The organism is Sarcina sp. DSM 11001 (assembly GCF_900101015.1).
Taxonomy (GTDB): Bacteria; Bacillota; Clostridia; order Lachnospirales; family Lachnospiraceae; genus CAG-791.
Genome location: NZ_FNFZ01000023.1, coordinates 1 through 57,671 on the forward strand (window position 1 = coordinate 1; position 57,671 = coordinate 57,671).

The following is a 57,671-nucleotide window of genomic DNA, read 5'->3' on the forward strand; positions in this document are numbered from 1 at the left end:
TTATACTTCCAGTCAAAGGGCCGCTCTGATTTCCTCTTAAAAACCAATCAGAAATCAGAGCGGCCGCACATTTTGGGCTTTCTGTCAACCCCCCTAAGGGGAAAATTTTTCGGATTTTTACGATTTTTTTGAAACTGCCGTGGATGGAAAAAGACGGGCATGCGGTGCCGCCGACATTTGAGCAAGGGTGGGACCGCAGCGTAGAGAAAACTGCCGGATTTGGTGGGTGGGCGAAAATGGAGGCGGCATAAGTACGCAGGACGAATAGCAAACTCGTGAATGAAGCCAGAAAATTTGGGGTGGCCCCCCTACGGGAAACCACCCCTATAAACTAACTGATTGACATTGGGTATGTCAATTGACAAAATACATAAATTCGCTGCTTAAATTTGTGCACTATGTAAAGAAAGTGTGCCAAAAATCTTATTTTGACCCCAAGGTGCGATGCTGCCTTTTTCTGCTTTACTAGGTTTGCTCAGGATCCGGGCTCTGCGGTTTCTCCGCTTCACCTGCGGGAGCCAGGGTGATGGAATCTTTCTTCACATCGGCTTTATGCCCCACTGCTTTGGCATTTGCTCTCTTTTTACATGAACACCCTGATTGCAGCAACTGTACCGCAATAACCTTTACTGTTCTTTGCGCATTTCATCACGGACGATCCAGATAGTAATACGCCACGGAATACAGATCGTCATTCGTGTAAAATTCTATAAGATCGGAGGGTTTTCCGCCACCCTCAGCGATGAACCTGCGTATATCGTCAAGCGACTGATCGCAATCGATCGCTTTTAGTCGGCTTTCATCCACACTATACCATTCCACAAATTCAGTGACAGGAGCACCTTGACAGGATCGATAAGTCACGCTGCAGGATTCCTGGAAATAGAGAGGATCGCGGCGGTGATAACAATAGACTGCATGTTCTCCTCCGCCCTCCTGAAAATACTCTGAGAACAGCAGTCCGCTATCCTGATGTTGATATACGCGATCATAATCCCATGAAGAACCACAATAATCATCCAGAGTAGCGGTAAGCATGTTAGGCTGGTCAGAATCGATGCTGAAATCAAAACGTCCATGCTGCCATTCCAGGCCGTTTTCCGCTTTTACCCGGAACCCGAGATGCGTACCCATATACCGGCCTCGCCCCTTCACTACAGGAAGCACCGTATAGACCTGGCCAGGTTCGTCGGTAATCAACTGGTTGTAATAAGCATGCAAATAGCCGGCATCTTCAGGCAGTTTCTCATCCATGGTACAGCGTACCTCGTGAAACATGGAAACGGGCAGATCAAAGTGGTTAATCACATCAATGCGAGCTTCCTTTCTGAACGGCATGGGCATATACGTCTGCAGACTGCGCCCTGACGGATCAGAGAAATAGTAGTTTTCAAAAGGCTGATCTCGTCCCATGATATGACCGAAGAAATCACCCACCGGTGCGCTGATCGCAGGCTGATCTGCCCCATCCCAGAAACATTCGATCCAGACCTGGCTATTGCGCTCCCGTGCTCGCGGATAGAGCGCTTTGCCGACATAATTCATGCTCATCCACAGTTTACGAATGACGCCGCAGCCCTGAATATCAACAATCGTGACGCGTTCACCTGGACGGATAACAAAGGGCGTCCCATCGTTGGTGGTTCTTGGGTTATCCCAGAGCGTCTGCTCACTCTGGCCAGGCAGAGAGTACTCTTCTGCACCTTCTGCGATACAAACTGAAAATGAAAACGTGGTAATTATGAAAAGAATGAAACAGATAGTAATACGCTTCTTCATAAAATATCATTTCCCCCTATTCTGTAATTAACTACTGGACAGTTTACATAGACAGATTGGTGGACCATCGTCGACATGACCGACCCTGGCGACGATCCTATGCGGACCGACTTTTTAGATTTATATTAGCGCAATGTTCCAGCCCAATGCAATAAAGAAGCTGGAGATATAAGAAAAATAGTTACAGTACAGACCGGCTCGAAACTAGAGGCGTTTTTCGCGGTTTTTTCGCGAAAAACCCGAGTTCAACGGCGCGAACACACTCGCAGAGTGTGTTGTGCACAGCGAAGCATATAACAAAGCTTGCTTTACTTGTTGTTTATCCGTACTATAATGTAAACGCTGTCCGTAAAATGAATAAAAATTTCAATCAAAGAGAGGGGCTTGCGGTGGCAACAAGACGTTTAACAAAAAAAGAAATGCGGATCTTTGCTATAGGCCAGCTTGGCTGGTCCACTCTGGGAGGCATCATCAATACCTGGCTGGTCACCTTCTATCTGCCGACCGCAGAATCTGTGAAGGCGGGTGCTGTCTTTTATATACCTACGGGGCTTGTTGTCTACGGACTTCTGACTGTTCTTGGACTGATCACCTTCATATGCAGGATTTTTGATGCGATTACAGATCCTCTGATCGCAACTCTTTCCGACCGCAGTAACAATCCCGCAGGGAGAAGGATCCCCTTTATGAAAATAGCAGCTGTGCCCTTGGCAATCGTCACTGTACTGGTTTTCTGCGCGCCGGTCGAGCGGATCAGCGGGATTAACATCGCCTGGATCTTGGTCTCTCTCATCATTTTCTATCTTTTTATGACAATGTACTGTACGCCTTATAATGCGCTGATTTCCGAATTCGGAAAGACGCAGGATGACAGAATGTACATTTCGACGGCAATCTCGTTTACCTTTTTTATCGGCACGCTTTTGGCATACCTGCCTTTTGTTCTGGCAGGTCCTCTGCAGGCGCATATCAGTTACGCCTGGAGTTACAGGATCTGGTTCATCGTGCTGGCCATCATCGCCGTGATCTGCATGCTGACACCTGTTTTTCGCTTGAAGGAAAGGGATTTTGTGGATTCCAAAGCCAGCGAATCAGACGTCATGAAAAGCCTGGGAGCGACATTCAAAAACAAAGAATTCCTGAAATTTGCCGCCTCGGATATCTCCTACTGGATCGGTCTGACCCTTTTCCAGACAGGTCTTCCTTTTTTTGTAAAAGTCTCCATGAAACTCGACGAATCGTTTACAATGATCTTCCTTGCCGGAATGACCATTCTGTCCGTCTGTTTCTACCCTGTTGTATCAAAACTTGTTGGAAAATTCGGTAAGAAAAAACTGGTGATAACAGGTTTTCTGGGGCTTGCGCTGGCTTATGTCATCACCGCCCTGATCGGAATACTGCCTCTGCCGGGAGTGGTATTCGGCATTCTGATCGTGGTCATCGCAGCCTTCCCGATGGCCCTCCTGGGCATCATTCCCCAGTCTATCGTTGCGGATGTAGCCGAGGAAGACGGCGTCAGGACTGGAGAAAAACGGGAGGGAATGTTCTTTGCCGCCAGAACTTTTTCCATGAAAGCCGGTCAGTCCCTGGCTATGCTTGCCTTCACTTCCCTGGCGGTGCTCGGTACCACCCAGGATATCACCAGCAATGACCTGATGGCTTCTCCCACAGGCCTCAGGATCGTTTCCATCGTGGCAGTGGCTTTCTGCCTTTTGGGCGCTGCCATTCTGGGAACATACGATGAAAAGAAAGTCATGGGAGTGATCGAATCCGGGAAAGCCGAAAGAAATTAGAGACTTATCTCTCCCTTATCACACAATGGATCCGGCACAGGCAATCGAGAGGATTCTGGAAGCCAGAGGGAAGGAGTCGGATCAGGGAAACGATATTATGCGGCAATATCAGATTTTCAGGGAAATACCCAATGGTGTTATCAATTAATGGCTTGCAAAAATGCACACATGTCGAGGTCGTAGTTTTGATGACAGGAAATACATAAAACATGGGGACGGTCCTTTTGTATCTGTCCCCGTGTTTCATTTTTGACATTTGAAACAAAGGGACAGAAACGAAAGGACCGTCCCTGCGTTTCTTGGCGGTTATTGTGTTTATGGCGACAAGGCAGCCTTATGCCGGTATCGTTTGTTTTGCTTTCCTGGTTATAAAGGGTTTCCTGATCGCCAAAACGAAATAACAATATGGAGCAGAAATCAGGCTGCAGGGCTTTGATGATAATGAATCAGCCAGGACCAGACACCGGCTTTTGCCGGCAATAAGGTCCTGGCTTTTTTATGGTTTTTGAAAAATGCTGTTTCTTTCTTAAAAGTTCCTTTTTGTTGTAAATACAACAGATATGTTTGATTTATCATTCTATAATCAAGCCACAATAAGCCACGGAATAAAAGAAATCCAGGGAGGAACAAGACCATGATCCGCATAATCATGCAGACTACAGACAAAACAAAGCGTAAGGCGGCAATGACGAAGCATCTGACTGCCGGTGCAGACCATCCTGCCGGCGGACTGCAGAGGGCTGCTGAAAACGCTCTTAAGGCAAGCGGCAAATTCATTCCCTGGCAGGTCGTAACGATCTCCACGGACGGACGTATTTTGGATTAAAGAGGAGGCAGTTATGGAAAGAAAAATGTTTTGTTTTCAGTGTGAGCAGACAGCAGGATGCAAAGGATGTACCGGTGCCGCCGGTGTCTGCGGCAAGAAGGCAGATGTTGCAGACCTTCAGGACAAGCTGACAGGTGCTTTGATCGGTCTTGCCCGTACGACAGACGGCAGTACTCAGCCGACCGAAAATACCTATAAGCTGCTGATCAAAGGACTGTTTACGACCATTACTAACGTAAACTTCAATGAGACCACGATTCAGGCTCTGATCGATGAGGTACATGCAGAAAAACAGAATCTCGTTTCTGATTGCTCAACCTGTGCGTCTCCCTGCGGCAGAAACAATGATTATGATATGGCTGATCTCTGGAATGCAGACGAAGATATCCGCAGCCTGAAATCTCTGATCCTGTTCGGAATCCGCGGTATGGCGGCTTATGCATATCATGCCGGGGTGCTTGGATATTCCGACGAGCGGGTCAACGAGTTCATTGCCAGGGCTCTCTTTGCCATTGGTGAGGATCGGGATATGACTGAACTGCTTCCTATCGTCCTGGAGGTCGGTAAAGTGAACTTCTTATGTATGGAGATGCTGGATAAGGCGAATACCGGGACTTATGGCAATCCTGTACCGGTCACTGTACCTTTGATGGTCGAAAAGGGTCCCTTTATAGTGATTACCGGCCATGATCTCTATGATCTGAAGCAGCTGCTTGAACAGACGAAGGACAAGGGAATCAACATTTATACCCACGGTGAGATGCTTCCTGCGCACGCTTATCCCGAACTTCGTAAGTATCCTCATCTCAAGGGCAACTTCGGGACTGCCTGGCAGAACCAGCAGAAGGAGTTTGCGAATCTTCCGGCTCCGATTCTGTTTACAACCAACTGCCTGATGCCTCCGAAAGACAGCTACAAAGATCGTGTGTTTACCACAGAGGTGGTTTCCTATCCTGAGATCGTACATATCGGAGAGAATAAAGATTTCACTCCCGTTATCGAGAAAGCTCTTGAACTGGGCGGCTTTGCCGAAAATACGCAGTTCACCGGTATCAACGGCGGCACGACTGTCACCACCGGTTTCAGCCACAGCGCTGTTCTCGGTGTTGCGGATACAGTCATCGATGCTGTCAAGAGCGGTGCAATCCGTCACTTCTTCCTGGTCGGCGGCTGCGATGGCGCCAGGCCCGGAAGAAATTATTACACCGAGTTCGTGAAGCAGGCTCCCGCAGATACTGTCATTCTGACTCTGGCATGCGGAAAGTATCGCTTCAACGACCTGGACATCGGTATGATCGGCGGACTGCCTCGTATCATGGATATGGGGCAGTGCAACGACGCTTACAGCGCGATCCGCGTTGCGGTTGCTCTTGCAGATGCATTTGGCTGCGGTGTGAATGAACTTCCGCTTTCAATGATCCTTTCCTGGTACGAACAGAAAGCGGTATGTATCCTGCTTACCCTTCTCTATCTTGGAATCAAGGACATCCGGCTCGGTCCTTCGCTCCCGGCGTTTATCTCTCCGAATGTGCTGAGCTGCCTTGTTGAAAACTACAACATTGCCCCGATCAGCACTCCGGAAGAGGATTTGAAATCAATTCTGAGCTGAGTTCGCAAAGCTAAGGGGCTGTTGCATCCACTTTTTGAAGCAGAAACGACAGCCCCTATAACTGAACAACGCTTCTATATTCCGGTGCACTGATAGAGTTCTGTGATGATCTGTCCAAAGGAATACCTGAATCCGTGAAGTTCATGATTTTTGATAACCAACTTGCCTATTGCAAGCTGTTCTTATTGGTGTTCAGCGTGATCCGGCGATTCCAATACGCTTCGCTGTGCGCAACACACTCTGCGAGTGTGTTCGCGCCGTTGCACTCGGGTTTTTCGCGAAAAAGCCGCGAAAAACGCCTCGAGTTTCGAGCCGGTCTGTACTGTAACATAAAAACTGTAACTATGGGCTTTTACGAGCCTTTGAAAAAATCAACTTCACGGATTCAGGGAATAGTGTTTATCCCGTGCTTTACAGAAAAGTTCGTAGTCATGATGCCGCCGTTCTTTATTGCGCCGAATACGATACTATCCGTTGAAAAATCTCTGAAAATCCGACGACTGCGGATCGCCTTGCATAATTTCCTCATAGCGATCAAGGCCAGGGCCACGTGCGGGCTGATTTTGCGGCACTTTGTCTGCATTAATCATTTACATGGATTGGAACAGTGCGCGGATGGCCTGCTCATTGGGAATGACGACGGGACGGAGCAAATTGTTCATGATCACATCCGCCAGACGCATCGCGTTCTCACTGCCGCTTCCCGGTGTCAGTGAAACGTTGAACGCAAACAGGAGTCCGAGCTTTTTATAATAAGTCTCCAGCTCTGCGCGGTCCGTGATGCCGGTATATTTCTCAAGGAACATATTTCCCGCCCGCATAATTAATTCCGCGGGCATACCGACACTGCGCTCAATGGAGCCTGTCTGTGACTGCGGTGCGGAGATCATATCGCGGTAAATCGCAACAAGATCACAGACGGACGGTCCCATCGTGACTTCAGGCATGTCAATGAGCACCAGCTCTCCGTCCTGAATCATAATGTTGCCGGGATGCAGATCATTGTGAGTCACGGTATCACTGTCAGGGATGGAATCGATAATCCTGTGCAGCAGCGCCATCTCCTCTTCAGAGCACCATTTGTTCAGATTATCCGCTTTGGTGTGCATGACATCCTGGATGCGCGAGAAGCTGCCTGCCGGAACATGGGTTGAGTGCAGCGTCTTTGCAAGCTCCACATACTGATCTACATATGCCTCCAGCTTGTCAGGATTATCCCGCATGGCGTGGCCCAGTGTATCGGACCGGAGCAGTTCGAACACCACGCCCAGGCAGTCGCCCACCTTTACCGTATCATAGGGAATGACAGAGGGAATACCGTTAACAAAAGCAGTCTTTGCGAAACTGCGTTCCCTGTCGATCACATTCCACTGCATCCAGGGCTTATAAACCTTGACGATCTTATCCTCATCCAGCCGATAGACCGCACCGTTTCCGCCCTCCCCCAGCTTCTCACAGCCTTCCACGGAAATCTCCCGCAGACGCTTTTTCACATCCATAAGCTCTGTAAAGCCTGTCACCTCGAAGATCTCAAAGATCTCCAGCGACACATTCAGGACCGGCAATGCCTTCCCGGCTTTCTTCCGCAGTTTCATCAGCACACGCAGTCCGGCAGATGAGATGTATTCCAGCCTATCCGCATCCAGGGTGACCGTCGCACCGGGACTGGCATTCACAGCCGCAAAGATCTCATCCTTCCACAGCCGGAGCATTGTTTGAATCAATACGCCCCTCAAGGCAGAGCGTCAGGCTGCCGTTTTCAATCATTGTTTTCATCATTCTATCCCTTTCCTCAGTTCTTTGATGGAACCATGCCTGTCTGTTTCTTTGTTTCTTTTCTCAGGTACTGATCTTTGCTTTCTTGTGGATTCCCTTTTTGACCAGTCTTTGCTTTCTTGTGGATTCCCTTTTTGACCAGCCATGTCTTAAATGCATTAAGAGATTATACGGAAACCGTGACCACAGCAATTGCTGCCGTACCGGTAAAGGCCTTATCTCCAACCTTCTTTGCCGTCAGCTTCGTGCAGCCGCCGAAAGCGTTCTTTCCGATCGCTTTGTTTCTTCAGCGTAAGCCCTGCCCGGAAATAAGATTCCAGGAACCAACGCTGCAAGAGCGATTATAACAAATAAAGATCCGGGGGTGAATTTTTTTTTCACACCTTTTTCCAGTGCCTCCTAACTTTCTGCCGGATGTAATTGATGTGGCAAGCGATCGGAAAAAAGTCAGTACCCTTCTGGAGTATGTGGCATTAGCTTCAAAGACAGCTGAAGAACAACAGGTTTATTTTACTGGTCCCCTTGGTCTTTTGGAAAACCAAGGAGTACAGCAGGCTGAAAGTAATCTGGAGGTGAAGGATATTTCTTTATCATTCAAAAGGAAACCATCGGGCAAGAGCCCGGCTGTGTTTATGCTGCCAATTATTGACATATGTCAGAAACTACGTATAATAGTATTTGACATATGTCGGAAAGGAGGGATCATGCCAAGACCCATCAGATGCCGGAGAATAGAGCGGCTGCCGGTCTATCGCAGCTTCTCGCCCAACGATATAACAGCCGCCGAGAGTGTGCAAATGACGGTGGATGAGTTTGAAGCCTTACGCCTTCTTGATGACGAAGGACTCACGCAGGAAGCCTGTGCGGCCAGAATGAACATTGCCCGGACCACGGTCACATCGATCTACGACAGCGCACGGAAAAAGGTCGCGGATGCCCTGGTTCATGGGAAAAGGCTGTTGATCACAGGCGGCCGCTGTGAATTCGCGCCGGTCGAAATTAAACAGCACATAATGGAGAAAGGAAGCAGTACCATGAGAATCGCAGTTACTTACGAAAACGGGGAGATCTTCCAGCATTTTGGGCATTCAGAACGGTTCAAACTGTATGATGTTGAGGACGGTAAGATCACAGGAGAACAGGTTGTAGATACAAACGGCAGCGGACATGGTGCACTGGCCGGTTTCCTGCAGGCGGCAAAGGCGGACGCGCTGATCTGCGGAGGCATTGGCATGGGAGCGCAGATGGCACTGGCAGATGCCGGGATTAAACTCTACGCCGGTGTCCGGGGCTCAGCGGATGCGGCGGCAAAGTCTCTCGCATCAGGAACATTGGAGTACGATCCGGATGCCCATTGCGATCACCACGGGCATCATCACGATGGCGATTGCGGACACGATCACTGCGCAGATCACCACTGCCGCGGAAATTAACGTATGAATATTGTGCTTGATCTTTTTCTGACGTTCGCCAAAATCGGGCTTTTTACTTTTGGCGGAGGATATGCCATGATCTCCCTGATAGAGGATTCCTGTGTGGAAAAGAAGCAGTGGATCACTCACGATGAGATGATGAACGTCACGGTGATCGCAGAATCCACACCGGGTCCGATCGCTATCAATTGTGCCACCTTTGTCGGTTATAAACAGAAAGGTCTGACCGGAGCTGTCGCAGCGACAATCGGCATGGTACTTCCCTCATTTTGCATCATATTCCTGGTTTCCATGTTTCTGGACAACTTTCTGGAGATTGCGTGGATCGCTCATGCTTTCATGGGGATCAGGATCGCAGTAGGCATATTGATTCTTGACGCTGCGCTCAAGATGATCAAAAAGATGCAGAAAAAGCCGATGCCGCTCACCATCATGATCTGCGCTTTTGTTTCTATGCTGGCGATCGACGTCTTTGCCCTGCGGGTATCCTCTATCACCCTGATGCTGATTGCGGCAGTCATCAGTCTCTCTATATTCCTGATCAGGCAGAATGCCGGAAAGGCAGGTGCAGCTAAATGATATGCTTCGATTTGCTTATCGGCTTTTTGAAGGTTGGCCTGTTCGCTTTTGGCGGAGCATACGGCGCAATCCCTCTGATCAGAGACGTGGTGCTCTCATATGGCTGGATTGAGGATGAAATGCTTACATACATGATCGCGGTCAGTGAGAGTACACCGGGACCCATTATGGTTAATCTGGCAACGTATGTCGGCAGTTCACAGGCAGGCTTCCGGGGTGCTCTTATTGCCACAACTGCAGTGGTGCTTCCCTCTTTTATTATTATCCTGCTCATCATGGTCCTGTTGAAAAAACTGCTGAAGAACCCCTATGTGCAAGCTGTTCTGCGAGGATTGAAACCGTGCATCATAGGTATCATTCTGGCAACAGGTGTCTTTATGATTTTGCAGCATAGCGTAGGAAGTCCTGGGGCACTTTCGTTCGATACGACTGCAATTATAATGACGATCGTTCTTGGAACTGTATACTTCGGTTCGAGAAAAGTTCTGAAGAATGGTATTTCACCGATTGGATTGATTGGAATATCGGCTTTAGCAGGATTAATCGTATACGGATTATAGATTTGTATGCAGGGAAGGGGACGGCTTGAGTTACTGTACACGCCCCCTCGAGGGGCGGAATCATTGCTTCGCAATGCAGTAACTTGCGTTCGCCCATGCTGAATTCGCTTCGCGAATGGGGCGAACGCAGTTCCACTCGGGTTTTTCGCGAAAAATCCGCGAAAAACGCCTCGAATTTCGAGGGGGTCTGTACGGTAACCGGCTTGAACCCGATTTGAACCCGAAGCCTTGTGGAGTCTTGAATCAGAGTCTGAAAGAGGATATAATATGCTCGTAATTTAATATAGGTCATCGGAGGACAGTACGCCGCAGCGTAGGGGATCGTAAAGCGAAAGCTTTGCAGGCCGCCTGTCGGATAAGATGTCGAGTGAGCTCGGAACAATTGGCTTAAAAAGCCTTTTGCTGCCGGGCTTTTTTGTTGAAGGAGATTGAAAAATTGAAAGAAATTACTCTTACTCTACTCACAGGGAATGATAGGGAACAATTCATTCTTGATAATCAGTGCGCATTCAAATACGGGGCAATGGAAGAATTTGGAGAAAGAGACAGTCACTTTGAGGAAGACGGTGAGATCATTTCCCGAAAGACCATTGAAAACAGCATCGACCAGGGTGTTGCCTACCGGATTCGTGAGGATGGGAGGATTGTCGGGGGTCTTGTGCTGCAAATCAATGAAAAGACACACCACAATCATCTGGATCTTTTGTTTGTCAGCCCGAATGCCCACAGTAAAGGCATTGGCACGGCTGCATGGAAGTGTGTCGAATCGCTTTATCCTGAGACAAAAGCGTGGGAAACATGTACTCCCTATTTTGAGAAAAGGAACATCCATTTCTATGTTAATAAATGCGGATTTCACATCGTGGAGTTTTTCAACAGCCTCCATCCTGATCCCCGGGATCCGGAAACAGGAAATGCGGCAGATTTTGAAAACGGCGGGGAGATGTTCCGGTTTGAAAAGGTCGTGAACTTGAAGACACGAATTTAGTTTGATGATCGATGGTCCTGGCGACCTTTCTGTAAACGTAGATCAGGCAGAGCAGTACGACCACAAACTGAATCAGATAGACAATCGTTGTGTCGACATTTCCTGTTGCTTTTCTGTTTTCCGTGAAGTTTTCTCTGAAGGCTTCTTTTTTTGAACGGTTTGATCTGTTTTATGGAAACGCCTTTTTTTACGAGATAAACCCGGTCGGAAATCTCCATCAAAGCCCGGTCATTGTAGGAGTCCGTGTAAAAGACATCTATGGGAGTATCACCGTAGAGTTCTTTGTAGCGCCTGACTTTATTGTCTTTAAAGTTCAAGTAGGTGAATCTGCCGCTGTTGAGATCCACTTCTGAGCTGATGATGTGATCCGTGTGCAGCCTGTCCCTGATTCCATTGATCAAAACATCCGGCCCGGCAGTGATAATAATGTCCTCCGGGCCGATCAGTTTCAGGATCCTTTCGTTCAGCTTATGTGCGTGGGTCTGCCAGAACCTTTCAATGATCCGCGGCACCTCGTCCTTGTCTTCCATGACCGCCTGGCAGAAATCGTTCAGGATGGTTTCCATCTCTTCTCTTCCGATCATACACAGTTTGTATTTGACCAGATTTGTGAAGATCATGGGAAGATAGAGGATGATCTTTTTGTTGTTCCTGATCATATAAACTGCGAGGTCTATGGAACTTTCGCCGCGGTAAATGGTGTTATCGAAGTCAAAAGCCTTCATTGCCAGTCTCCTCCTGAATTAAAGCCGACAGATGATTCATGTCTTTTTTCAAACGAGGTCTTCGGTAATTATATGCTTTTGCAGTGAAAAAGGGAACTGTACCGGGTAGAGAAAAGGACCTGTAAAGAAACAGCAAAGAGTTTCTTTACAGGTCCTTTTTCAGGGAGGCGGGTTACTATGTGTCCTGGAGATTGATTTTTCGTTTAAAATTGAACATAATTGGACGAAAAGGAAATTCGCTGGATGAAAGCAGATCATTTCACGAAAAAAATGTAGAGGAGAATTTGTCATGATTCAATTGGCAACAAAACATGATGATCCCGAAATGAAATTGAGTTGGGGAGAGCGGATCGGATTCGGAATGGCTTCCTGTGGAAATGGAATGCTCACGGGCGTTCTGGGTTCGTTCATTATGATTTATATGATGAACGTTGCCCTCATTGATGCAGGGATCCTTTCCATTATGTTCGGGCTCTCCAGGTTGATCGACGGATTATCTGATATTGTAATAGGAAACATTGTTGACCACACCCGGTCGAAAATGGGCAAAGCGAGGGTGTGGCTGCTGCGCATGTGTCTTCCGATGGCGGTCAGCCTGGTTCTGGTTTTCTTCGTTCCGAAGAGCTTTCCCTCGACGCTGAAATACATATACATTTTTGTTATTTACAATCTGGCAAATTCGGTTTTTTTGACGTTCATACAGGTACCGTATTTTTCCATGATTTCCCTGATGACCCAAAACAGAGGAGAACGCGGCATACTGGGCAACATCCAGCAGCTTTTCCAGGCGATCGGTACTATTTTGATCAACACCTTCTTTATCCCTCTTCTGTTTTTGTTCAGCGATAGTGCTGACAATCCGAATACACAGGCAGGTTTTACCGGTGCGGTTATCGTAGTCAGTGTCTTTGTGCTTGTTTCGACACTGATTACAGTCTTTACTACCAAAGAACGGGCAGGCGGCGTAGAGATGAAAATCGACAAAGTAAAGCCTTCAGCCGCGATCAAGGCGCTGTTCCAAAACAAGTACTGGGTCATGATGTTTTTTGCGGTTTTTTTTACCTTTCTCATCAAAATCTTTATGTCCGCAAGCGGCACCAATTATGCCCTGTATGTTCTCAATGACTATTCAAAATTCGGCCTGCTTGCAAACGCCTTTGCAGTATCCCAGCTGGGGGTCATGATTCTGACGCCGTTTTTGATGAAGAAGATCGGCAAGAGTTGGGTGTTCATACTCGGAACGGGACTGATGGCCATGGGCTGCATAGCTTTCAATTTCTGTGAGCCCGGCCTGATACCCATCGTTCTGTGCAACATCGTGAAGGGCTGTGGTATGGGCATGTCTTCGGGAATGGCGATGGGCCTTGTGGCCGACTCGATCACCTACGGCAGATTAAAGACAGGTATCGAGGCAGTCGGTATGGGCAACGCCGGATCCTCCGCTGCGCAGAAACTCGGTCTCGGACTCGGCGTCGCCATATTCGGCGGAGCGATAGCATGGGCCGGCCTCGACGGCAGAAAAGCTGCTCAGGGGATTGCCCAGTCGAAAACTGTGATATTGACGATCCGCGCATTCTATAACTGGATACCAATGATTTTGTCTATTATCCTGTTTGTGGCCTTCGTAACTACGTTTCATCTTGAACACGACTTGGAGGAATTGAGCAAGAGTAGACAAGGGGAGTAGACAAGGGGGTAGACAGGGGGACGGTCCTTTTGTTTCCGTCCCCCCTGATTCATGAAAACACAGGGGACAGAAACAAAAGGACCGTCCCCTTGAATGTTTGGGACAGGTTTAGGCTTTCCCACGTCGCTTTGCGTAGATGTGCCTCTGTCAACGATTCCGCCGCAGGTGCAGAACAGCTGCTCCGGATTAGTCTCAACAGGCCAAAGCCTGGGCATGTCTATGGGAACCGGCATCATTGGCGTTGTCCTGACTCTGGGAGCAGTCAGTGGACTACGGGAGGCGATCAACACCTATACACCTATGAATTTGTCTAATGAAGCATTCAGAGCTAATGCGGAAATGTATATGCAAAAGATGGGAAATGTCAATCCCTTAACTTTGACCGTAAGGGATCAGGATGCATACCAGAAAATTATCAATGCCGTCTATCAGAATGCCATGAGAGTGGTTATGATGGTGGCAGTGGGCTTGATCGTGCTGGGTGTCATTTTGACATTTTCACTAAACGATATTAAGAAGCAGAAAAGATGATTTTTATTCTTCATCGCGCGATACCCTCGACTGAATACATGGGTATTGCGCGATGAAAAATAAAAGATGAAGAATAAATTCAGAGGGTTTCCGTCACCAGGAGCAGAGCGTGCTCCGGGTGCAGGAAACCCTTGTTCTGTGGAATTACTTCTTCAGTGCCAGCCCATCCTTGAAGGCGTTGCCGACACGTTCCGTGACCTTGTAGTAACCGTGTGTGTAGGGGTCAAAGGCGATGGCATTGACCAATGACATATCAAGCTTTCCATTCACCATAACACTTTCATCGGCGGTGACATTGACGACTTTGCCGATTACCCCGCAGCCGTATTCATTGGACTGGTATTCGATAAACTCGCATTCCAGACACAGCGGGAATTCATTGATAACAGGTGCGTCTACGGTTTCCGCCCTTTCGGCAGTCAGGCCGCTGCAGGCGAATTTGTCGGGTGTATTGTTTCCGGATACGACGCCGAAATAGTCTGCTTCTACCACATGAGCTGCATCAGCTATGCTCACGGTGAAGGCGCCTCTGGCCTTGATATTTTTCACGGTCTTGTGGGACTCGGTGAGGTTCAGGGCGACAGTGCCCCTTTCCTGCATAGTGCCCCATGCTGCGTTCATTACGTTGACGCTGCCGTCTTCGTTATACGTTGCGACCATCAACACCGGCATCGGGAAAATACCTTCTGTGATCTTGAGTTTTGTTCTCATAACTGCTTCCTCTTTTTTGTGCTTGGATTGACAGGAACGTGTGTCGTACCTAAAATTATAGCCGGTGTGGGAACAGATACAAGTACTGATATCTAAGTAAGGTACTATCTTTGGAGAAAGCTTATCATGATCAGAAATTATATAGAAGACGCCAATTTCGAAGATACCGGTTTCAGTTATACGCTGTCACTCATTTCCGGCAAGCATAAGATGAAGATCCTGTACTGCCTGATGGAATTTGAGCCCGTACGGTTCAATGAGCTCAGACGGTATTTAAAGACGATTTCAGATAAAACCCTCAGCGCAAATCTGAAAGAGCTGGAGGCCGACCATCTGATTGTGAGAAAGGAATATCCCCAGATCCCGCCAAAGGTGGAGTACAGCCTGAGCGAACGGGGAAAATCGCTGATGGCGGTGCTGGATCAGCTGTGTGTATGGGGTGAGGATAACAAAGAATAAACGAGTGCTTCCGGCTCAAAGACGTGCAATGAACCCGGCGGCGTTGCTGCCATTAACGCCGAAGCGGACAGGTACGACAAAATCTTAAATTCGTTCGGCAAAACCGACGGGGAGTAGACGATACAGACAGTCGGCAGTTTTCTTATTTTTTATTCTTCATCGCGTAATACCTGTGTCTTCAGACGTGGGATAAACGCGCAGAAAGGGAAACCCGCACGCGGGGCGCAAGACTCGCAAGCGAGTCTTCAATTCTGATGGAATATCCCATCCCATTCTTCCTCAACATCGATATCTGTGATAAGATAAAGAACTGATAAGGAAAAAATTGATAAGAAAAAAGATAAGTATGCCGCCTTTTGACGGAGGCCGCACTCTTATCATAAGGGGGAGAAAAAGATGAAAGGTTGTGCGAAATTTCTTAATTTTATTGCATTTTTTGTGTTTCTGTCCATTTTAATCGTTTTCATCGGCGCCTGCGCAGCAATTGCGGTCGTCGGTTTTAAACCAGACATGATTACGGAGGATCTGCTTGACGCATTCAAAGCACTTACGATCAACGGAAAGCCTGTCACGATGGAGATTTTGACAGGGTTCAGGACTCCATTGCTCATTATGTTTGGAGCAACTATTCTGTGCCTGTTGATCACACTTTTTACAATCGCGAACATCCGTGCCGCCTTAACAGAGGTCGGCCGTGGAGAACCCTTCTCATTCCGCTGCAGCAAGGCGCTTAATACGGCAGCGCTGCTGGTAGTTATCAACGGTCTTGCAGGTATTGCCTTAAGCACATACTCTGCCTGTATCTTTGGCGGGCTCTCTTTAGATGGAGGAACTGTACTTGGCTATACAGTCAATCTTTCCTTTATTCTGGTCGCCGTTTTACTGAAGATGCTGTCCGGGATCTCTGAATTCGGCCGCGGATGATCTGTCTGTCCCGGGAAAGGTTTAATACATTCGGGGACATGGTCTCCTTCCACTATGATTAAGGAGAGATAACGTGAAAGCAATAAACAATTACCTGAAAAGACTTCATAACAGGATCAAGGAAAATAAGGGTACGTTTATCCTGTACACGATCCTGCGGCTCATGGTGCTTGCCGCGCTGATCCGCAGCATCCTCATCCATAACTATGAGGGCGCGGCAGTATGCCTGCTGACTCTTGTATTGTTCATCCTCCCCAGCTTCCTGGAGGGTTCGCTGCAGGTGGAGATCCCCGGGCTCTTCCAGGGCATCATCTACTGTTTCATTTTCGCAGCGATGATCCTGGGAGAACTGCATAATTATTATACTAAAATCCCGATCTGGGACACGGCGCTTCATACTCTCAACGGCTTTCTGTTTGCGGCTGTGGGCTTTGTCACCATTGATCTGCTTAACCGGAACAGTAAAAATGTCCATCTTTCGCCGCTGTATCTGACCATGGTAGCCTTCTGCTTCTCTATGACGATCGGTGTGCTTTGGGAGTTTATTGAGTGTGCCGGGGACCTGTTCTTTGGCCAGGACATGCAGAAGGACTTCATTGTGCAGGTCTTCCAGTCGTGTAAGCTGGATCCGACGAACAACCAGCAGGCGATCAAAGTGGCAGATATCATAAAAACTCAGATATTTACCGCCTCCGGCCAGGTTTTTGAAGTGGAGGGCGGCTATCTGGACATCGGTATCCTGGACACAATGAAGGACCTGCTGGTCAACCTCATCGGGGCGGTCGTTTTCTGCATCTTCGGTTTTGTTTATCTTCATTTCGGTTCCAAGAAGAAATTGGCAGCCTCTGTGGTAGAGGGACTGCGCATCCAGCCTGCGCCGGAAGAACCTGCTGAAGAGGAAGAAGAGGCTTAAAAGCTGGCTGCAGAATATGCCGGAGATCTTTGCTGCTGTGGAGTGATACAGCTGTACAGGGATGATAAATCACGGGGCAGGGGTCTGGTCCGGCTGGTTCTGAGACTGGCCGGGCCGGTCACGCTTTTGCTGTGATCAGGAATCCGCACTGATCCCATCTGTATGGAGGGCATATTGGATGAAACACCACTGTAACAGGGACCTCTTTGTGTCTGAACTGAATGATCTTCTGAATAATCCGGAGATCCAGCGCATGGCAGGATATGAACAGCATCAGGGAAATACCACGCTGCAGCATGTCCTCAATGTCGCGATGGTCAGCTTCAGAATCGCGGACCGGCTGGGACTGGATATTGACGAGAGGGCGCTGGCAAAGGGCGCGGTCCTGCACGACTTTTATCTCTACAATATCCCGGAAACAGGACTCAGCGACTACCGCCACGGCGTCAGCCACCCGGAACTGGCGGTCAGGAACGCGAAAAAGGTGATGTCCCTCAACAAAAAAGAGGAAAATATCATCCGCAGCCATATGTGGCCGCTGACACTTTTTCATCCGCCGCAGTCCAAAGAGGCAGTGGTTGTGATGATGGCGGATAAATACTGTGCGGTCCGGGAAATGGTTTTCCGGAAGAAAACGGTCTGACAAGGTCCGTCCCCTTCTTTTGTGACGGTTTTCCGCGCTCAGAGCGCAGGTAGATTGACTGGAATTTCATTTTTGTAATCATTTCTTCAACTGAATAGTGAATATAGCAAAAAGCGTTTGTTTTCAATCATTTTTGAAGACGGGCGCTTTCTTTTTTTACAAAGTCAGAAAGAAGATGAGACCGATGACAGAGCGGCGAGTTTTGAATACTCAAAACCGGCCACTATGGTGTTTTTCATCATGGAACGGTACCAGGAGAACGGCGCTTTGCCGGGGACCTGAAAATGGAACATCTTGGACTGAACCTGGGACTCCCGCTTGACAGCTTGGACAGCAGATGCTAATATGCACATGTTAGATAAGACTAACTATCTTCTACTGTTAACTTTCTGTTTTCATTAAAATCGTCGATCGATACCATCGGGTGATTATCGAGCAGGAACTGGAATTTGTACAAACAGGAACCGGGCAGCGGTAAAGCCCGGACCGGGATAAGGGTCTGTAACTGTAAACAGGTATAAAGAAAAGAAAGGAGACAATATGAGACGAAAAGGCTTGGCATTGAGCAGAAGGCTGGCATCGTGCCTCCTGGCCGCCACCCTGGCTGCGGGGCTGGCGGCGCCTCAGGCTGCCGTTTATGCCGGCGAACCGGATGCGGTTTTGGAGGAGGAAACAGGGTCGGGAGAAGACATGTACACAGACCCGGATGAGGACGTGCCCGAGGAAACGGAAGATCCCTCTTTGGATCTGTATCCTGATGCAGCGGAAGATTCCTATTCCGAACCGTATTCTGATCCATATGTCGATGCTTCTCCGTATATTGATCCTTCGGAAGATGCAGAGAATACAGATGCGCCGATAGAAGATACGGCGCAGGAAGGTCTGGTGCCGGAGGGCGCGTCAGAGGATGAACCGCAGTATGAAGAAGCGCCGGAGAATGATGAGTATCAGGAAGGCGCTGTGGATGCAGAGTCTGCCGGGAACGAGGAAGATGCAGAATTTGACGGAAATGACGAGGACGCAGAGCCTGTCGGAAGCGGCGAAGAAGCCGACAGCCCGGAGGAAGTCTCGTCCGAAGACGCAGCCGTGAGTGCTGATCCGGAAGCGTCTCCCGGAGAAATCTTTTCCTACGGGAGAGGCACTGAGGAGGATCCTTACGTGATCGATAACGCGGACCAGATGTACGCCTTCGCCGCGTCCCTGGGAGCGGAACTTGACTACAGCGGCTGCACCATCGTCCTGAGCGCGGATATCGACCTCTCCGACAGGGAATGGACGCCGGTCGGCCTCGGTGAATATGCCTTTGCGGGAACCTTTGATGGAATGGGGTACTGCATCAGCGGTATGCACCTGGGGACGCAGGAGGCAGCCGCGCAGGCGGAGCCGGAGCACCCTTGCTTTGGTTTGTTCGGCACCTTGGGAGAGACCGCCGTCGTCAGGAACGTGAATCTGGTAAACGTCTTCGTCAACGGACAATGGCCGGGCTCCTCCTGTGTCGCGGGCATTGCGGGCAATATGGACGCTGTGCAGGATGACTCCCCCGCAGGGGCATGGGTGGATAACTGCCACGTGGATGGCATGATCACTGCTGTCCAGGACAGCGGCGAGCTTTTCATCGGCGGCATCGCGGCCTGCCAGAACGAGGGCGCAATCACAAACTGCAGCACGGAACTCATCCTGTCCGGAACGGTCGTGGAAGGAGACGCGGCTAAGGTCGGCGGTATTGTGGCCCAGGTCAACAGCGGCCTGGTCGCCAACTGCTGGTCCGACAGCGAGCTCAGCGGCAGTGCTGAGAGCGAAAACGGACTCGAAGGCATTACGGCTGTCGGCGGACTGGCCGCCGTGGATGCGGGCGACGTCGTGGGCTGCCGTGTCAGCGGCAGTATTACTGCAGAAAAAGGCTCCTCTTATACGGGCATGGTTTCCGGCTTGGTAGAGGCCGGAGGCAGGGCCTGCAGCAGCTGGTTTGACGGGGACAGCGTCATGACGGCCGGCGGGGAGGCGGTCACACCTCCCGCACCGATTGGCGGGGGAGTCCCTGTGAGTACATCCGGAGACGGGGCAGACTACAGCGACGAAGCCGAATCAATCGCGGCCATTGACGCGGAAGACGCTGCCGGCGCTCCCGCGGGTGAAATGTACTACGACGGGATTGCGGAGGGCCTCCAGGCTTACGCGCCGGCGGATTGCGAGCAGGTCGCTGATGCGCTGAACGCGGAATTTGCCGAGTATCCGGTCAATATCACCTTATACGAGATCCCTGATGACGCACTGTTTACCTGGGCCTTTATCGATGGCAGGGTGGTCCTGACGGGCGAAAGGATCGTCGCATCCTATATGGAACCCGCGGCGGAAACAGATGCGCAGCCCGGGGAGGATTTCCGGGACGACATCGACGGCTCTGCCGAAGATGCCGGGGAGATCATCACGAATGCCGGGGAGGATTTCGAAGAGAAAGACGGCTCCGGAGAAGAGGAAACTGCCGCTGTCATCTCCGGGACTGATGAAGATGCCAGGGAGATCATCGCCGATTCCGGGGAGGATGTCGAGGATAAAGACGGCTCCGGAGAGGAGGAAGCTGCCGGCGCCATCCCCGGGACTGATGAAGATGCCGCGGAGAGCGTCACAGGTTCCGGAAAGGATGATAAGGAAAAGGATAAGGACGGCTCCGGAGACGGGGAAACTGCCGACGTAGTCCCCGAAATCGACGAAGAACAGGCCTTCGGAGAAGCCCTTTCCGGCGCGGCTGGCGGCCCGCGGGGGGAGGCCCCTGTGTTCCAGTCCGGGAAAAATTTCGGCGGGATACAGACGGATTCTTTGCTGAGCGCGGCACAGACACTGGACGGGGGCTTTGTGGCCATGGGTTATTCCATGGGCGAAAGCCAGGATCCGGAGTGGACGCACAGCGGAAAAGCTTCCAACAACGACGCGATCCTGCTCAAATTTGACCAGGACCACAAGCTTCAGTGGTCGAAGGCATACGGCGGAGAAGGAGTGGAGGTCTTCAACAGCATGGACGTTCTCGCCGATGGGCGCATCGCGGCCCTCGGGCGGGCATCCTTCGAGAGCGCGGATCAGAACATCAAGGGTGTTTCCTGGTATCTGCTCCTCGTCAACCCTGACGATCCGGACGACTATGTGGATTACCGCATCGGCGGTACTTCGGGAGACCAGGGTTATGGCGTCGCGGCGACGGCGGACGGGGGCTTCGTGCTGGCAGGATGGAGCGCCAGCAAGTCCGGTTTCTTCACCTCGTCCGAAGACCAGACGAATTACAGGGACACGGTCCAGCTCTGGGAACCGCAGGACGGCACGGATGACGGGATCCCCAACCGCGTAGCGGGGAGTGGTTCCGACACAATCGTGGTGAAATTCGACAGCAGCGGCGAGCCGGTATTTACATCTCTGCACAACTACGGCGTCATGGAGGACGCCTATAACATGTCGAGTCCCAGTGAGCGCCTGACGGATATGACAGTGGATGCGAATGGCGACATCTATATCGTGGGCTACCACAACGTGGCGAAGAACGTTCAGGACGCGTTCGTTGCGAAACTGGACGGCTCTGACGGATCCCTTATCTGGCACCGCTCCGCGGGGCGCGACAATAACAAGATGACAGAGGTTCCTGCCACTGAGCTCGAGAAGATCAAGGCGGAGTACAATGGCGTTGCCGTGCTGGCCGACGGGACCATCGTGGTATCCGGCGAGGCGGACAACGATGCGGCGAGTGAGGAGGCCTGGAGGGTCTACGGTGCCAACGATGCCCTCTGGGTGCATTACAGCGCTGACGGCGAGGTGCTCGGCTCTCATTGCCTGGGGACCATCTGCTACCGCACGACGGACGACATCGGCAGCAAGCACGCCAGCGTCACGGCGACCCCGGACGGGGGCTTTATCTTCGCGGGCACGCAGTCCGGCGTCATGCAGTCGGACGAGCTGGTGGCGGAAGGCTACGATTTCGGCAACTATGGCGCGCAGGACGGCGTGCTGGTCAAATATGACGTCGACGGCCATGTCGAGTGGTCCGAGAATTACGGCACCCGCCAGGGCGACTGGATCAACTGCGTCCTTGCTTTTGACGACGGCGAGCTGCTCGTCGTGGGCGAGTCCAACGGGCGCAACGGGATCCCCGCCTGGAGTAATAACGGCGGTATCGACGGTGTGATCATGTCCACCGGCTTCTATCCCGACGCCTATACCGAGCCTGTCAATACAGCATCGAATGGAGATGTCGTCTGGGCAGACGGCAGCTATACCGCCACCGGAGACGGCCATGGCGGAAAAGACGCCATCCGCGTGACCACCCGGGTCGAGGACGGGAAAATTGCCTCCGTGACCGGTGAGAGCCTGCTCGAGACGGAAAGTTACTACTCCAGAGCGGCTGCTCTGTACGAGATCATCGTGGAGAGGCAGACCACCGACATCGACGTCGTGTCGAGGGCAACCATGTCCTCCCGGGGTATTCTGGAGGCCACGGAAAAGACGCTGGGCCAGGCCGCGGCCGCCCATACGGACGCCCTGATCGCCGCCATTGACGGGGCCGAGGACACGGAAGCCGCCGTCAGGGCCGCTGCCGCCGCTTACGCCGAGCTGGGAAGCTATGCCGCCGGCCTGGTCCAGGGCCTGGATGAGCTGAAGGCTGCCGCCGCCGGGTTCGGCATCGTGATCGAGTCGAGGGCAGACAGATACGAAGCCATCACGGAGACCCGCCCCGAGGCCGGGACTGACCTTAGCCACAACGACACATATTACAAGCTGCAGGAAAAATATCTCAACCTCATCAATGCCCAGGTTTTTGAAAAGAAGGGCCTGGACGGTGATGGCATCACCATTGCCGTGATCGACAGTGGTGTAACTCCCGCGCATCGGGACATCGACTACGATCGGATCCTGGACGGTTACAATTATGACGACGGTGCTGAAATGAAGGCGGACGCCCTTATAGATGAATCCGGGCACGGGACTGCCGTAACCGGGATCCTGACGGCGAAGGCGGACAACGGCATCGGAGTAGCGGGCCTGTTCCCGAAGCTGAAGGTAGTCCCCCTGAAGGTCACGCCCAGCAAGAAGCTCGACGATGCCTCCAGCCTCATGATCGCACAGGCCATCAATGACGCAGTCGACATTTACCATGTCGACGTGATCACCACCAGCCTCGAGGTCAAGGACACGGACGAACTCGCGGCCGCAGTCCGGCACGCCGAGGAAAGCAAGGTCATTGTCACCGGCGCCGCAGGCAACAGCTCCAAGGCGGAAAACAACGGCGAAGATCCTTACGTGTATCCGGCTGCCTACGACGAGGTCATCAGCGTCGGCGCGGTGGATCTGAACGGAACGGTCCGTTCCACCTCGCAGAAAAACGACAAGGTCCTGGTCACTGCCCCCGGTGAGGGCATTGCGGTTCTGGATCTGAGCCGGAATGACCGCTGCAAGCTGGCGGAGGGTACATCCTACGCATCCCCTCTGGCTGCCGCTATGGCTGTCGCCGCAAAACAGCATGACAGGGACATCACACCCGAACAGTTCAGGGAAATGCTGAAGGCTACTGCCCGCGATGCGGGTCCGGAGGGCTTCGACAATTCCTACGGCTACGGCATCGTGGACTACGCCGCGTTCTACCGCGCCCTTTTCGGGATCACAACGCAGTATGAGATTACCCTGAACAGGACGGAGCTTACGATCACGGAAGGAAAGAGCATGCCGCTCAGTGCGGTCGTGGCTCCTGCGGACGCGGAAAACAGAAAGGTTCTCTGGAGCAGCAGCGACGAAGCAGTCGCAACAGTGGACGGGCAGGGCAGAGTCACCGCCATCGCCCCCGGGGAGGCGAAGATCACCGCAGCCTGCGACGGCGACGACACGGTATTCGCAGTCTGCGCGGTCACGGTCGAAAAGGCTCCTGAGATTGAGAAGCTCGAAGTTCCCTCCAACGGGACCCCGAATGACGGTACGTATGAAGGAACCGCCGTCGTGGAGGACTTCGGATACTCCGTTACCTTCAAGGCCGCTTTCAGCGGCGGTAAGCTCGCTTCGCTGACGGATTTCTCTTTAAAGAATAACGATGATGAGGACAATGAGGACTTTGCGGGCTATGCCTGGGATACCATCAGGGAGAAACTCCTCGGGCAGCCGGCGTCCGTGGACATCGTCTCCGGCGCGACCCACTCCTCCAGGGCCATAATGGAAGCCTATAAGGATGCTTACGCCAAGGCCATTGCCATCAGATACGGGATCACACTGAACAAAACGAAGCTTTCGCTCACGGCAGGAAAAAGCGAGACACTTGCCGCTACTGTCACCCCCGCTGATGCGGAAAACAAAGAGGTTCTCTGGAGCACAAGCAATGCCGCTGTCGCTACAGTAGACGCGGCCGGAAAGATCACCGCTGTCGCCCCCGGCAGGGCTACGATCACCGCGACAGCCGCCGCGGCAGACGCAGCCGATACCGGAGCTACGGCAGCCTGCGAAGTGACAGTCACGAAGCCTGTCTCCTCGATCAAACTGGACAAGACCAGCGCCTCCATTCTCAGAGGAAAGACAGTCACACTCAAAGCGACTGTATCTCCCTCTGACGCCGGAAACAAGGCAGTCGCCTGGTCCAGCAGCGACAAGAAGATCGCGACTGTGGACTCCAAGGGCCTTGTCAAGGGCGTTGCAAAGGGTACCGCTACGATCACGGCTAAGGCAAAAGACGGCAGCGGCGTGAAAGCCGCCTGCAAGATCACAGTCAGACAGCCTGTCACCAAGATCACCCTCAGCAAGACATCAGCCTCGATCCTGAGGAACAAGACAATTACCCTCAAGGCCACCGCAGGCCCTTCCTCCGCCAACGACAAGTCTGTCGCCTGGACGACCAGCAACAAGAAGGTCGCTACAGTGAACTCCAAGGGTGTCGTCAAGGGTATCGCCAAGGGAACCGCGACGATCACGGCGACGGCCAGAGACGGCAGCAAGGTCAAGGCTGCCTGCAAGATCACGGTCAGACAGCCCGTCACCAAGATCACACTCAATAAGAAATCGGCCTCGATCCTGAGGAATAAGACAATTACCCTCAAGGCCACCGCGGGCCCTTCCTCCGCCAATGACAAGTCTGTCACCTGGACGACCAGCAACAAGAAGATTGCCACAGTGAACTCCAAGGGTGTCGTCAAGGGCATCGCCAAGGGAACCGCGACGATCACAGCGACCGCAAAGGACGGCAGCAAGGTCAAGGCCGCCTGCAAGATCACGGTCAGACAGCCCGTCACGAAACTGACGATCAACAAGACCAAACTCACTGTGAAGAAGGGTAAGACCACCACCCTCAAAGTGACAGTCGCACCTTCCTCCGCCAATGACAAATCCCTCAAGTGGACCACCAGCAATAAGAATATTGCGACCGTGACCCAGAAGGGTGTCGTCAAGGGTATAAAGAAGGGAACCGTGACGATCACAGCCGCCGCACGGGACGGCAGCGGTAAAAAAGTCACCTGCAAGGTAACTGTCAATTGATCTGGTCTGCAGATTTGACTAAAATAGAAGGGAAGCTTCAAGACGAGTGGAATTCAGATTTATCCTGGATACAGACTGATTATATATCGCCGAAATCTGATATTTCACGGCAGGGTTCAACAGCTTTTCATCAAACCCGCTCTTTTGTCCATACTGGATAAATTTGAAAAATAAATATTGAAAAGCCCCTCGCGACGGTACTGAAAGGGCAGAACAAAATCTGCATCAGAACTGCCGTGAAGGGCTTTCTCCATTTTGTATAAAACTCCCCCCGCCGCGTTTTAAACACGGATCAAATCATGTGGTTTTCGGCAGCTCATGCCATTCCAACACTGAATTGATAGTAATGGCGGAAATGATCCAGATTAAAACCTTTTACCATATCTATACCGTTACTTAATCCTGAAGCAATAAAACTGTCGCATTTGGAGAGAACGTACATTGCGTAAAAATAGTTTACAGTCATATCTTCGATATGTTCTTCTTTTTCATCGGGAGCATACTTTTCGTTTTCGAGCTCCGCAATAAGCTTTACCGTCTTAAACTCTTCCACACTGAACCGTTCCTGCGCAACGATTTTTACGAGTGAGCCGAATTCGGCTCTCATATCCCGCAAAATACCTTCGTCCTCTGTGGCAAGGAAGATCCCATCAAAACTGTACTCATCCATCCAGTTCCTGATCATAGGGATCATTTCCGGAACGGTGGCCTGTTTGCTGATACCGTATATATTTGTAGTGATATAGTCCGTGCCTCTGATATAGACACCCAGTATTTTTTTATCCCCGATCACGGCCTCCGCGTATTCATCCATTTCCGAAATCAACTGGTCCTTAAACCATTTTCTTTCGATGATTCTGTCAGCATGCTGGCCGTTGTAGGTGACTGAAAGCCTGGAGAGCAGTATCTCGTCATATATGATTGTGTTTTCATCATCCGCATCTTCGGGAACATCGGGCAGATTCAATAAGCTGCGCACAAATCTGCCGGAATACTTGCCTATGTAATCACCTTCGATATATGCTTTCCAGCCTGCGTGTGAAAAAATACTCTCCATGCGGATAACATGAGACATGATCATTCCGATTCCTGTCAATCCGGAATCAAAGTGCATATGTATGTACTTGATCTTGTCAAGCGGCTTTTCCGTAACAGCCTGCAGGTAAAACATACTTTGGAAGACTGCGAGCACGCTCAGCTTATTCCCGGTTGTATTTTGATAACTGTTGCCGAGGGGGGCGGTAACAAAAAGCACTTCCTCCGTATCCTCCGGAACCTCTCCGCCCACATGCAGATGTTCTGATTCGGATAAGAACCACAGTATCCGGGGATCCTGATAATAAAGATCCATATCCTTCCTGTCGCGAAGAAGAATGCGCCCGATCACTATGGTATATTCATTGGTTTCCAGGAATACGACCTTCTTCCGGTTCTGAAACTGATCCAGGACTATGTGGGCTGTATCTTCTTCATCATAGGTAAGGAAATCCCAGTATATTACCAAGTGTCTGTAGGCTTCCGGCATGGCCGGAAGTACATAATCAAAGTTCCTGGTATAGACGATATCATAATCATCACCGTTTTCTCTGGTGACATGACAGGCTTTCCGGCCCCCGGAAAGAGCCTCATGAAAAAGGTTCATTCCGTGCTGCAGAGTATCAAGCTGTTCATTCGTTTTTTCTCTGATCTCAAACACTTGTGCTAATCCTTTCTTATTGTGGACATGGCCTTAAACCTGCAGATCTGTATGAATTTTGTCTGCGCGCTGCGACGTGCGTCCTGAATACTTTTTTGCCATTATTCTATAATAGTATGCTATGTGTTTTCAAGGACAGACCGGGTATTACTACTGACGCTATTATTACTGACAGGATTATTACTGACAGGATTATTACTGACAGGATTATTACTGACAGAATTATTACTGAAAGCATATGACTGAAAGATCAGATCGCTGCAGTACGGGACACTAAGAAAAAATGCTCCCTTCCGGACGGACAGGCAATAGAAAAAAGCCTGTTTTCCGGAAGGGAGCATTTCATATGTTTCAATTTGTGTTTCAATTTGGATCGTGTATTGATCCAACAGAAGGGGAGTCGATTATTCTCTGACAACGACGGAGATGCCGTTCGGGATGCAGGTCAGGGATGCATCCTCTCCCTTGATCTCTCTGGCGCGCTTGTAAGCGGCTTCAAGGGTGGGGGCGTATTCCATCTTCAGGCCTTCGATCATATCCTTCTGGTTTTCATCAGCGACGAAAATGACCTTGTATTTACGGACAATACGGGCCAGAACCTGGCTGCACCACTGGTCGGGAGAGGTCTTTTCCTGGGGCGTCGCAAGGAATTTCTGATAAGCAGTCTCGATATCGGGCTCATCCGCGATAATGTGATAGAAGTAATCACCACCTGTTCCGTCCATGCAGGAAGCCAGCATGATAATGACCGCACCGTCCTTCGCGCACGCTTCGCCGGCAGTCATACCCTTGGGAGACTGGTAGGCGTTCTGATCCAGAGGGTAACCGCCGTTGGTGGTTATGACGATGTCCGCATAAGCGGGCTTCACACACACATAATCCGAGATGAAATCGCAGCCCTTGCGGTGCGCGGTCTCAAAATTACCGGCAAAGGCAGCAACGGGCTTCTGGCTTCCATCGATAACAACATTTACGATATAGGCAAGCTTTGCCATTCTCGCTGCGGCAAGCATATCCTCGTGGATGGGGTTATGATCCAGAATACCGGGGCGGGAATAAGGGCTGTCGACAAACTTGGAGCAGTGGTTGCCCATGACGGTGACAGCGTCCGCAATACCGGGCAGGATGCTCTTTCGGCCTCCGGAAAAACCGGCGAAGAAATGAGGCTCAATGAAGCCTTCCGCTACCAGGAGCTGTGTTTCCATCGCCAGTTTGTCGATGATGCAGTCGGGACCGCTGGGGAGTGATCCTACTTTGACATTTCTGGAAGGATCATGGGCGTCATGGACGACGATATCGTCCTTGAACTCCTCATAAAGCGCATCGCCGAGCTTATTCTTGAGTTCCTCGATAGACGTAGGACGGTGGAAACCGGTGGCGACCAGCAGCTTGATCTTAATGTCGGGGCTGCCTTCGCGCAGCTCACGGACCATATTGGGGAGAATATCCTTGCTGGGGACAGGTCTTGTATGATCACTGATGATGATAACACAGTTATCTTTTCCTTTTGCGAGTTCGCTCAGACGAGGACTGTCAATGGGATTCTCCATCGCCTCGCGAACAATATCGAGTCCTGTCCGGTCGCTCGTAAGCTGCTCTACCTTGCTGGTCAGGACTGGTGTATCGTCCGGAACCTGCAGATCCTGTGTTGTGTTTGCGTAAGAAAATTTGACTGTTTTCATAAATCCGCCTGTTCTCCTTTCTGCAAAAGAGGCATTGTTATATGCAGCGCTCTTTGGTAGGATTAACTGATCAATGTGGATAAGTTCCAGTTATTTAAGTGACAAATTTTTAACAGTTATTAAGTGATAATATTTTAACATAGAAGTATCGTGGTGCAGCATATATTTATATAAAATATTGTACAATAATACGTACGATGTCCTGTACAACATAGAGCATTCTCTTTTTTCAGAGGAATTTAAGAGTTACAGACCGCCTCAAATTTCGTGGCGGTCTGTGCCGGGAGATGAGTTACAGTACAGACCGGCTCGAAACTCGAGGCGTTTTTCGCGGCTTTTTCGCGAAAAACCCGAGTTCAACGGCGCGCGGTGCACGCGAAGCGTATTGGAATCACCGCGCGCAAGCGTTACATGTCCACGCCCTTCGAGGGGGCGTGGACAGTAACGGGAGATGATCACGGCGGGGACAATCCACACCGGAAAGGATTGAACAATACTCTGAGCTGTGGTATTGTATAGACAATTTAAAGGGGAGCTTGCGCAGGCAGGCTGAGAACGGGAGGTATGTCCCGGACCCATAACCTGATTTGGATAATGCCAACGTAGGGAAATATGCTGCTGCTTTTCATATGCAGGATTTCAGGCAGATATGACCTATTGGCATATCTGCTTTTTTGTCGGGAGGTAGAAATGCTGGGTAATTGTATTGAGAATGTAAGAAAGAGTATACCGCTGGTCCACAATATCACTAACTATGTGACTGTCAATGATGTGGCGAATGTGCTGCTTGCGTGCGGAGCAAGTCCGATCATGTCGGATGAGCCGGATGATGTGGAAGACATCACGACTATTTGCGGAGGCCTCAACATTAACATCGGCACTTTGAACAAGAGCAGCATAGAGGGCATGTACCGCGCGGGCCGCAGGGCTGCTGCGCTGGGACATGTTGTTCTGCTCGATCCTGTAGGCGCGGGAGCGTCGGCTCTTCGCACCAATACTGCTGTAGGACTCATGGACGAGATCAGATTCACTGTGATCCGCGGAAACATCTCCGAGATCAAGACACTTGCTCTGGGCAGCGGCACCACCAAGGGTGTTGACGCAGACGTTGCGGATGCTGTAACCGAGGAATCCCTTGACGGTGCTGTGAAATTTGCCAGGGAACTTGCAGCGAAGACAGGCGCCATAATCGCCATAACAGGAGCGATCGATCTTGTGGCCGACGCTGACAGATGCTATGTCATCCGGAACGGAAGACCTGAAATGGGCAGGATCACAGGCACCGGATGCCAGCTGTCGGGAATGATGACAGCCTTCCTTGTTGCCAATCCGGACTCACCTCTTGACGCTGCCGCGGCAGCTGTCTGCACAATGGGCCTTGCCGGAGAGATCGGTTGGAGCAGGATGCAGGAAGGCGACGGCAACTCGACTTACAGGAACCGCATAATCGACGCGATCTATAACATGGACGGCGCAGCACTGGATGCCGGCGCGAAGTACGAGATCCGATAAAGGAGAAAGGCAGCAGATGAAAAGAGATATGAGAGATAAACTTGCGGAATCCCTGCTCCTTTACGCAGTTACAGACCGGCACTGGCTGGGGGACCGCACGCTGTATGACGTGGTGCGCGAAAGCCTGGATGGGGGCGTGACCTTCCTGCAGCTGCGGGAAAAGGACCTTGATGATGAAACATTCTTCCAGGAGGCGGTCCGCCTCCGGGACATGGCCAGGGAATACGGTGTTCCCTTCGTGATCAATGACAATGTGGACATCGCGGTCAGGATGGATGCTGACGGGGTGCATGTCGGGCAAAGTGACATGGAAGCCGGTGATGTGCGCGCCCTCATCGGACCGGACAAGATACTGGGAGTATCCGCCCAGACGGTGGAGCAGGCCGTCCTCGCGGAGAAACGCGGCGCGGACTATCTGGGCGTGGGCGCTGTATTTCCGACCGGATCAAAGGATGATGCGGATGACGTGTCCTTCGAAACACTCAGAGCCATCTGTGAAGCAGTGTCGATTCCGGTCGTTGCCATCGGCGGCATCACTGCGGATAACACACCTGAACTTGCCGGGAGCGGTATCTGCGGCATTGCTGTAATAAGCGCCATCTATGGTCAGAAGGACATCTGTAAAGCAGCCGCTTCACTAAAGAAAATCACAGCGGAAATGGTCAGAGCATGATGAGCTTCATACAGAATATCAAAGGCGTAATATTTGATATCGACGGAGTGCTCCTGGACTCCCTGGAAATATGAACGGATCTGGGGGAGAGATATCTTGTCAGCATCGGCAAAGCATCGGAGGAAGGGCTTGCGGACACACTTTTCTCCATGAGCATGGAGCGGGGAGCGGTACCGGGCAGACAGCAGCCGCCAGTGACAAAGGAAATGGGAAAAGCCGACTCGAAGCATTGGAGCAGAGAGTCGGCTTTCCTTCTCATGTTTACGGACGCAGCAGACCGCAGGCGGTCTGCGTCAAATGTCTGCAAATGCTCATGCGAGCATGGCATTTGCAGACGCTTGACTCGCTGTTTATTCATCCTATAGTTTTAATCTCAGGTAAATTGATAGACGGTTTTCTGGTAATAGGTTTCGTCCTTTTTCAGGACAGTGGAAGGAAAGTCGGGATAATTCGGTGAACAGGGATAATGCTGTGTTTCCAGACAGAAGCCGCCGTACCTGGGATAGCGGATGCCTCCTTTTCCGAAAGGCGCTTTATCTTCGTCAGCATAGTTTCCGGTGTAGAGCTGCACGGCCGGCTGAGTCGTATAGCAGGAGAGTTCTATGCCGGAACTAGGTGATTTTGCTTTGGCAAAAAGCGTCAATCCGCCAGAACCGGAGCGGTTAAGAATCAGGTTGTGGTCAAACCCTTTACAGAACTTTAACTGATCGTAATCTGTTTCAATATCCCGTCCGATCGGCTTTGCCGCACGGAAATCCATCGGCGTTCCGCTGACGGAAAGAATCTTTCCTGTAGGCAGGGTCTCACGATCTGTTTCGGTGAAGTGATCGGCGTCAATGAACAGCTCATGGTCAAGGATCGTTGAACCGTCGTTTCCGTTCAGATTGAAGTAAGAGTGATTTGTAAGATTAACGACAGTATCTTCATCGGTCGTCGCTTTATATTCGATTTCCAATGCATTTTTTTCAGTGAGCGTATACCGGACCTCAATGGAGAGATTTCCGGGATATCCCTCTTCAAAGGCAGGGCTGAGCTTCCTGAAAACAACAGAGTTACCGTCGATCTGTCCGTCAAAGACCTGGTAACAATATATACCATGCAGGTGATTGCTGCCGTCGTTCTTAGATAAATGACAGGTCCTGCCGTTCAATTCAAATTCAGCATTCTTGATACGGTTGGCATACCTTCCGACAAAAGCGCCGAAAAAGGAGGAACCAGTCTCATAGCCCTCCAGTGTATCGTAACCTAAAACAACGTCCCGGATCGTTCCGTTTTGATCGGGAACGAGTATATTCTGAACTACGCAGGCATAGCTGATGATCTTAACGCACATACCGTTACTGTTTGTTAGAATATACTGCGTAACGGGTTCACCTTTTTTTGTGGTCCCGAAGGGCTGAGAAAAGATTTCTATCATAATCGAACCTCTCTAAAATGATTTATTATTGCTGCGCATTCATCAGTCAAACGCAGCAAACTGCTGCATTTCAACTGAGAATCAGTTGCTTACTTGATCGCAGTATAACAAATCCAAATTCATATTTTTAGAGAGAAGACTGACATATTCTTCTCTCCGGATGTCGTTTTCACGCAAGTTTTTTATAATCTCAAACCACCAGCGGAGCTGGCAGCCCCGACCTGGCGAACAGGAGCTGCCCTTTCAGTTGACTTTGCTACATCTCCTTGCTTTCCTGTCTCTTTCCCCAGATTATGAAAACTGCGAGCAGCAGGATTATGACTGCACAGACGAAGGGGATATGGAGCAGGATGCTGCGCGTGTCTTTTTCCGGCTCTTCCTGCACCTGTGCCAGGGCGTCTTCTTCCGGCTCTTCCTGCGCCTGCGCCAGGGCGTCTTTTTCCGGCTCTTCCTGCGCCTGCGTCAGGGCGTCTTCTTCCGGCTCTCCCTGCGCCTGCGCCAGGGCAGTTTCATCAGGCTCTTCCTGCGCCTGCGCCAGGGCGTCGGATTTTTCTTCAAATACTGTTTTATAAACAGCTTTTTCCTGCACCTGGTCTGCAGTCTGTGAAACCGTCTGTCCGGCAAAAGCCCTGGCAGGGGTCACAGAAAAAACCAGGCACAAAGCCAGCAGGATAAATAACCATTTTCCGGATTTCATAAAAATCTCCTCCACATCTGATATTTGATACTAAAATTGATACTAAAATATTAAAAGAATCTGTAAAAAAATCCCATGGGTATATTGCACATGTGAGTCCTGACTTGAATGCACGTTACTGATAGTCACTCATTGACCAGAAACGATTGCACTTCTGAATTCCCATTCATATGTGCCATGATTTTAGCAATACAAGTGATTATACTATAGTCGGGCGAGTTCAACCAGATATTAGTGCCGGGAAAGGGGCCTGAAAAGGGAACCTGGAAAGGGAAATCTGAAAGGAGAAAATCTGGAAAACCCGGAAAATCCGGAAAAACAAAATGCGTTCGTAGAAGATTTAGATTCCGTGTGATACACTCATTTCCAGAGAAACGACCATTGACTATTTTTTACACCGGAATCATTGGTGGATGAAAATAATAATCGAGAGGGGAAAACATATGTCGACATCAAAGAAACAATTGATCGTAAAACCGGAGTTCAATGATTTTCTGCAGGCAGTGGATGAGTATACGGAACAGATTCCCGCTGTGATCCGCCAGACCTTTCGCCAGGCACTCCACAATGAATATGAGGGAAATTTCGAAAAGATGGAGGAACACTGCAGAGACATGATGATAAGTCATCCGGATAATGTGGAAGTTCTCGCTCTTTTGGCGAGAGCCCAGCTGGCGCAGCGGAAGTATAAAGAGGCAGAAGAGACTCTGCGGGAAGTTCTGGAAAAAGACCCGGCGCTGAATTTTGAGCGTATAGAGCACGGTATTACTTTCCATGCGCTCGGCAAGTATCATGAAGCGCTCGGGGAACTGCTGAAAGCGGATCCGAATGAGGACTACCATCCCTTCTACTATTCCACTCTCGGCAACTGCTATGAGAATACCGGCAACCGGAGAAAAGCCAGAAATGCTTACCGGATAGAGATCACACGGTGGGAGGAGACCGGGGAGATGGCATCCCCGGAGAATCTGGACGGCTGCTTCTGCAACCTGATCTATCTGGACGCCGCCCTCTCCCTCCCGGAGCTGTCAGCTGATCTTGACCTCTACAGAAAATTTCTGAGAGAAACAGAGATGACACAGACAATGAAGGGTCACCTCGCGAACAACATCGCTTACTGGAGTGCGCTTCTGACTTTGCCGGCCTTCCGTGATCCCTTTGTAAAGTTCGTAAGGGATGTGGAGCAGGAGGGGTATCTGCTGGACAGTCCGGGATACAGCATTATTGCCAGTGCCTACCGCGCGGCGGAGTCTTACCGATACCACGAGGACCGGAATATAGATGCTTTCATGGAGTCATTTCTGTCAGCGGAAGCCGGGGATCAGAATGGAAACGGGAGCGGCAGCGAATCCGGACGGGCAGTACAGCTGGCGCACGAGTGGTATATGTCCCGGTGCGTCGATGAATACGCGCAGATGCTTCTGTATGCCGCAGAACAGTACCCCTATTCCTACGCCCGTTCAGTGACCTTCCTTGAACAGCTGCAGATCCTCGGCCCTGAGAAAATGAGAGAGAACATCCTCGACCGCTTCGAAGAGGAAAAACTCATAAAAGCCGGAAGAGATGAGATCACCGTAGAACTGGATCTGGCCTATAAGAAGGTGCGCGCTGCCAAAAAACAGCCTGTCTATGTTGCGGAAGGCGGGATAACCTACAAAAGAAGCGGTAAAAAGATCATGCCCAACGATCCGTGCCCGTGCGGCTCGGGAAAAAAATACAAGAAGTGCCATGGCAGGTGATCGGCAGCTTTTTGTTCTTCATCGCGCAAGACTCGCGGGCGAGTCTTGAATCTGGTGTATAAGGATCAGATTCTTCAGGCAGTTTTTGCTGTTTTGCAGTTTTATCCGCTGTTATCTGATAGTCCCGGAGGGTGTGTAAATGAAACAAATAACAGGTAGAATGAAACAAATAACATTTAGTTTTGTACTTGTTGCCGTATTATCGCTTTCAAATATAACACAGATGACTTTTGCCGCATCATCTGAAAATCAGGTGATGTACGATTTTCAAGACCCGGGTGCGGAGGCAGCTGCAGGAGAAACAGCCGATGAAGAGCTGGCCGATGAAGAGTTTTTTGCGGGGGAAGCGGTTGACGAAGAGCTGACTGATGAAGATGCTTTTGCAGGAGAAGCGGTTGACGAAGAGCTGACCGATGAAGAAGCTTTTGCAGGGGAAGCGGTTGACGAAGATCTGGCCGATGAAGAAGCTTTTGCAGGGGAAGCGGTTGACGAAGAGCTGACCGATGAAGAAGCAGCTGCAGGAGAAATGCCTGATGAGGAAGTGACCGGTGAAGGAACGACAGGCGGGGAAGCTGCTTATATAGACGTGACTGGAGAGGAAGCTGCTGTTGCTGAAGCGGCAGACAGTGACAGCGGTGCAGAGGATGAAGATGACAGACAGCTGCCGGATAATGGTATTCCTGTAGTTGTTATTGAAATTGACGAGTCAGACGGTCACACGATAGACGATATGAATTCCAGCAGTGATCACAGTGTGGATTGCTATGGAACGATGCAGATTATTGTTCCTGGCGGATTCATGTACTGCGATATGGCAAAAGCTCCTTCAAGCCTTCGGCCTGTTCAGCTCGAATATATCCGAGGCCGCGGCAACTCAACATGGACCTTTGAAAAGAAGCCGTATAAGATCAAGTTGAGCAAAAAAGTAAATATATTAGAACTGGGCAAAAACAAGCATTGGGTGCTGCTTGCAAATACCCTTGATCCGACTGGTTTCAAGAACCGGTTTACCGGAGTCCTGGGAGATGCGCTGGGATTCGAGTTTACCCCCAATGGTTTACCGGTCGACGTCGTTATGGTGGCCAAAAGGGACGGAGAAGAATACGCCCGGATCAATCTGGGCAATTACCTGCTTGCCGAACAGGTCAGAGTCGACGACAACCGATTAGAGATCAGGGAGCTTTCTGCTGATGACACTGCTCCGGAGGACATTACCGGCGGCTATCTGATCCATTTCGGGTCTCAGGTCGCGGAAGATGACCCTGATAAGTTTTATACGGATCGTGGGATTAATCTGGCAAACGACATTCCGACTTTCAATCCTGATGATTCTGACTACACGAACGAGGCGCAGAAAGAATATATACGCGATTACATTCAGAAAATGGAAAACGCGCTTTTCGGAGAAGGCGTTGATGACGGGGATCCCTTTGCTGATCAAGACGGGATCAGATACAACGAGTATATGGATATGGAGTCGGCAGCCCTTTTCTGGCTGATCCAGGAAGTATCCAATAACACGGATAAGTATACAACCGGAAGCAATTATTTTTATAAGACGGAAGATAAGTTCGACGATTCCGGCAATTTATCAGAAACCGGCAGGATCTTCTGGGGACCGCTCTGGGATATGGATCAGGGCTGGAGCATTCCTGGAATGCCGGATATGAATATTGAGGGATTTCATTTAATAAATGAATGGCTGACTGCCATGGTATACGATGACAATGAGGAGGGATTTCGTGAAACGGCAAAAAGACTGTGGCCGGCTGTCCGCGATGAGATCCTTACGTTATTGGAGGAAAGAGGCCTGGTCGATAAGTATTTTGCGGAAACAGAACTCTCCTGTGTGAGAGATTATGAGATCTGGGGAGATAGGATCCCCGGCTATCGTGAGGGAGGAGACTTCTCAGAAAACAAAGAAAACTTTAAATCGTGGACCAGGGCAAGGATAGAATGGATGGATGCCCATATCCTCGGAGAGGGAGGTGACGAGTATCCGAACATTGACAATGCAGCCTGCAGGGTCACCTACATTGCAGATGAACGGATCATCCGCCGTGAGTACTATCAAAAAGGCGGGTTTTGCAAATTGTACTCGCCCGATGGCGACAACGAGGACGTCTTTATACCGCAAAAAGAGGGATATGTCTTCCTTGGCTGGGAGGGAGAAGATGGATGCATCCTGACTTCAGGGGAGGACATCGAAACGGACAGGACTTTCTATGCTGCCTTTGTCAAAGAAGGTGAAACGATAAAGGCCGAAAAAATCCTGTTTCGTTCAGAGGCAGAAGGGTGCTCCCTTGATCGGGAATTTTTCACAAGTCATTATACGATCCTGCCTTATGACGCCCAGGATAAAGAGGTGGTCTGGACATCCTCCGACCCGGACATAGCTGCAGTGGATGAGAATGGAAAAGTGGAACTGCTGGGAACAGGTACAGTTATGATCACTGCGACACTCAGCTCAGGAGCAGCCGGTTCTTATCAGCTGACAATTTTTGATGAACCTCAGCCGGAACCGGAAAGCCTGGAGCCCGATTCGGACCAGATCCTACTTAAACCCGGCGAATACGGACATGTTGATTACCGCATACTTCCGGGATATCCATCGGCGTACGAGGTTTCCTTCCGCCCGGAAGACAGCAGTATAGCGACAGTCGACGGTAACGGAGTTGTCACTGCCCTCCAGCCTGGAAGCACAAGGATCATCATAGAAGCAAAATACTATGATACAGATGATAATGAGCGCAGCATCGAAGGATCCTATATTGTTACAGTGACAGACACGAACACAAACACTGAAGAAGCCACGATCACTTACATACTGGCCGGCGGCTCTTATGACGGCAGCACAGCGGATATTGTGGAGACCCATAACATCGGAGACATAATTTCGATCCGCGAAGCTCCTTCGAGGGAAGGGTATACCTTCAGCTACTGGATGGGGTCAGAGTATTATCCGGGCGACTCCTACAAAGTCAGCGGCGACCACACATTCACGGCAGTCTGGACGAAAAATGAAGAAGGCGGCGATGGGGACGGCACCCCTGCCGACGAGGGTGGTACCCCCGCTGACGAGGGCGACACCCCTGCCGAGGAGAACGACACCCCTGGTGACGAAGGAGGCGACAAAAGCGACGAGCCTGAAGACAAACCTGTGAGCGGCGACGACGGGGATGACACCCCCGCTGACGAGGGCGATACCCCTGCTGACGAAGGAGGCGGCAAAAGCGGCGAGCCTGAAGACAAACCTGTGAGCGGCGACGACGGGGATGACATGCACACCCCTGCTGACGGGGACGACACCCCTGCCGACGAGGACGACAGTAAGAATACCTCCGACAAAAACCATGACTCGTCCCAGACAAGCCAGGTTTCATCCACAAAAACCATTGTCAAAAGCAAAACCATTGTCAAAAGTAATAAGTCTTCCAAATCACCATCGACCGGCGATGAAAGCGAAGCTGTGGAATGGCTTGCGTTGATGCTGATTGCAGGCGCAGGAGCATTGTTCATCGCACTATCGGGACGAAAGCATAGAAGCAAGAGCGGTGATTAATGGGGAAACAAGGGAAACAAGGGACGGTCCTTTTGTATCTGTCCCCCTGTTTTACCTTGTTGATTTTTTGAATTGTTGGGAGAGGAGTGATCTAACATTACCCCGGAGGTAGAAATACCTGCCGGGGTAATTTCTCACACATCAGAGGAGGAGACAAGGGACGGTCATCATATAACTTAATTAAAGAAAACATGGGGACGGATACAAAAGGACCGTCCCCATGTTTTTATTTTTACCCATGTTTTTATACCAGAGGTAGATAGCATTTCCGCCGGGCGGGTGTTATGTTTCTTATGTAGGAAATGAAATTTTCAGAAATTATCGAAATCTGCCGGTCAGAGGCCGGAATGTCCGGAAATTATCGAGATCGGCCATTTAGAGGCGATCGGGCAGGCCTGCCGACAGATGTAGATAGAAAGGAGGCGGAAATGGGAGATAAGGACCAGAAATGTCTGTTTTGCGGAAAACCAAAGTCGGCGACAAATAAAAGATTCATTGGAGGCGGCGGCGCTATCATCTGCGAGGACTGCATCAAGGCATCCAATGATATTCTGATCCGCCTCAGGAAGTCGGATGAGGAGAAAAAGCGGGGCAGCTTTCTTAAAGAAGAAGATAAGAAAAAGCCGCGTGAGATCGTAGAATTCCTGAATCAATATGTGGTCGGGCAGGACAGAGCCAAAAGATCCATCGCAGTGGCTGTTTACAACCACTACAAAAGGATCCTGGGCAAGGGTGATCCAAATGTTGATATTGAGAAGAGCAATATCCTGATGATTGGCCCCACCGGTTCCGGCAAGACCTACATCGCGCGGTCGCTGGCAAAGATTCTGGGTGTTCCTTTCGCAATTGCTGACGCCACGACACTGACAGAAGCCGGTTATGTCGGTGAAGATGTCGAAAATGTGCTTCTGAAGCTGATCAATGCGGCAGACAATGACATCAAGCGGGCTGAAAAAGGTATTGTCTACATTGATGAGATTGACAAAATTGCCAGAAAAGGAGAAAACACATCCATCACAAGGGATGTATCCGGCGAAGGTGTGCAGCATGCCCTGCTAAAGATCCTTGAGGGTACTGTGGCTTCGGTCCCTCCTCAGGGAGGACGTAAGCACCCGCAGCAGGAAATGCTGAAGATTGATACGAGCAACATTCTCTTCATCTGCGGCGGTGCGTTTGCAGGTATTGAAAAGGTCCTCGCAAAGGAAACGAAAAAAAATGCAATCGGATTCGGTGCCGCATTTGAGGAGAAAAGGGAGATGACCCTTTCGGAGCAGCTCAGAGGTCTCACACCTCAGGACCTCATGAAATTCGGTCTGACACCGGAATTTGTCGGCAGACTTCCCGTCTTCGTTGCCCTCGATGAGCTGGACGAAGAAGCAATGGTAAGGATCCTGACTGAACCCAGGAACTCACTGGTGAAACAGTACCAGAAGCTCCTGGAGATCGACGGTGTCGAACTCGAATTTGAACCGGAGGCACTCAGGGAGATCGCGCAGACCGCTATGCGTAAGAATACGGGCGCGAGAGGCCTGAGAGCGATCATGGAAAACGTGATGGAGGACATCATGTTCGACATGCCGGATGAAGAAAACGTCAAAAAATGTATCGTAACAAAAGCGGCTGTTCTCGGGGAGGAAAAGCCTGTGCTCGTGCGAGGTAAACAGGACATATCTGCCTGAGACAGGCGGCAGATCAGACAGGCGGGGAAGGGAGACATCGCTTTCCTGCCGTACTAAAAAAACACTAAAGAAACTGAAGGCGGCCGCTGGCAGCTGTTCCCTCCCGGGAGCTGCACGGGCCGCCTTTTTACTGTTTTAAAATTGTCACTTCGTACGATTTCGGATATATTATGGGTATGGACTGCACACGGGTAGCCGTCGCTGGCAGTTTTTATGATTTCCTTTGGGATTATCGACATGGACTGTGCCCGGGCAGCCATCGCCCGGACTAAGGAATATACCCTGGTCCAATGATATATATGGATAACAGGGCCGGTTCAAAAAACGATTAATAAAAGTAATTAATCAAATAAATCAAGAGAGCAGACTTATGGAATAAACTTATGAAACAAAAGGAAGAAGACAGTTTATGAAAAAGCAGTACGCAGCCGGGGCCGACAGCGGGTCCTCGTGTGAGAAAATGATCGTGACAGGTCCTGAACAGGAAGCCCTGCGGCAGGATCTGGGACCGAAAGTCGATACCGTGATATTTGATATCGGAGGTGTTCTGGTAGAGCTGGGACGGTTTCGCTTTCTGGAGAAAAAAGGATTTACCGGGGAGCTGGCACAGCGGGTTATGCAGGCTACAATGCGTTCAGAGGACTGGGTACAGCTGGATCTGAATATCCTTTCAGAAGATCAGATCCTCCGCAGCTTTATCAGGAATGACCCGGAAATCGAAAAAGAGATCCGGCATATGTTTGAGAATGTCCGTGGAATTGTCGAACCCAGGGAAGAGAGTCTTCCGTGGCTTCGCCATGTGAAATCTCTCGGCAGGAAAGTTCTGTACCTCTCCAACTATTCCCCCAAAATCATGCGTGAATGTACAGATGCGCTTTATTTCCTGCCGGAGATGGACGGGGGTCTCTTTTCCTGCGATGTCCATCTCGCAAAACCCGATCCCGCATTTTACCGGATGCTGATCGACACTTATCATCTTGATCCTGCCCGCTGTGTATTTATTGATGACCTTGAGTCAAATCTCGTGCCGGCCAGGAAGATCGGCATGAAAACAATTCGATTTGAAGCATTGAAACAGGCGCAGGAAGAACTGGACCGCTTGTTGTCGTTTTTTCCTCCGGTTCAGAGTTGACCGGTTTCCCGGATAGTACAGATATGCCGGCATATCCAGGCTGTTGATGTTCAGCTCTTTTGTGAAGTCTTAATTAAAGGAAAGGAATAAGATGGAAGAAAACAGACAAAGGCCATCCGGTTCCAAACCCTTCCGGGATTCGAGGCTTGTTTCGCGGAGGCCGGTGCGGTTTTTCCTAACTGCTGCCGCGAGCGCTGTTGTGGACTGGACACTGTTTCTTTTACTGATCAGGATATTTGGCAGTTCCGCCTGGGCAGCGTACAGATTGGCGGTGGCAGAAGACGCAGCCGCCGCGTCGGCTCTTTCCAGGGTGGGCTCAGGGATATTGAATTTTACACTCAACCGGAAATGGAGCTTTCAGAGCACAGGACGCGTCGGGATTGAAGCCGTCCGCTATCTTGTTCTGTTCAGCGCAAATCTTCTCTGTAATGCCAGTGCTGTTGCGTGGCTGACGCTGGCAGGTGTCCCCGCGGCACTCGGAAAATTTATGGTGGATGTCATTCTTTTCTTTATCAATTACCAGGTGCAGAAGCGATGGGTTTTCAGGAGAAGAGAATAAATTCAGGAGAACTGAATTAAATTAAGAGAAGCGAATAATCAGGAGAAGCAGATAATTATCCAAAAGCGATAAATCATCACGATGCCTTCTACAGGAGGCCGTTGATTTACGAACTGATTCGATAATGGAGGAGCAAAAATGGCGGAGAAAAAACCTGTGATTGCAGTACCGACCGGTGATCCCGCCGGCGTAGGACCCGAGATCGTGGCAAAGGCGTGTGCCCGGGAAAAAGTCAGTGATGCAGCAGATGTGATCGCCATAGGCGACCGTCAGGTCATGGAAAAAGCGATCCGCATTGTGGGCGCGGACCTCAGGATCAATGTCGTTGAAAAACCTGCGGACGGCGATTATCGCCCCGGCATCCTGAACCTGATCGACCTCGACAACATCGACCAGTCTCAGTTCTCCTACGGCGTTGTACAGGCTATGTGCGGGAAGGCGGCTTTTGACTACATCAAGAAGAGTATCGAGCTTGCCATGAACGGCGAGGCGGATGCCGTCGCCACAACCCCGATCAACAAGGAAGCTCTCCACGCTGCGGAAGTCCCCTTCATCGGCCACACCGAGATCTTCGGTGCCTTGACCAATACACCTGATCCGCTGACCATGTTCGAGACGAACGGTCTGCGTGTCTTTTTCCTGACCCGACACAAATCTCTGCGGGCTATGCTTGATGACATCACAAAAGACAACATCAAAACCTGCGTCAGGGAGAGCCTTGCAGCCCTCAGGCGCCTGGGCGTCACAGAGGGGACCATGGCTGTTGCCGGCCTCAACCCTCATTGCGGAGAGCACGGCCTCTTCGGCTGGGAGGAGGTCAACGAGATCACACCTGCTGTAGAAGAACTCAAGGCGGAAGGCTTTCCCGTGACAGGTCCCATAGGCGCGGACTCTGTCTTCCATCAGGCAGCCCTGGGCCGCTATAACAGCGTCCTGTCTCTGTATCATGACCAGGGCCACATCGCGACCAAGACCCTCGACTTTGACCGCACCATCTCTATTACCAACGGCATGCCCATCCTCCGCACCTCTGTGGACCATGGCACAGCCTTCGATATCGCCGGCAAGGGTACTGTCAGCGAGATCAGCATGGCGGAGGCTGTCCTGCTCGCTGCCAAATACGCGCCCTTCTTTAAAAGCGCTCAGTTGTGATCGGAATCCCTGGGCAGGTCTCCGGATCTTCACCCGTACCCAGCCAGGGGCCGCTTCTTCGTCCCTGTATTCTGATAAATCAAGGACTTTCTTCTTAAAATCTAAAAAAAAGAGACGAAGAACCGTCCCTTATCTCTTTTCAGGAGCTGTGTTTGAGACACAGCTCCTTTTTTAGAAGAATGTGTTTGTTTAGAAGAGTGTATTTTTTTAGATTAGTATATTTGTTTAGATCAGTATATTTATTTCCGCTCATGAACCACGCCGTTTTCATCGATGGTTACGTTTATCGAGATATTCTCCAGATCTTGCAGGATCCGGGACTTCCATTCCGGTGTGTCGGCGAGTCCGGTGTAGACGCCGGTCTGGGTGCCCGGATATAGTTTGAGTTCAATCCTGGCATTTTCCAGGGATGTGTCGTCCGGGCTGGCTTTTCTGCCCTTTATGCGGAGCTGGGCTACAAGCGTATCGATGTCATAATCATCGAACCAGAAGTTTCCCAGGCTGTACAGAATGGGCTTTCCCTTATAGTATTCGATTCCCTGCAGGATATGGGGGTGGGCACCGATCACGGCATCCGCCCCGGCATCAATGTAGGCGTGGGCTCCGTCGATCTGTGCATCCTCGAGTTCTGTGCTGTGTTCCACACCCCAGTGGGGGAGGGCAATGACGAAGTCGGCATTTGCGGCCGCAGTGCGTATGGATTCCAGGAAGCGGGTATTGTCATAGCACCAGAGGATCCCGGGCTTCGTATCGGTCGCTTCCGGCGTATAGATCGTGTACTCCGCGCGCGACGCGGCGACATAGGCGATTTTGAATCCCCTGGCCTGCAGGTAAACGGGCGCTTCTGCCTGCTCCATTGTCCGGCCGGCACCGACATAGGGGATCCCCGCACCCTCTAGCGTGGACAGGGTATCCAGGAAAGACTCCTCTCCGAAATCGAAGGTATGGTTATTGGCCAGTCCGACAATATCCACTCCCAGATCCTTCAGATACGACACGTGGGCGGGATCTCCGCAGAAGGTCCAGGCCTTCCCAGGCAGAGGCGCCCCGCGGAGGCTGTAGACAAATTCATTATTGATCCACATCAGGTCCATGCCCTTCATGATCTTGATATAGCGGGGATCGATCCCGTCAGAGATATCCTCTGACCCGATCGCTTTCAAATGCTGCATGGGGATATAATTATCCCCGAAGCAGATATCCCCGGCAAAGCCCAGGGAAATATCATATCTGCGCGCTTTCTCCTCCGCTTTATTTTCTCCGGCTTCTTCTGCGGTATTTGTTTTCTCCAGAGCCATGGAAACCAGCTTCTGCACGCCGGAGGCAACTTCAGAGACCGCCTGAGCTGCCATCTTTCCGGCAGCGTCCGAAGGAGGCTCCGATTTCATCAGACTGCCGGCATACACCTCCTGCGGCAGCGTACCGGTCATCATCAGGCATGCAAGAATAAGACCGGTTATCAGCTGTTTCTTGTTTTTTATACCGTGTGTTATACCTTCCCTTATACTTTTTATACCGATTTTTCTTAAACCGGTTTTTTTTATACCGAGTTTCATATAGTTTCCTGATCTCATAACCTTTTCTATGTAAAAAGCAAATAAATAAAAAATAAATGAAGACGTCTTCCGCCTGTATCTATACCATCTGCACTATCTGATGTACGGTATAATCTTTAACGTACAGACGCTCGTACAGACGCCCGTACAGACGCCCGTCCAGACCGCCCGTCCAGACACTTGTGCAGACACTCGTGCAGACGTTCGTGCAGACGCTCGTACTGATGTCAGTATGGATGCCAGTCTGATTAACGCTCTCTGGTACTGGTTAAAAAAGCCGCCTTATGATATCATAACGAAAATCGAAAGTACAGATATCTGTTTGCAGATATCCGGCCAGGGACAGAAATTTCGCAGAAATTTCTTCATCAGAGATTTTCATGAGAAGTTTTTTTACGAGAGGCAGTACCCGCGCGGAGGTAATATGGGACACGTATTTTTTATCAGACACGGTGAATCCAGTTGGAACGTGGAGGACAGGATTTGCGGCGCGACAGATGTTCCCCTTACGGAAAAAGGACATGAGCAGGCGGTTTTGGCAGGAGAGAAGTTTCTGAAGCTCGGGTATTCAGCGGATGAAATCTTGTGTTCACCGCTGATGCGGGCTGCGGATACAGCGAGACATATCTCGGATATTACCGGGATTCCTGTCCGGCCGGATCTCCGTCTCATTGAGCAGAATTTCGGAATCTGGGAGGGAACGAGTCCCCGCAACAGCCCGGGGTTTTTCGCCGCAAAGCAGTGCTTTATCAACTCTTTTGGCACCGGTGAGTCTATGTTCCGTGTGGCCCAGCGAGTCTATAACCTTTTGGATGAGCTGAAGGAAGATAAGAAGACCTATATTCTGGTCGCGCACAACGGCATCGTGCGCTTCGTGAAATCATACTTCTCAGACATGACAAATGAGGAATTCGCCGCGGGCAAGATCGGGAACGGCGAGATCATCAGATTCGATTTTTGACGAGGAGAGGCGGTTTAGAATAGAATAACGAGGCAGTTTCAGGATCAATTAACGAGGCAGTTTCAGGATGAATTAACGAGACGGTTTCAGGATCAATTAACGAGGCAGTTTCAGGATGTATTAACGAGGTGGTTTCAGGATGGATTTTCAAAAATTTTATGCCGGCAATTCCTTTGATGCCCATTCTTACCTTGGAGCGCATGCTATAGACGAGGGTTATGTCTTCAGGGTATATGCTCCTGCTGCGCTCAGGGTTTCTCTGATCGGCGAATTTTCCGACTGGAAAGAGATCCCGATGCAGAAAATCTATGACGGGCAGTTTTATGAAGTGCTGGTTCCTTCAGCAAAGGAGAAGCAGTTATACAAGTACAGAATCTTCAAGAAGGACGGGAGCTTTATAGATCATGCGGATCCGTATGCTTTCTGGAGTGAAAAACGTCCCGGTACGGCGTCTGCTCTCTATGATCTTCGATACCAGTTCTCTGACGATTTCTGGATGAACACCCGGAACGATCAGAAGCGGTCCGCGCTCAATATTTATGAGATACATGCCGGATCCTGGGTCAGAAAGATCAAATGGGACGGAGAAACGGATCCTGCTGCCGGATGGCTCACCTATGCAGAGCTGGCAGACAGGCTGATCCCCTATCTGAAAGAAAATCATTTTAATGCCGTAGAGCTGATGCCTCTGGCAGAGTATCCGGCAGATGAGTCATGGGGCTATCAGGAGACAGGATTTTACAGTGCGACCTCCCGCTACGGAGAGCCGCACGGTCTTCAGTATCTGGTGGATCAGTGCCATCAGAATGGCATTTCCGTGATCCTGGATGTTGTCACTGTTCACTTTGCGGTAAATGACTATGCCCTGTGGAATTTTGACGGAACAGCATTATATGAGTATCCGCACCCCGCAGTCGGGTACAGCGAATGGGGCAGCTGCAACTTCATGCACTCCCGCGGGGATGTGCGCTCCTTCCTGCAGTCTGCCTGCGCATTCTGGCTTGACCAGTATCATTTCGATGGACTTCGATTCGATGCCGTCGGGAACCTGATTTACTGGCAGGGAAACAGCGGAAGAGGGGTCAATCATGACGCCGTGAACTTTATGCAGCGCATGAATGAAGGCCTGAAGAGTCTTTATCCTGATGCAATGCTGATCGCGGAGGACTCCACTTCTTTTCCCGGGACAACAAAACCTGCATCGCAGAATGGCCTGGGCTTCGACTACAAATGGGACCTTGGCTGGATGAACGATACGCTGAAATACATGAGTGAGCAGCCTGCTGACCGCGGAAGGGATATCGGAAAGCTTCTGTTTTCGATGGAGTATTTCTTTAACGAAACTTATCTCCTGCCCCTCTCCCATGATGAGGTCGTTCATGGCAAAGGAACGATCGTCAATAAGATGGCGGGGGATTTTGACACGCGGCTTCAACAGGCCAGGCTGCTTTACCTGTATATGTTCACGCATCCCGGAAAGAAACTGAATTTCATGGGCAATGAGCTCGCCCGGACCCGGGAATGGGATGAGAAAACAGACCTGGACTGGGAGGCCTTAAACAGCCCGGTTCATTCCGGATTCCAGGCTTATTTTCGCCGCCTGAACGATGTCTATCTGAAAAATCCTGCCTTGTGGCAGGATGATTATGAAAAATCATCATTCCGCTGGAACCGCAAAGCAGAAGGCGGGGATGCCCTGCTGGCATTCACCCGCACTGCCGGCGGCCAGAGACTTCTTGTGATCCTGAATTTCTCAGATCAGGAAGTCTGCTTCACGGACGAAACAGCAGACAAGGCTTCCCTGCTGCTCGATACATATGAATTCGATCCATCTGAAAAAAAGAGTATGGCATTTTCAGGCAGGGAGATCCGCCTGATGCCATACGAGGGAATGCTGCTCGAACTGAATGATTAAAATTGTATCATTGAATGAATTATTTGAATCGGATCAATAGAATCAGGGTAATTTATTCTTTATAAAAATAACCGTCCCGGTACCCTTTACAGGCAGTCGGGGCGGTTATAATTTTGCACCGGCATGTGAGGTGAGGTCCACCCGGCGGATGCCGCAGCAGTGGGCTCACATGGCGTGAGCACGTCAGGCCAATTTACTGCTCCCGGTTCAGGGTAAAGGATTCCCTGTGGACCTGTGGCAGTTTAGCGGCAGGTTTACTCCTCCCAGTCCAGAGTGAAGGAGTCCTCAGAAACTTTGAGATGTGCTTTTTCTCCCATCAGCAGCGGATAATTGGTGTCCGCGTGCCCGGCGGGGAAGCCGAAAGCGACCGGAATGTCCAGTCCATCCAGAAACTGTCTGCTGATCATGTCAGATACAGAAGTAAATGTCCCGCCCCGGGAATTCCCGTCGTAGTCAGCCAGGTCTGTGGGTATGTCCGCCCATTCGCCAAATACAATACCTGCCGCGCGGTCCAGCACGCCGTGGTGCTTCAGGATCGTCAGATAGCGGTGGATATGCTGCAGGTTTTCAGATTCGTCTTCTAAAAAGAGGATATAGGGCTGGTCTGTCTTTGTGCTGTCATATTCTGTTCCGATGACAGAGGTAAAGGTGGAAAGGTTGCCTCCGATCAGGATCCCCTCAGTTTCTCCTGTGCGGCACAGAGGGGTAGAGGGGCATGTATATGCGGGGAGCTCGCCTCGGAGCATCTTCTGCTCTGCATCCCTGCAGGGCGCCGGAAGATCCATAAATGCCGCGCTCATAGATGCATGTACGGAGGGTATCCCGGCCATGGTCCACGCGCTGTGGTAGACGGTGATGTCACTGTAGCCGATGATGAGCTTACCGGCCGAAGAAATGCTGTCCAGCGCCATGTCATCCATCACTTCTGAAGACGCGTAACCTCCGCGGACGCAGAAAACGGCTTTTACGGACGGATCCTCCAGAGCCCACAGCAGGTCTTCTTTGCAATCATCAAGTGTGCGGGTCTCTTCGCAGACATGCTTTCCTTCTACAGGGATATAACCCCACTCCTTCAGCCCGTTCACCACTGCATCCACCTGCTTTCTGGAAGGAAGCGAAGAAGGAGAGATCACAGCCACTGTATCTCCCTCTGAAAGGAACATGGAACTGAAGCTGCCGGTGTACTGCGTACTGCGCACTTCACAGGGGGTGTCGGTGCCCTCTGACATTGTTTCTTCCGCGTCTGCCTCCGTTTCCTCCGATGCCGGGTCCTGTGTGGCGCCCGCCTGTACGGCTGCTGCTTTTTCCGAAGTCACGGCGTCCTGCCCTGCAGCCTCATTGCCCGGTGCAGCGGCTTTCTGGCTTTCATCTGCATTGCCCGGTGCAGCGGCTTCCTGGCTTTCATCTGCATTGCCCGGTGCAGCGGCTTCCTGCCCTGCATCTGTGTTTTCCGATACCACGGCATTCTGGGCGTTACTGCCGCTTTTCTGTTTCGGGGCACAGGAAGCACATAGTACTGCACATAAAAGAGCCAGGCAGATTGCAGCAGGTGCTTTTCTTGTCACCGGTTTTTCTTGCGGCTGCATTTTTCTTATTTCTTTTTTCATCCTCTATACCTCCCAGTGATTTTTGTTTGTGCTGCAGTAATTGATACTTTATTTGATGTTTTTGACTTTCATCAAACATAATACCATAGCTGCTGTCTTTCCAAACCGCTTTTTTCACAAACAATACTTGAGGGAATGATGGTTGAGAGACTGAAAAGCCCTTCACAGTGGCTCTGATGCGGGGGACAATCAGAATCACTATGGAGGGCTTTCCTATTTAAAAAATTTAACAAGAGGCTTATGAATTATTGCGGTTTATTCTTCATCGCGCAATACCCATGACTTCAGTCGTAGGATATGCGCCCAAGACTCGCGAGCGAGTCTTGAATTCAGGGAAACCGCTGTATTGTTTCGCAGGGTTACCTGTGACTGTTCCACATTACCGCCAGCACCCTGCAGGCTGACATCGGATGATGGTTGTCCACTTAAATAAAAAGTGTATCCGCCAAGATAATATATAGAGATAAGTGGTAGACCACATTTTGTGATTTGAATATACTTAGAAAGTCCATTGTTGTCAAGCGAAATTTTAAAAATAATTACATTAATTTATAAAATGGTATACCATTAATTGTATATGCGGAAAATCGGGAAATTGTAGTTGTGCAAAATGGTCAACCAAAACCGAAAATCCAGATCTTTTATTCAGCATACCGTCATGGAGCTCTTTGTCTCCCTTGAAAGCATTCGGCGGATCAGGAGACGATCCTCCCGCCCCCTGTTTCCTTTACCTGATGCTGTGGTTACCTGATGCTGTGGTCTCATGCTTTCACAAAAGCAAATTACGCCTGCAGTAGTGTTCAATGATGGCTGAACGAGCGGAAAAGCCCTCCACAGTGTCCATGACATCTGATCAAGGGCAGGATCATTGTGAAGGGCTTTCCGCTTATAAATATTAATTAGGGGGGGGCTTATGAATTTATGCGGTCTTTGTAATGGAGACCACCTTGCTGTTGAATTTGCGGTCCGCGATTCCGAGGATGACGTCGACGGTGTCATCGATACCCAGAAGGCTGGTGTCGATCATGAAGTCGTGGGCATCGCTGGAAGCCCAGACCTTGTCGGAATAATAGTTGAAATAGTTCCGGCGTACTTTGTCGACATTCCGGATCTTGCGGAGGAGTTCTTCATCGCTGTTGAGATTGAAGCGTTTCCTGGCCTGTACGAGCCGGAATTCCTGGGAGGCGTAGACATAGACGCGGAGTACATCCGGGTTGTCCGCGAGGATCGCGTTGGCGGCTCTTCCGACGATTACAAAGGATTCTTTTTGAGCCAGCTCTCTGATCAGATTTCTCTCCATCATGAAAAGACGGTCGGATTTCGTGAATGCATTCATAAGAGAGCCGTACTGTTTTGCAAAGCCATTTTGCCGGGCCGGGAGAAGGTGTCCTGTCACTCGCTCTTCAAGCGCCATAAGTTTCTCCTGATCCAGGTCATAGCGCTTTGCGAGGATTTCCACCAGATTGCTGTCGTACAGCTTGAGGCCGTAATGCTCCGCGATCTTTTCTCCGATTTCATGGCCGCCGCAGCCGCATTCTCTGCCGATTGAAATGATCATATGTTTTTTAGTCATGTCAGCTCCTTTCTCTGCCGCTTCCTGCGGCATTTTTGTGCACAGGACTAATTGTTTTTTAAATACCGGCCCTCCATATCCCCCAGAGGGTCGGCTGCCAAAAGTGAAAGCGGATTTTTTTTTCTGAAAACCCGTAAAAAACCCTAAAACATGTCTGTTGCCGGATTTCTGTGATTCCCGTCTCAGACCCCGAATTTCTTTTTGATGATCCCGTTGATGATCTCCACTGCACCGTCAATTCCGAAGACGCTGGTGTCGATCATGAAGTCGTGGGCATCGCTGGTTCCCCAGGCTTTGTCGGAGTAGTACTCAAAATAGGCTTTCCTCTCCTTGTCCACCTGCTTCATCTTCTCAATGGCTTCTTTATCTGTATCCAGATGGAAGCGCTCTTTGACGCGCGGGATCTTGAACTCCTCGGAAGCGTACACGTACAGCTTCAGCGTATCGGGATTGTCCGCCAGGATAGCATTACCGGCGCGGCCGATGAGAACGAAAGATTCTTTCCCGGCCAGGGTCAGGATCAGATCCTTTTCCAGAAGAAAGAAGCGGTCTGTCTTTGTTAAAGAGCTCATGAGCTCATGCCTGTGTGCGGCAAAACCATCCCGCTGGACAGGAAGAATACCGCTTTTTACCTTTTCTTCCAGCTTTACCAGATAATCGGCATCCTTGCCGGTGTGTGCGGCAATGGCCCCGATCATGTTCTTGTCGTAGAGCTTGAGCCCATACATTGCTGCGAGCTTTTCGCCGATTTCATGTCCGCCGCTTCCGCATTCTCTTCCGATCGAGATGATCATATGTCTTCCTTCCATTTTGTTCTCCTTTCTTCTTATTTTTTACAGGAATATGTTTGACCGGCTCGCGGCCCCGGCATTTTCCTGCAGGTCACATTTGATATTGGTTGACCTATTGATATTTGATTAACATCCACTATTTTCTGTTTCCTTTCAAGTGGTTGACCACTTATGATGGTTCGAATATACTCCGTAAATATGCTGTTGTCAAGTGCTTTTTTGAAAAATAATTTAAAAATTTCAAAAATGGTAAACCAATATTGACAAGAAAAGAAATGCGGGGTTATAATATCAGCGGTCAATGGTCAACCAATAATCACAATCATATCAACCCACATATTCTAAACATATTCAAAAAGGAGGTAAGGAGTATGGTACTCAATTTTGTCCTGGCAATGCTGCCGATCATATGGCTGTTTGTCGCATTTCTTATTATTAAGATGCCCGGTTATATCGGCTGTCTGATCGCGCTTCTCATTTCGATCGTTGAGAGCTTTGTTTTCCGGGCTGCCGGTTTCAGCGATATTCTGGCCGGCCTCAGCTTCGGGGAGGCTCTGACGGCCACACTTGAGGGTGTGATCACAGCCCTCTGGCCCATCGGCATCATCATTATTGCAGCGATGTTTACCTATAATCTGTGTGTAGAAACCGGTGCGATGGACCTTATCAAAAAAATGCTGACTTCTGTTACTAATGATAAGCGCGTGCTGGTCCTGATCCTCGCCTGGGGCTTTGGCGGTTTCATGGAAGCAGTCGCCGGCTTTGGAACTGCAGTCGCGATCCCTGCCGCTATGATGGTGGCACTGGGGTTTGATCCCCTGTTTTCCGCTGTTGCCTGCCTTGTGGCAAATGCGGCACCGCCGACCTTTGGCTCCATCGGTATTCCCACAACGACAGCCGCCGGTCTGGTAGGCGTCGATTCTCTCGTCCTTTCCGGTCCCGCAATGAATATGCTGGCCATTCCTGCTTTCCTTTCTCCCTTTATTATCGTCTGGCTGACAGGAAAGTCTGTAAAAGGAAAGAATGCCTTCAAGGGCATGCTGGGCTTCACGATCCTGGCTGCTGCTTCCTATGTTGTCCCTGCGCTTGTTGTCGCCCACTTTGTAGGGGCGGAATTTGTAGATCTGGTGGGTAATACTGTGAGCCTGCTGGTCATGGTCATCGCCGCCCGGATGATGAAGCCCGTGTCTGATCCGGACTATGCGATGGAAGAAGTCTCTGCAGATTCCGGAAAAGATGCTGCAGATTCTAAAGCAAAGTTCGGTTACGGGACTGCATGGGCACCTTATATTCTCATGCTGATCTTCCTGATCCTGTCTTCCAAGCTGGTTGCACCGGTCAATGCCTTCCTGGGGCAGTTCACCTCTAAATTTGTCGTCTATTCAGGTGAGGGCGGAGCGACGATCAGTCTGGCGTGGATCGGCAACGGCGGAGTCATGATTTTCCTGGCCGGTGTGATCGGAGGATTGATTCAGGGCGCATCCCCGGCTGATATGTGCCGTGTCATGGGAAACACCTGCAAGAGCATGTGGAAGGCCATCACGACCATCGTATTCATCATTGCAGTCGCCAAGGTCATGGGCTACAGCGGCATGACGTCGAGCATCGCTACCCTTCTGGCTGCACTGACCGGTTCTTTCTTCCCGGCGCTTGCTCCCGTGGTCGGAATCATCGGAACCTTCGTTACCGGTTCCACGACATCCTCCGGCATCCTGTTTGCCAAGATGCAGACAGAAGTCGCGCAGCAGATCGGAGCCAACGCGATCCAGCTGGTCGCGGCGAACATGGCAGGCGGTGCCATCGGCAAGCTGATCTCTCCTCAGAGCATCGCTGTTGCGATCGCGGCGATCGGCCTGGACGGCGCCGACGGCAAGATCATGTCGCAGACCGTGAAATACTGCGTGGTATTCGGTATTATCGTATGCGTGATCTCCTATGTCTCTGCTGTCCTGCTGTAAACCATACCTGCAGGCAGACACCCGTCTGTGATTGATGCAGGCTATACTTACAACCCGGACCTGCCTGCGGCTGCAGGGGAACTTACTTGCTGACCCAGACTTGTCTGTGATTGATGCAGGCCTTGTGCAGGGCATCCTTTCGCATGATATATAATCAACAAATGATCAACACAAAAAAGACTCTGAAAAACTCAATAGAATAACTGAGTTTTTCAGAGCCTTATTAGTTCTTATAATATTCAAGACCCGCCCGTGAATCCTGTGCGCCGAAAATTCAAGACTCGCTCGCGAGTCTTGCGCGCCGGATGCGGGTATTACGCTATAAAGAATAAAATGTGTTTTGGAGAATCCAGACCGTCAGGTATCAAAGTCCTTTGTGATGAAAACAAAGTGTTCTTCCAGGGCATCCCGTCCCATCTCACAGTTTCCTTCCAGCACGGACTCCACAAGCTTCCGGTGGACATCCTGGAACTTCTCATAATCCTCCTGGCTTTCCTCCTGGATCCTTCGGCGGACGTCCCGGATAAAGCGGTTGATCACACGGTTCAGGGCCAGGTAATTTGCAATGACCAGACGGTTTCCGGACATCTGAACCAGTGTCAGGTGCAGCATACGGTCATTTTCCGCCCGTTCTTCCTCAGACTCCGCGTACAGCATCCCGTCCAGGTATTTTTTCAGCTCTTTCTTTCCGCTGTCGTCTGCATTCCGGACCGCCAGAACCAGCGCCTGCCGTTCCACCACATAGCGGAATTCCCGAATCTCTTCGTAACGCAGGTCGTCCAGCGCATACATCATCGTCAGCACCTGCTCCAGCGTCTGGTCAAAGTGCGTCGTGATATAATTGCCGCTTCCCTGCCTGCTCTCAACGATTCCGATCACTTCCAGCAGTCGGATCCCTTCACGAACTGCCGTCCTGCTGACATTCAGGATCCTGGCCAATTCTCTTTCCGCCGGAAGACGGTCATCCGCCTTAAAGATTCCTGCGAGAATACGGGTTTCTATATATTCAATTACTTTTTCAGAGGCTTTTTCATTTTCTTTCATAATAGAATAAATATATCATAACGGCTTGACACTGTCTAACGCCGCCGGAGCCACAGATTGTACAAAAAAACATCACCTGAAAAAACATTATTTGGGCGGGCCGGAAGCCACAGAGGGACAGCCTGTCCTGGTTCACAGGTTAAAAAAACCGCGCTGCTTTGGCTGCAGCGCGATCGGCGGCCGCTTTGCCCCCGCTGTCATCATCCGGATCCTGTCCGCGGGTATTCTCGCCTTTCTCTGCATCGTCCTGTTCACAAACAGCCTTCCTTTGATGCTGGCCGGTACTATCGGACTGGGACTTTCCCTCTCCGGCATGTACGGCACGACTGTCGCAAATGCCGGTGACGTCTTTGGCCGCTACCCGCTCGCCATGGGAATCTTTGTCACCTTGTCGGGGATCGGCTCCATCGTGACCCCGTCCGTGATCGGGACTGTCGCCGAAAGCACCGGCATCCGCACGGGGATGCGTATCCTGCTGGCTCCCGCAGCTGTTCTCCTGGTTGTGGCGATTCTGAACCGCGCCTCCTGTCGTCAATGAAAGGATACTCCCTTCCGGGGAAAGATATTCTCTTTCGGGCAAAATATACTTCCTTTTGGGGAAATATGTCCTTCCGGGGAATATTTACTCCTTTCCGGAAAAATACGCTCTCTTCCGGGCAACAGGCTTTTAATCCTCCCTGTTTGTCCGGAGGGGAGCTTTTTTAATTGTGCTTTATATGCGGTCAAGGTTATGTGGGTTTTTGTTGTTCGCAGCGGCCTGGTATATTAAAATTTAAAGAAGAATAGAGGGTATTCGGCCGCTCGTTGACCGGAAACGAACAAAGATGTTTTGGAATGACATAAAAATGCCTCAGAAGGAGGTTCCGCAGCGTAAAGAAGCATCTGAACATCTATCTGTATCGTCTGTCATGAAAATAGCTCTCTGAGAGCCTTCCTGAAAAGAACTGTCATAAAGAAATCGTCATGGAAAAAGCTTTATGAGTGCTGTCCCATCCCTTTTAAAAGGGAGTGAATGTCGAGAAAAGGAGAAAAAATGTATTACGTCGGAATTGACCTCGGAACCTCTGCCGTCAAACTTGTGCTGATGGATGAAAAAGGCAGCGTACAGCACATTGTGTCAAAAGAATATGAACTGCGCTTTCCGCAGGCGGGATGGGCAGAGCAGGATCCGGAGGACTGGTGGGCCCAGACTGTCGCAGGTCTGGAGGATCTGCTGGCGGGCGTGGACAAAAGCCTTGTCCGGGCAATCAGCTTCGGAGGCCAGATGCACGGACTTGTCGCCCTGGATGAAAATGACCGGGTGATCCGGCCGGCCATCCTCTGGAATGACGGGCGCTCGCAGGAGGAGACCGACTATCTGAACCAGGTCATCGGTAAAAAAAGGCTGACGGAGCTGACGGGAAACATTGCCTTTGCAGGCTTTACCGCGCCCAAGATCCTGTGGATGAAAAAGCATGAGCCGGAGAATTTTGCGAGGATCCGCCGGATTATGCTGCCCAAGGATTATCTGGCTTACCGGATGACCGGCGTACACAGCTGTGACTACTCCGATGCATCCGGTATGCTGCTGCTGGACGTGCGAAACAAATGCTGGTCCAGGGAAATGATGGAAATCTGCTCTGTACAGGAGAGCTGGATGCCTGCTCTTTTCGAGAGCTATGAAATGACAGGGACCCTGCCCCCGGAGGCGGCAAAGCTCCTGGGCCTCTCTTCATCGGTAAAGATCGCCGCCGGGGCGGGAGACAATGCGGCAGCCGCCGTCGGGACCGGCACAGTCGGACCAGACCGCTGCAACCTCTCCCTGGGAACAAGCGGCACTCTCTTTATCACGACTTCCACCTTCGGCGTAGATCCGGCCAATGCTCTCCACTCGTTTGCCCACGCGGACGGATCTTTCCACTACATGGGCTGCATGCTGTCGGCGGCCAGCTGCAACAACTGGTGGATGACAGATATCCTGCGGACATCCGACTTTGCGGCCGAGCAGGAGGAGATCACGGCACTGGGAGAAAACAGCGTCTATTTCCTCCCCTACCTGATGGGAGAGCGCTCCCCTCACAACGATCCCTCCGCAAGGGCAGCTTTCATCGGTATGAGCATGGACACCAGCCGCGCGGACCTGCTCCAGGCTGTGTTTGAAGGCGTGGCCTTCGGACTGAGGGATTCCCTGGAGGCCGCCCGCAGCATGGGCGTCGCACCTGAGACCGCCACGATCTGCGGAGGCGGGGCAAAGAGCCCTCTCTGGAAGACGATCATCGCCAATATCCTGAATCTGAGCGTCCAGACCGTAGAAGTGGAGGAGGGTCCCGGATACGGGGCTGCTATATTGGCCGCAGTGTCCGACGGTGCCTTTGCCAACGTGGAAGAGGCATGCAGAAAGATTGTACGCGTCAGCGGGACCACAGAGCCTGACCCGGTCCTCGCGGAAAAATACCAGAACAGATATGAGACATTCAGAAAACTGTACCCCGCCCTGAAGGGGATTCTGTAAGACCGGCTGGAGTGAAGATTCTCCTCCAGAAGAGTTGTCACCGGGAATGTAATCTTATATAATCGACTGGATTGCGCATGACAATAATGACTCTTTTGAAAGGAGATAATGAATGTACAAGGAAGAAATAACCCATTACAGTGAGTGCCTCAGCAGAGATATGCATATCATGGTTTACGGTCACGACGGAGTTCCGTTTCTGGCTTTTCCCACTCAGGATTCTCTCTGCCACAATTATGAAGAATTCGGAATGATCAATGAGCTGAGCGGGTATCTGGAAGCAGGGAAGATCCAGTATTTTGTCGTGGATACGATCGACAAGGAAAGCTGGTCAGAGGGTGACCCGGATCTTGGCCGCAGAGCCTGGAAGCAGGAGCTGTATTTCCGTTATATCGTGGACGAAGCGATGCCGATCATCCTGGAGAGGACCGGCGGCAAACTTCCCATGACAACCGGCTGCAGCCTCGGCGCGAATCATGCCGTGCTCACTCTGCTGAGAAGGCCCGATCTCTTTTCCGGATGCGTAGCCCTGTCCGGTCTGTATGACAGCAAGTACTTTTTCAACGGTTGGATGAACGAGACACTCTACGACAACTCTCCGGAATGCTTTTTGCCCAACATGCCTGCAGACCACCCCTATATCAACGAGTATAATCAGAAGCAGATCATTATCTGCGTCGGTCAGGGCGCATGGGAAGACGACGGCATCCGCTCTCTCAGATATCTCGAGAGCGTTTTCCGCGAGAAAGGCATCAATGCATGGTGCGACTTCTGGGGTTATGATGTCAACCACGACTGGCCGTGGTGGTTCAAACAGATGCACTATTTCCTCCCGTTCATTTTCGAGA

At 50.7% G+C, this 57,671-nt stretch carries 39 protein-coding genes, 3 pseudogenes and 1 riboswitch (1 of these 43 running past the window's edge); of the genes and pseudogenes, 29 read left to right on the forward strand and 13 right to left on the reverse strand.

What is annotated here, in order from left to right:
- Positions 1 to 648 precede the first annotated feature (648 nt).
- Entirely contained in the window at positions 649 to 1,779 is a 1,131-nt protein-coding gene (locus BLT02_RS12200) for a DUF2961 domain-containing protein (RefSeq protein ID WP_092995851.1), read from the reverse strand.
- A 389-nt stretch (positions 1,780 to 2,168) separates the two neighbouring features.
- Here BLT02_RS12200 and BLT02_RS12205 point away from each other — a divergent pair, with 389 nt between their 5' ends.
- The 3 genes and pseudogenes from BLT02_RS12205 to hcp all read left to right on the forward strand — a co-directional run bounded on the left by BLT02_RS12205 (position 2,169) and on the right by hcp (position 6,007).
- Positions 2,169 to 3,572, forward strand: coding sequence for an MFS transporter (locus BLT02_RS12205; RefSeq protein ID WP_242869801.1), 1,404 nt, complete (start codon positions 2,169 to 2,171; stop codon positions 3,570 to 3,572).
- A gap of 724 nt (positions 3,573 to 4,296) precedes the next feature.
- A pseudogene (locus BLT02_RS12210) lies at positions 4,297 to 4,398 on the forward strand (iron-sulfur cluster-binding oxidoreductase); the annotation flags it as partial.
- A gap of 13 nt (positions 4,399 to 4,411) precedes the next feature.
- Positions 4,412 to 6,007: a hydroxylamine reductase gene (gene hcp, locus BLT02_RS12215; RefSeq protein ID WP_175453820.1), complete on the forward strand. Its 1,596-nt coding sequence runs from the start codon at positions 4,412 to 4,414 to the stop codon at positions 6,005 to 6,007.
- Positions 6,008 to 6,597: 590 nt separating this feature from the next.
- Here the strand turns inward: hcp and BLT02_RS17560 are convergent.
- Positions 6,598 to 7,731 carry a phosphotransferase gene (locus BLT02_RS17560; protein WP_207649409.1) on the reverse strand — a complete coding sequence of 378 codons (1,134 nt, stop codon included), beginning with the start codon at positions 7,729 to 7,731 and terminating at the stop codon, positions 6,598 to 6,600.
- A 756-nt stretch (positions 7,732 to 8,487) separates the two neighbouring features.
- On the opposite strand from BLT02_RS17560, the gene BLT02_RS12225 reads away from it, so the two are divergent.
- From BLT02_RS12225 to BLT02_RS12240, 4 genes are all read left to right on the forward strand, one after another.
- Positions 8,488 to 9,216 carry a DUF134 domain-containing protein gene (locus tag BLT02_RS12225; RefSeq protein WP_092995857.1) on the forward strand — a complete coding sequence of 243 codons (729 nt, stop codon included), beginning with the start codon at positions 8,488 to 8,490 and terminating at the stop codon, positions 9,214 to 9,216.
- Positions 9,217 to 9,219: 3 nt separating this feature from the next.
- Positions 9,220 to 9,795 (forward strand): chromate transporter, encoded by a 576-nt coding sequence (locus BLT02_RS12230; protein WP_092995860.1) that lies wholly within the window; start codon positions 9,220 to 9,222, stop codon positions 9,793 to 9,795.
- Entirely contained in the window at positions 9,792 to 10,355 is a 564-nt protein-coding gene (locus BLT02_RS12235) for a chromate transporter (RefSeq protein ID WP_092995863.1), read from the forward strand. The genes BLT02_RS12230 and BLT02_RS12235 overlap by 4 nt, the downstream gene beginning before the upstream one ends.
- A gap of 436 nt (positions 10,356 to 10,791) precedes the next feature.
- Positions 10,792 to 11,343 carry a GNAT family N-acetyltransferase gene (locus BLT02_RS12240; protein ID WP_242869802.1) on the forward strand — a complete coding sequence of 184 codons (552 nt, stop codon included), beginning with the start codon at positions 10,792 to 10,794 and terminating at the stop codon, positions 11,341 to 11,343.
- Here the strand turns inward: BLT02_RS12240 and BLT02_RS12245 are convergent.
- Entirely contained in the window at positions 11,340 to 12,068 is a 729-nt protein-coding gene (locus BLT02_RS12245; protein WP_092995866.1) for a haloacid dehalogenase-like hydrolase, read from the reverse strand. The genes BLT02_RS12240 and BLT02_RS12245 overlap by 4 nt on opposite strands.
- A 289-nt stretch (positions 12,069 to 12,357) precedes the next feature.
- Here BLT02_RS12245 and BLT02_RS12250 point away from each other — a divergent pair, with 289 nt between their 5' ends.
- Both BLT02_RS12250 and BLT02_RS12255 read left to right on the forward strand, forming a co-directional pair.
- The gene (locus BLT02_RS12250; RefSeq protein WP_092995869.1) at positions 12,358 to 13,755 is read left to right on the forward strand and encodes an MFS transporter; all 1,398 of its coding nucleotides are present in this window, start codon (positions 12,358 to 12,360) and stop codon (positions 13,753 to 13,755) included.
- 93 nt (positions 13,756 to 13,848) lie between these two features.
- The gene (locus tag BLT02_RS12255) at positions 13,849 to 14,286 is read left to right on the forward strand and encodes an MFS transporter (protein WP_139187597.1); all 438 of its coding nucleotides are present in this window, start codon (positions 13,849 to 13,851) and stop codon (positions 14,284 to 14,286) included.
- A 144-nt stretch (positions 14,287 to 14,430) separates the two neighbouring features.
- On the opposite strand, the gene BLT02_RS12260 is transcribed toward BLT02_RS12255, so the two are convergent.
- Positions 14,431 to 14,997, reverse strand: a complete 567-nt coding sequence (locus BLT02_RS12260) for a flavin reductase family protein (RefSeq protein ID WP_092995874.1) — start codon at positions 14,995 to 14,997, stop codon at positions 14,431 to 14,433.
- Positions 14,998 to 15,123: 126 nt separating this feature from the next.
- Here BLT02_RS12260 and BLT02_RS12265 point away from each other — a divergent pair, with 126 nt between their 5' ends.
- The 5 genes from BLT02_RS12265 (at position 15,124) to BLT02_RS18115 (ending at position 25,427) form a co-directional block, all read left to right on the forward strand.
- On the forward strand, positions 15,124 to 15,456 hold the full coding sequence (locus BLT02_RS12265) for a winged helix-turn-helix transcriptional regulator (protein WP_092995877.1): 333 nt from the start codon (positions 15,124 to 15,126) through the stop codon (positions 15,454 to 15,456).
- Positions 15,457 to 15,852: 396 nt separating this feature from the next.
- A complete protein-coding gene (locus tag BLT02_RS12270) occupies positions 15,853 to 16,380 on the forward strand; it encodes a hypothetical protein (protein ID WP_092995880.1) in 528 nt (175 codons plus the stop codon).
- 73 nt (positions 16,381 to 16,453) lie between these two features.
- A complete protein-coding gene (locus BLT02_RS12275) occupies positions 16,454 to 17,293 on the forward strand; it encodes a DUF2238 domain-containing protein (RefSeq protein WP_092995883.1) in 840 nt (279 codons plus the stop codon).
- A 178-nt stretch (positions 17,294 to 17,471) separates the two neighbouring features.
- Positions 17,472 to 17,936, forward strand: a complete 465-nt coding sequence (locus BLT02_RS12280) for an HD domain-containing protein (protein ID WP_092995886.1) — start codon at positions 17,472 to 17,474, stop codon at positions 17,934 to 17,936.
- 540 nt (positions 17,937 to 18,476) lie between these two features.
- Complete coding sequence (locus BLT02_RS18115) at positions 18,477 to 25,427, forward strand: Ig-like domain-containing protein (protein ID WP_092995889.1); 6,951 nt, start codon at positions 18,477 to 18,479, stop codon at positions 25,425 to 25,427.
- A 316-nt stretch (positions 25,428 to 25,743) separates the two neighbouring features.
- On the opposite strand, the gene BLT02_RS12290 is transcribed toward BLT02_RS18115, so the two are convergent.
- Positions 25,744 to 27,123 carry an O-fucosyltransferase family protein gene (locus BLT02_RS12290; RefSeq protein ID WP_092995892.1) on the reverse strand — a complete coding sequence of 460 codons (1,380 nt, stop codon included), beginning with the start codon at positions 27,121 to 27,123 and terminating at the stop codon, positions 25,744 to 25,746.
- 404 nt (positions 27,124 to 27,527) lie between these two features.
- Positions 27,528 to 28,805 carry a nickel-dependent lactate racemase gene (gene larA, locus BLT02_RS12300; RefSeq protein ID WP_092995898.1) on the reverse strand — a complete coding sequence of 426 codons (1,278 nt, stop codon included), beginning with the start codon at positions 28,803 to 28,805 and terminating at the stop codon, positions 27,528 to 27,530.
- 518 nt (positions 28,806 to 29,323) lie between these two features.
- Positions 29,324 to 29,432: riboswitch (TPP riboswitch) on the forward strand.
- A gap of 63 nt (positions 29,433 to 29,495) precedes the next feature.
- On the opposite strand from larA, the gene thiM reads away from it, so the two are divergent.
- On the forward strand, positions 29,496 to 30,317 hold the full coding sequence (thiM, locus tag BLT02_RS12305) for a hydroxyethylthiazole kinase (RefSeq protein WP_092995902.1): 822 nt from the start codon (positions 29,496 to 29,498) through the stop codon (positions 30,315 to 30,317).
- Between the two features lie 16 nt (positions 30,318 to 30,333).
- On the forward strand, positions 30,334 to 30,990 hold the full coding sequence (gene thiE / locus BLT02_RS12310) for a thiamine phosphate synthase (protein ID WP_092995905.1): 657 nt from the start codon (positions 30,334 to 30,336) through the stop codon (positions 30,988 to 30,990).
- 373 nt (positions 30,991 to 31,363) lie between these two features.
- Here the strand turns inward: thiE and BLT02_RS12320 are convergent, their stop codons facing one another.
- Positions 31,364 to 32,407, reverse strand: a complete 1,044-nt coding sequence (locus BLT02_RS12320; RefSeq protein ID WP_175453821.1) for an aldose epimerase family protein — start codon at positions 32,405 to 32,407, stop codon at positions 31,364 to 31,366.
- A 256-nt stretch (positions 32,408 to 32,663) separates the two neighbouring features.
- Positions 32,664 to 33,104 carry a hypothetical protein gene (locus BLT02_RS12325; protein WP_092995911.1) on the reverse strand — a complete coding sequence of 147 codons (441 nt, stop codon included), beginning with the start codon at positions 33,102 to 33,104 and terminating at the stop codon, positions 32,664 to 32,666.
- A 443-nt stretch (positions 33,105 to 33,547) separates the two neighbouring features.
- On the opposite strand from BLT02_RS12325, the pseudogene BLT02_RS18245 reads away from it, so the two are divergent.
- The 7 genes and pseudogenes from BLT02_RS18245 to pdxA all read left to right on the forward strand — a co-directional run.
- Positions 33,548 to 34,015, forward strand: a pseudogene (locus BLT02_RS18245) (tetratricopeptide repeat protein); the annotation flags it as partial.
- Between the two features lie 747 nt (positions 34,016 to 34,762).
- Positions 34,763 to 34,843: pseudogene (locus BLT02_RS18250) on the forward strand (SEC-C metal-binding domain-containing protein); the annotation flags it as partial.
- A 256-nt stretch (positions 34,844 to 35,099) separates the two neighbouring features.
- Entirely contained in the window at positions 35,100 to 38,405 is a 3,306-nt protein-coding gene (locus tag BLT02_RS12335) for a CotH kinase family protein (protein ID WP_175453823.1), read from the forward strand.
- A 428-nt stretch (positions 38,406 to 38,833) separates the two neighbouring features.
- Positions 38,834 to 40,084: an ATP-dependent Clp protease ATP-binding subunit ClpX gene (gene clpX, locus BLT02_RS12340; protein WP_092995918.1), complete on the forward strand. Its 1,251-nt coding sequence runs from the start codon at positions 38,834 to 38,836 to the stop codon at positions 40,082 to 40,084.
- Between the two features lie 409 nt (positions 40,085 to 40,493).
- Complete coding sequence (locus BLT02_RS12345) at positions 40,494 to 41,216, forward strand: HAD family hydrolase (RefSeq protein ID WP_092995921.1); 723 nt, start codon at positions 40,494 to 40,496, stop codon at positions 41,214 to 41,216.
- A 91-nt stretch (positions 41,217 to 41,307) separates the two neighbouring features.
- A complete protein-coding gene (locus BLT02_RS12350) occupies positions 41,308 to 41,775 on the forward strand; it encodes a GtrA family protein (protein WP_092995924.1) in 468 nt (155 codons plus the stop codon).
- A 138-nt stretch (positions 41,776 to 41,913) separates the two neighbouring features.
- Complete coding sequence (gene pdxA, locus BLT02_RS12355) at positions 41,914 to 42,927, forward strand: 4-hydroxythreonine-4-phosphate dehydrogenase PdxA (RefSeq protein WP_092995927.1); 1,014 nt, start codon at positions 41,914 to 41,916, stop codon at positions 42,925 to 42,927.
- Positions 42,928 to 43,166: 239 nt separating this feature from the next.
- On the opposite strand, the gene BLT02_RS12360 is transcribed toward pdxA, so the two are convergent.
- Positions 43,167 to 44,360, reverse strand: a complete 1,194-nt coding sequence (locus BLT02_RS12360; protein WP_175453824.1) for a CapA family protein — start codon at positions 44,358 to 44,360, stop codon at positions 43,167 to 43,169.
- A gap of 547 nt (positions 44,361 to 44,907) precedes the next feature.
- On the opposite strand from BLT02_RS12360, the gene BLT02_RS12365 reads away from it, so the two are divergent.
- On the forward strand, positions 44,908 to 45,444 hold the full coding sequence (locus tag BLT02_RS12365; protein ID WP_092996019.1) for a histidine phosphatase family protein: 537 nt from the start codon (positions 44,908 to 44,910) through the stop codon (positions 45,442 to 45,444).
- A gap of 139 nt (positions 45,445 to 45,583) precedes the next feature.
- On the forward strand, positions 45,584 to 47,359 hold the full coding sequence (gene glgB / locus BLT02_RS12370; RefSeq protein ID WP_092995933.1) for a 1,4-alpha-glucan branching protein GlgB: 1,776 nt from the start codon (positions 45,584 to 45,586) through the stop codon (positions 47,357 to 47,359).
- Positions 47,360 to 47,613: 254 nt separating this feature from the next.
- Here the strand turns inward: glgB and BLT02_RS12375 are convergent, their stop codons facing one another.
- From BLT02_RS12375 to BLT02_RS12385, 3 genes are all read right to left on the reverse strand, one after another.
- Positions 47,614 to 48,966, reverse strand: a complete 1,353-nt coding sequence (locus BLT02_RS12375; protein ID WP_092995936.1) for an LD-carboxypeptidase — start codon at positions 48,964 to 48,966, stop codon at positions 47,614 to 47,616.
- Positions 48,967 to 49,885: 919 nt separating this feature from the next.
- Positions 49,886 to 50,539: a cytidylate kinase-like family protein gene (locus tag BLT02_RS12380; RefSeq protein WP_175453825.1), complete on the reverse strand. Its 654-nt coding sequence runs from the start codon at positions 50,537 to 50,539 to the stop codon at positions 49,886 to 49,888.
- 182 nt (positions 50,540 to 50,721) lie between these two features.
- Positions 50,722 to 51,348, reverse strand: coding sequence for a cytidylate kinase-like family protein (locus BLT02_RS12385; RefSeq protein ID WP_092995942.1), 627 nt, complete (start codon positions 51,346 to 51,348; stop codon positions 50,722 to 50,724).
- 353 nt (positions 51,349 to 51,701) lie between these two features.
- Here BLT02_RS12385 and BLT02_RS12390 point away from each other — a divergent pair, with 353 nt between their 5' ends.
- Positions 51,702 to 53,288 (forward strand): L-lactate permease, encoded by a 1,587-nt coding sequence (locus BLT02_RS12390; RefSeq protein ID WP_175453826.1) that lies wholly within the window; start codon positions 51,702 to 51,704, stop codon positions 53,286 to 53,288.
- Positions 53,289 to 53,645: 357 nt separating this feature from the next.
- Here the strand turns inward: BLT02_RS12390 and BLT02_RS12395 are convergent, their stop codons facing one another.
- Positions 53,646 to 54,332, reverse strand: coding sequence for a FadR/GntR family transcriptional regulator (locus tag BLT02_RS12395; RefSeq protein WP_092995948.1), 687 nt, complete (start codon positions 54,330 to 54,332; stop codon positions 53,646 to 53,648).
- A 91-nt stretch (positions 54,333 to 54,423) separates the two neighbouring features.
- Here BLT02_RS12395 and BLT02_RS12400 point away from each other — a divergent pair, with 91 nt between their 5' ends.
- From BLT02_RS12400 to BLT02_RS12410, 3 genes are all read left to right on the forward strand, one after another.
- Positions 54,424 to 54,870 carry an MFS transporter gene (locus BLT02_RS12400; RefSeq protein WP_092995951.1) on the forward strand — a complete coding sequence of 149 codons (447 nt, stop codon included), beginning with the start codon at positions 54,424 to 54,426 and terminating at the stop codon, positions 54,868 to 54,870.
- Between the two features lie 495 nt (positions 54,871 to 55,365).
- Positions 55,366 to 56,823 carry a xylulokinase gene (gene xylB / locus BLT02_RS12405; protein ID WP_092995954.1) on the forward strand — a complete coding sequence of 486 codons (1,458 nt, stop codon included), beginning with the start codon at positions 55,366 to 55,368 and terminating at the stop codon, positions 56,821 to 56,823.
- Between the two features lie 112 nt (positions 56,824 to 56,935).
- A protein-coding gene (locus BLT02_RS12410; RefSeq protein WP_092995957.1) for an esterase family protein crosses the window boundary here: on the forward strand, positions 56,936 to 57,671 show its 5' portion. It continues 17 nt past the right edge of the window; 736 of the gene's 753 nt are visible here — the first part of the coding sequence; its start codon is at positions 56,936 to 56,938; its stop codon lies off the right edge, out of view.

Coding starts and splice junctions, on each gene's coding strand:
- BLT02_RS12200 (WP_092995851.1), bottom strand. CDS start 1,779: ATGAAGAAGCGTATTACTATCTGTTTCATTCTTTTCATAATTACCACG.
- hcp (WP_175453820.1), top strand. CDS start 4,412: ATGGAAAGAAAAATGTTTTGTTTTCAGTGTGAGCAGACAGCAGGATGC.
- BLT02_RS12225 (WP_092995857.1), top strand. CDS start 8,488: ATGCCAAGACCCATCAGATGCCGGAGAATAGAGCGGCTGCCGGTCTAT.
- BLT02_RS12230 (WP_092995860.1), top strand. CDS start 9,220: ATGAATATTGTGCTTGATCTTTTTCTGACGTTCGCCAAAATCGGGCTT.
- BLT02_RS12235 (WP_092995863.1), top strand. CDS start 9,792: ATGATATGCTTCGATTTGCTTATCGGCTTTTTGAAGGTTGGCCTGTTC.
- BLT02_RS12245 (WP_092995866.1), bottom strand. CDS start 12,068: ATGAAGGCTTTTGACTTCGATAACACCATTTACCGCGGCGAAAGTTCC.
- BLT02_RS12250 (WP_092995869.1), top strand. CDS start 12,358: ATGATTCAATTGGCAACAAAACATGATGATCCCGAAATGAAATTGAGT.
- BLT02_RS12255 (WP_139187597.1), top strand. CDS start 13,849: ATGTTTGGGACAGGTTTAGGCTTTCCCACGTCGCTTTGCGTAGATGTG.
- BLT02_RS12260 (WP_092995874.1), bottom strand. CDS start 14,997: ATGAGAACAAAACTCAAGATCACAGAAGGTATTTTCCCGATGCCGGTG.
- BLT02_RS12265 (WP_092995877.1), top strand. CDS start 15,124: ATGATCAGAAATTATATAGAAGACGCCAATTTCGAAGATACCGGTTTC.
- BLT02_RS12270 (WP_092995880.1), top strand. CDS start 15,853: ATGAAAGGTTGTGCGAAATTTCTTAATTTTATTGCATTTTTTGTGTTT.
- BLT02_RS12280 (WP_092995886.1), top strand. CDS start 17,472: ATGAAACACCACTGTAACAGGGACCTCTTTGTGTCTGAACTGAATGAT.
- BLT02_RS18115 (WP_092995889.1), top strand. CDS start 18,477: ATGAGACGAAAAGGCTTGGCATTGAGCAGAAGGCTGGCATCGTGCCTC.
- larA (WP_092995898.1), bottom strand. CDS start 28,805: ATGAAAACAGTCAAATTTTCTTACGCAAACACAACACAGGATCTGCAG.
- thiM (WP_092995902.1), top strand. CDS start 29,496: ATGCTGGGTAATTGTATTGAGAATGTAAGAAAGAGTATACCGCTGGTC.
- thiE (WP_092995905.1), top strand. CDS start 30,334: ATGAAAAGAGATATGAGAGATAAACTTGCGGAATCCCTGCTCCTTTAC.
- BLT02_RS12320 (WP_175453821.1), bottom strand. CDS start 32,407: ATGATAGAAATCTTTTCTCAGCCCTTCGGGACCACAAAAAAAGGTGAA.
- BLT02_RS12325 (WP_092995911.1), bottom strand. CDS start 33,104: ATGAAATCCGGAAAATGGTTATTTATCCTGCTGGCTTTGTGCCTGGTT.
- BLT02_RS12335 (WP_175453823.1), top strand. CDS start 35,100: ATGTACGATTTTCAAGACCCGGGTGCGGAGGCAGCTGCAGGAGAAACA.
- clpX (WP_092995918.1), top strand. CDS start 38,834: ATGGGAGATAAGGACCAGAAATGTCTGTTTTGCGGAAAACCAAAGTCG.
- BLT02_RS12345 (WP_092995921.1), top strand. CDS start 40,494: ATGAAAAAGCAGTACGCAGCCGGGGCCGACAGCGGGTCCTCGTGTGAG.
- BLT02_RS12350 (WP_092995924.1), top strand. CDS start 41,308: ATGGAAGAAAACAGACAAAGGCCATCCGGTTCCAAACCCTTCCGGGAT.
- pdxA (WP_092995927.1), top strand. CDS start 41,914: ATGGCGGAGAAAAAACCTGTGATTGCAGTACCGACCGGTGATCCCGCC.
- BLT02_RS12360 (WP_175453824.1), bottom strand. CDS start 44,360: ATGATGACCGGTACGCTGCCGCAGGAGGTGTATGCCGGCAGTCTGATG.
- BLT02_RS12365 (WP_092996019.1), top strand. CDS start 44,908: ATGGGACACGTATTTTTTATCAGACACGGTGAATCCAGTTGGAACGTG.
- glgB (WP_092995933.1), top strand. CDS start 45,584: ATGGATTTTCAAAAATTTTATGCCGGCAATTCCTTTGATGCCCATTCT.
- BLT02_RS12375 (WP_092995936.1), bottom strand. CDS start 48,966: ATGAAAAAAGAAATAAGAAAAATGCAGCCGCAAGAAAAACCGGTGACA.
- BLT02_RS12380 (WP_175453825.1), bottom strand. CDS start 50,539: ATGACTAAAAAACATATGATCATTTCAATCGGCAGAGAATGCGGCTGC.
- BLT02_RS12385 (WP_092995942.1), bottom strand. CDS start 51,348: ATGGAAGGAAGACATATGATCATCTCGATCGGAAGAGAATGCGGAAGC.
- BLT02_RS12390 (WP_175453826.1), top strand. CDS start 51,702: ATGGTACTCAATTTTGTCCTGGCAATGCTGCCGATCATATGGCTGTTT.
- BLT02_RS12395 (WP_092995948.1), bottom strand. CDS start 54,332: ATGAAAGAAAATGAAAAAGCCTCTGAAAAAGTAATTGAATATATAGAA.
- xylB (WP_092995954.1), top strand. CDS start 55,366: ATGTATTACGTCGGAATTGACCTCGGAACCTCTGCCGTCAAACTTGTG.